Genomic DNA, 57671 nt, shown 5'->3' on the forward strand with positions numbered 1-57671 from the left:
AAATCCGATCATCCCTGCGACAAACATCAATTGGGCAAAGACCAGCATCCCAAATAAAGTGAAGGCACCCGCCAAGAATGGAGCTATGAGAAAACCAGCGAAGAACCCGCTTCGACTCAAGAGCCCCTGCACCCCCATAACCTTGCCGCGTAGCTCATTTTGGGCTTGCTGCAAAAGTGTGCTCTCATAAACCTGTGCTGCCCCGGAAAAAAGACCCGCGAAAACCAAGAGCAGAAGCACAAACACAGCATGGTTTGCCGCGAATGCCCCTACAATTCCCACGGAACTAACAACATAAGCGACGAGCATCCCATTCACCAGCTTTACCCGCAAACGAGCTGCCACATAGGAGCCAATTAAGCCTCCGACACTCATCGCCGTCCACATTAATCCGTGCAGAGTAGCATCACTACCACGCAATTGATCCGCCAAAAAAGGCAACCCGTAATTATACGCAGACGTACTGAACGATACGAGAAAAGCTAACAGACTAATTGTCAGAAGCACGGGTGTTTCCCGCAAGTAGCGAAGGGTGACACGAAAGTCGCTCGATGCTTTTGACGCAGCTCGCGCATTGTCCCCCTTCTCCTCCCAACGAAGTTTCGTCAAAATCCATGCAGAGAAAAGAAAGCTGGCGGCATCCAAAACGATCACAATCGTATAGCCATAACGATCTGTCAGCCATCCTCCCAGCATGAAGCCTATGATGCCGACCAATGATTCCAGCCTGACCTTCAAACCATTGACCTGAACCAGTTGCTCACTCCCAAAAATTTGCGGCATGGATGCCTGAAAGCTAATATGAAACAGCGTATACAGCATGCCATTGAGAAAAGCCGCTGCGATTAATACATACGGCGTCGGATAAAAAGCGATGGCCACAATAGCAAGACCTGCCCCCATGTCGCTTGCGATCATGGTACGCCTTCTGTCTATTCGATCGGCCAATATGCCTGCCAAGGGACTAAACAGCATCCCCCCTAGTTGTCTTGCCACAAAAAAAGCAGTCATCCAATAAGCATTATGTTCAAATGTAAAAACCAACGCGCTACACGCGATCAAATTCATCCGTGATCCCAAGGACGACAACGCATTGACATACAAATACCATTTGTGATTCATCTGCATCCAAACCTTCCGATCATGACAAGTGGTTTGGATCAACGCCCCCCTCTAGTGGGTGCGTACACTGATTATGGCAGTTGACATGCGCATGCCTCCTCTTGAAAGAAAATAAAAGACAGTCTCTTTTTTGCGAAACATTCTGACGGGGGCGCTTCCCCAAATCGTCCTGTACGATATGTGCTACCGCACTTTCATGATAGTTGGTCTGTAGTTTTCTGTCGACACGAAAAAACGGCTGCCTTCGTGACAGCCGTTTCTACTTGTTCCATTCGTCATTTCGTGAACTTCAAAGAATCCACTACTTTTTGAATACGCTCTTCCATCGTTTTGGTTCTGGCGAACTCCGACAGCGACCAATACATAGTAAACGTCTTATTACCTTTTTGAACGAAGTAAAGAGTCTTTTCAAAGCGTGTAGCCCCATCCGTTCCCTGAATAAGCAACTTATGTGCGGGGTTCCCTGCCAGCGTCGTCTCTTTGTTTTCTTTGAACGTATATTTAAGTGTCTTGTTATTCTCAATGGCCTTGATAAAGATATCCTTCACTTCATTCAGATTGCCTTGTCCAACCTGGAAATTAAAATCTCCACCATTAAATTGATAAGACCTTCCTCCATCCAATTCCCGTGTTTCCTGCCAATACTCCGGAAGCTCCAAGGAAAACGTGGCATCCTTGTCTTTGATGATTACCGTCTTATTCTTGTCGATTCGATCATCATCCATAATTTCACCGAGGGACGGATTCATTTTCGCTGTATCAATCGAAAGGGACTGCTTGATCGTCCGCATGAGGTCAGCTACTTCCTCTGATGGCTGGTCCTTCATATACACAATGGAAATCCAATATTTATAATTGCCTTTCACAAAAAACAGGTTTTGTTGTGTAAACCAGGTCTTTCCATCCAAGTAGCTGTTTTCCTGTTCCTTTGCTGCCTCACCAGCAATTGTGGAAGAACCCACCTCTGGGTTGACCTTTATATAATTTTCATTTACTTCTTCCCTGTTACGCTTCTCATGGTCTTTGACCCAAGCATCGAGTGTAAGGTCTTTTTCCTTTGAGGTAATCTTGATCTGCATCCATTCCCTGCCTTCATCGCTTTCGAAATACATGTCATTACTGTAATCCGGCGTCCACTCAGCAGGGACTTTTACTTTCAATGCAAAATCATCGTTGGTGTACCAGCGGTAGTTTCCTTCCACCGTAGACAAATCCTTCACTGACTTTTCATCAGTCGGGAAGTTCAAGGTGAAGCTGTCCAGCAAGCTTTTGTAGGTGCCATACTTCACTGGATTGCGGAAATCGGCTTCTTTCATGCTTGACAGCGTCACGTAATAAATATTGCTCCCTTTTTGATAGGCTCGCTCTTCATTCATACTGCCATCAGAAGACTTCGTAGTCAGACGCGCATACGGCTGTTTGTCATTCGCAATATACTCTTTGGACAGGATGGAATTTTCCGTCATGTCAGTCAAACGAGCAAGGAGTCCATTACCAGACAGATTCTCCGGTTGGTTCGTCGCGATGTAAATATCGAGCAAATAGGACGCTTCCTTGGCATCCTTGAACAGGACGTAATTTCCCTGGAAGCTTTGATTTTCCTGAATCATCCCCGTAGGATATTTCATTGACCAGCGGTAGTAGCTGTCTCCAATCATGGTTTTGCCCACATCACTGTCAAGCGAGCTGTCTTTCTGGGGTGTATCTTCCTGCTTCGTTCCCAGGATGCTTACGTCGTTCGTCTTGGCATCGATGGTAATCGTGAGACCCAATCCTTGCGTAATGAGCGTAAGCGGCACCATCGTTTTGCCGTTTTTCGTCTCAGGCGATGCAGTCAAGGTCACTGCCTTGCCATTGATCCACACTTCCTTCCTGCCGGCCTTAAGCTTCACACTCTTTGTTTTGTAAATGAGCTCAATCAACTGCGTCTCATTGTCATATTGCAGCGTAACTCCAAATGCAGAGGTCAACAAACTGAGTGGGACCATCGTCGTTCCTTGTGAGAAGTATGGCTCCTCTACTGGGGTATCCACACCATTTACCTTCGCACTGCTCGTGTTTACTTTAAGTTTGACCACTACGTTTTGCTCAGGTGGTGTGTTGGCCCATGCTACCTGAGTCCCTGCCAACGAGACAGTCAACGCTGTTATTGCACATATCATTTTCCAGTCTTTCTTGACCATTGCCTACTCCCCATTTCTTCATTTTTCCACATTTCTCTATGGTTGCTTGGTAAATTGCACTTTACGTTTAACCATATCGCCACCAGACTGCACCATGAGTTCTACGGTTTGCCCTGGCAAGTATTTTTTTAGCAGCTCATTAAATTCAACCAATGTACTGAACGGAGCTTGATTGATGGAATAAATGACGTCCCCCACTTGAAAGCCTGCCTTTGCCGCCGGTGAGCCCGGCTCAATACGTGTAATGCGCAACGGCTCTTTCGTCGGAAGTCCGACCACAGCTGCCCAGCTCTCCTCCAATTCTGCACCCCAGTAAGGACGATTTACTTTGCCATATGTAAAAAAGTGGTTCATGACGTATTGTGCTGTATCTGCGGGGATCGCAAAGCTGAGATTATCGATTCCTACTGAAACGAATTTCATCGAATTAATCCCGACGACCTCGCCCTTTACATTGACGAGTGGTCCCCCACTATTGCCCGGATTGATGGAAGCATCTGTCTGAATCAAGCGATATGTCGAGCTGACCGACCGATTTGCCCCGCTGATAATACCCAGCGTGGCTGAATTGCGTAACGAAACAGAGATCGGTGTCCCAATCGCGATCACTGGCTCTCCTACACGGATCGCGTAATTGGATGCGAATTTTGCTGGCTGCAAGCCCGTTGCCTGAATCTTCACCAGAGCCAAGTCGCTCTCTTCATCCATATTCGTAACGGTTCCACCGTATTGCTTGCCGTCTACCGTAATGACTGTGAGATTGCGCATATCCTTTACGACATGGGCGTTCGTCAATATCCAGCCGTCCGCTTTTACAATGACCCCCGTCCCATGAGCGAGATTAAAACGGTTATCTCTAACGCTCTCATTCCCCTCCGGTTTCCCAACTATCGCTACTACACTCGCAGAAACACGCGCTACTACCCCCGGAATATCCGCTTCCACGATGGATGCGTACGAAGTCTTTGATACAACTGGGACGTTTCCTTGAGCATATGCCCCTTGTGATGCTCCAACTGTGAACATGATCATGAGCATGCCTTTAGCTAGTAGCCCTTTCTTCCTCTCCATTTACAAATCCCCCAATGAAATCCAAGTCCATACAAAAAGAAAAGAGGCGCTCTTTATTCTAAAGCGTCCCCTGATCAAACAAACGACTCTTCATTTACAATGTGATAATAATAAATAATTCCCTGTGTCGAAACAAGCCAACCTTTTCGACAAACATCGACATAGGTGGTGAGTCAGCTTATTGTCGATAGCACAAAAAAGACGCTTTTTCTCTAAAAGCGCCTTAAACTCAAGTAGTCCTGTTGATTTACAATGCAATAATATTGGTAAAGAAATTCCTTTTGAACAAGCTCAGCCTATCACTACTCTTGAATTTTAATCATATGGTGTAGGGAGTATGACTTTCGTTTGGGAGGTTATTTATGAATCTGGAACGTCTGGAACAAGCATTTGGCTCCCTCGTTTCGCCTACTCCTGCCCAGCTTAGACACGCTCTCGTATCCCTGTCTCCTTGCATGGAACAACTCGGTCCATACATCCCGGAGCCGCTAAACCTCCCTTATGGGCGCAAAGTATTATTCTCCACGCCACATGTAGAAGTGGTCTTGATCCATCTGCCGACAGAACAAGAATCCATTCCGCATAATCACGGTGATTCTTTTGGATGGGAATTGGTAGTCTCAGGTACGTTAACGAATATGATTTATGTCCAAACGAATAATGAAAATGAAGTTCTACGAGCACAAACAACTCATGTCAGCACGGGTGAATACTATTTTGTTGAGCCTGGGGAGATTCATGCCATTCGCAACAACGGACAAAGTCCGGTTGTTTCCATAAACGTTTACAGTCCTCCATTGCGTAATTGCCGCCAATATTGCCCCTTTGAACCGACAACGTAATCCTGATCTTTGTTTTTCTACAGATTTTCTGTTATTTCCGATAGCTCATCCGCAGAGCTGGCAACCTGTGCCACTGCTTGGTTCATATCTTCCATGACTTTGAAGAAGTTTTCCAGCTCCCGCTGAATTCGTGAGCTCTGTTCTTTACTGTCTGAGACAGCGCTCATGATTCCTTCAAAAAAGGCATTCGTCTCGTTTGCTACCGCAGTGCTCGATTGGACCAGCGCTTGAATTTCTACCACGACAGACGAGAGAACCACTGTCTGTTGGTTCGTCTTTTCGATCAGCTCACGCACACCAAATACTGACTTTTTCGTCTGTTCTGCCAACTTGCGCACCTCATCGGCTACGACAGCAAATCCGCGTCCCTGTTCGCCAGCCCGTGCTGCTTCAATGGCAGCATTTAAAGCCAAGAGATTCGTCTGCTCAGCAATCGCCGTCACGACCTCGACAATCCCTTGGATTTTTTCGGCGTTTTTCTCCATCGCGTTCATTTCTTCCGAGATTTGCTTGACGCTGCTCTGAATCAAGCACATTTGTTCCTGTTGTTTTTCCAGCTTTTCTTTGCCTTCACGGGACAGATCTTGTGCTTTCGTGGAAAAGCCCGTGCCATTTTCAGCAAAACGAAGCACTTCTCTCGACTGTTCTGTCAGTTGCACCACAGACGCGCTGTTTTCTTCTGATACCGCTGCCAACTCATGTGCGGAATTGGTCAGGAGGATTCGCAGCTCGTCCTTTTTGTCTTGATCCGCTCGCCGTGCCTTTTCATGCTCGTTTTCATATTCCTCCAGCACAATTTGCTGTTCGATGCTGAGAATCTTCGTGACGGCCGTGATGGCTTGTACGAACTCGTCCTTGTCCGCGATGTTTTTTTGCAAGAGATCAATCAAGGAGACTAGCATGTTTTGGAATGCACTCAAGTACCATTTTGGTTCCAAGCCAATTCGCATATGAATAACCGCGATTCTACTGCGCTGTTCAATGTAGGCGCTGTCGATGCGTCCGCTAAACATTTCGCAGATATGGCGCTTCAACGTTAGTTTCAACCGTTCAATCGTGCTGTTTTGGTCTACAATTTTCATTAAAAGCGGTTCATTTTCAATACTGGCATAAAAGTAATCAATAATAGCCTCAATATTTTGAATGATAAGTGGTTGAAGTGCTTTCACAATGCTCAGTTCTTCTTCGGTCAGGTTGATCATTGCTAGTTGCTTCGCGAGTGTGCTTTTCCCTACAATCTGCACTTCCCCCTTTTCCTTCACCCCCTGAAAAAAAGATTCACTTTTTCCTTTCCCTTTTAATCCAAAAAAGGTGGAAAACGGACATGTGCTCATAGCCTGAACTCCTTTTATCTGAGTACATATATCTCTGGAATATCCTTTCAATTATATACCTCTTTACAAACGGGTGTAAACCGCCCAACTTGACAATGGGCGGTTGAATGAGCCTTGCTAACGCCTACATTTCCGCTTTCCTCACGACTGCCCGTTGCAGCTTCCAGCTTGTCTTGTCCCATTTCCAGTACGACTCTACATACGCGATCGTATCGGCGTTGGCAACACCGCTGACTCTCTGCTCCCCTTTTAATTCACAGATGCCATCGCGGTTCTCATCGATGGGCTTGAGTACGCTGAAGGTGTTAGGCAATACCTCTACTGGAGAAACCAGCTTCCCGTTCTTGTAGACACCATTTTCTTCATAGATTTTTTTGCGGTCAGACAAATCGAGAACGACAGTCTCCCCCGTCTCCTTGATCGTCAACTTCACTTTGTAATGATCCTGATAGGAGCCCGAAATCGTCAAGGGTTGCGGAACAGGCAGAATCACCGGCTTATTGTTCTTGTCTGCGAACAAATAAAACTCAGACGTCCCTGCACTGCCCCCAGTCGGCGCCTGAAGCAAAATTTGTTGCACACCCCCTCCGGTAAAATCACAAAAGAACATCTCCGGCTGATAGGCGCCATACGGTGTTGTAAAAAAGGTTGTTTTTTTCGCAACGGGGTCTTGCACCATGATTTTTAAGTGTTCGAAGTAAGGACTGTCTGCTGCAAATCTCTTTCCTAGCAGCGTTATCAGATCTGGCTTACCATCGCCTGTCACATCCTGCCGTTTAATCTGGATTTCCTCAAACACAGTCGGAGGAGGCTGTACGTCTCTCGCCTCCAAGGCAAGAGCAGCTTGTCCCCACCCGGCTCCTGTCAACATCCATACGATACAACCAATCATACCTGCCTTCTTGCTTGTCCACATGTCGATACATCCACCTTTTCATCTGCTCAGCTTATTTGTAGTATGCAAAAAATGGCTTTGGTCATACCGTCCTACACGGTAAAATAAGAGAGAGGGAATGTAGAAAGTGAGGAACACTATGGCAATAAAACGTGCGGAGGTTCGCATGAGTACGAATCAAAAGGAATTACCAGCACTAGCCGCAGCGGGAAAGCGGACGAGTTGACGTTCATACATATAGGATGAAGGCTTTCATCGAGGAGGCGAACTTGCATGACGACTCCCAAGCAAGAGCGCATATCAAAGGCTCCGCCCAGCCGCCGGGCACTTCGCTCTGCTTATGAACTGATTCTCACACAAATCTGGCCCCGTCTACCCGCCGCAACCGAATCCACTTGCAGGAGAATCGAACATGAAGATCAGACTCGTACAAAACGGAATCATCAATGAGATAGAAGACATCGAAGAGGCTGCTACTCCACCTGTGAACGGGTTTTACTGGATTCATGCCACGCCATTCGATTTGGATATTTTACAGCCGCTGTTCGGACTGCATCATCTGGCTGTGGAGGACTGTATCGACGAGGAAGAACAGCGGCCCAAGCTGCAAAACTACGAGGATCATTACTTTATGGTCATCAACGGCATTACCTTCCACAATCATGATATCTTCTTGCGTGAAATCAATATTTTTCTGGGTAGCAGCACCATCATCACCGTAACAAAGCAGGAGGCCCCTGAATTCACTACCATGCTTTCGATCATCCGGGAAAAGGAAGTCAATCGCCCCGATACATTTCTCTACTACCTGGTCGATCAAATTGTCGATCTTTATTTTGATGTGACCGAAAAAATTGAAGACCTGCTTGAAGATCTGGAAGAACAAATTTTGATGCACACGAAAAAATCCCATCTGGATCAAATTATCGGGCTGCGCAGTGAAATCCTGTACGCCCGTAAAATGCTCGTTCCCCAGCGGGATTTGATTGACGCCCTACATAAAAAAGAACTCCCGCTCATTCAACCTTATCTGCGGAAGTACTTTGGCGATATTGTAGACGATGCCAGCAAAATTGTAGAGAGCTTTGAAGCCTTTCGCGAGCTCATCGGGAACTTGCGCGAAGCGTATCAAGCGGCGCTCGCTGGCAGAGCCAACGATATTATGCGTGTTTTTACCGCCTTGACGACGATTTTTATGCCGTTGACGATTGTGACCGGTATATACGGGATGAACTTTGATGTGATGCCTGAGCTGCGTTCACCCTACGGCTACTACATCGTACTGGGATGTATGGCGGTAATCGGCACGACGATGTTTATCATTTTTAAAAAGAAAGACTGGCTCTGATTATACCAAATCGCCACAGGCGATGATCATGAGCGTCAGCATTTTGGACAAGTCACACTCATAGGGATGCTCGATATCCCGACCGTCCTCATCCACCAGAATTCTGACGATCGGACGGCTCGGCATTCCTTTATTCGAATCGACAACGACACCAGACAGACCATTGTTCAGGGTGACGGTCAGACCAACAGGGTAGAGTGCAATCGTATTTCGCAAAGCCTCTACATAGACTTGGTCAAACAGTTTGCCTGAACCGGAGTAGAGCACCTCCATCGCTTCGTGAGGAAGCATTCCGCGACGGTATACCCGATGCGACGTCAGGGCATCGAATACATCAGCCACAGCCATCAAGCGACCAAACGGATGAATCTCTTCTTTTTTCAGGTGCCGTGGATAGCCTGTGCCATCCCAGCGCTCGTGATGCTGAAAAGCACAATGGGCTGCAAGCAACGGGATGTCGTCTTGACGACGTAGCATTTCAAAGCCGATCTCCGTGTGTCTTTTCATAATTTCAAATTCTTCTTGCGTCAGGCGGCCCGGCTTTTTCAAAATGTTGTCTGGGATATGCACTTTTCCGATGTCGTGGAGCATACCGCCAATACTAATCTCCAACACATCTTTTTCCGAACAGCCGGTATTGATGGCAAGAGCGGTGCTATACAAGGCAACGTTAAATGAGTGCGTGAATATGTAATTGTCGAAGGCGCAAGCATCTGCCAATAAATTTATGGCTGAATCACTGTTGTTCAATTCATCCGCAACGATTTGCATGACATCACGCAGCTTACGTCCCAAACCCTTGTCCGAAAAAAGCTGCTGCCATTTGTCCGGGACTTGATGAACAGTTCGGAATGTATCGTGAATCATGGACATTGCTTGTCTGCGAGTATTTTCGGAAATGACTGTCTCCACGATGATATCATCGGTGCGCTTGTCTTGGATGTAGAGACTGTTCACGTTTTTGGTTTTGAGTCGATCTATCATTCGTTGGGTGAGTTCTACTCCGGCCCCAACGAGAATCGTTCCATTCTCTGTATAGATGGAACGAGCCAGTTTATCACCCGGCTGGCATTTTTGAATGGATTTCAGTCGCATTTCCTTTCCTTCGCCTTTCCTCAGGGTATCCCTATTATAGCGTGATTCGACTTGATTCTACATGAAATTTTTTCTAGATTTCCATTTCATGTCTATCGAGGAAAGACGCTTGGGATGAGTTTGTCTGAAAGAATCCTTGTTTGTCAAGGGAGATGATCATATGCCGCTTATCGAAAAAGAATTAACGCAGCCTCTTTCATTATGTGACCAGGATGGCCGCTTGCTTCCCGAAGCGGTTGGCTGGTCCCGTTATCCGTTGCATGACTGCCAATTTAGTGGGCATTGGCTTCGCCGGAAAAAATGGAATTTTTGGTTTATCACCGCGCCTGAATGTGCGATGTCGATTGCGATGGTCAATTTGGATTACGCGGGCATTGTCTTTGTCCATTTTATTGATCTAACGACAGGGGAGACCGCGGACAGTGCCGTTACGGTTCCTTTTGGTGTAGGGATTCGGCTTGGTGCCACTGTAGATGATCCTTGCCATTTTGCGAGTCGCAAGCTCTCCGTCTCCTTTCACCCAGAAGCCAGCGGAACGAGCGTACAAGCGACTGCCATTTGTCCCGGTGATAAGCCTCTCTCGCTCGACATCGTGATTGATCCGCCAGGCGAGTCCTTAAATGTCGTGATTCCGTGGAGTGCGGAGCGCTTTCAGTTCACATCGAAGCAAACGGCCCGGCCTGTGCACGGCACCATTGCCTATAACGGGAAAACCTATTTGCTCGATCGACAGAATGCTTTTGCCAGTTTGGATTTTGGACGTGGCGTTTGGCCGTATCACACTCGCTGGAACTGGACGACCTGCTCTTTTTGTCACGCGGAAGGTGTCGCAGGCTTTAACTTTGGCAAAGGCTGGACGGACGAAACGGGTATGACGGAAAATGGCTTGATGATCGACGGTGTCCTCTACAAGCTGAGTGAACAAATGCTTTTTTCCTACGATCCTGACAACCGGATGCTCCCTTGGACGCTTGCGAGCGAAGAATCGTCTGCCGTACGCCTCACCTTTACACCGCTCTTTGCTCGAACCGAGCACAAAAATTTTGCGTTGGTGCGGACCACTCTGCATCAAGTAATCGGCCGATATGACGGGACACTCTCAACACCTGACAGAAAAACGGTTGTGGTCCAAAACAAGATCGGAATCTGTGAAGAACAAAATGCCCGTTGGTAAAACAGGAGCGAGAAAACTAAAAAACCTTTGTCATCGGACAAAGGTTTTTCTATAGGCAAACCATTTGTTGTTTTACAACATTTTCACGACTGCTTCCCGCCCAATCATCCCAGCAGTAATCCCCTTCTCCTCCGCCGTCGTCGTCACGGACTCCAGCGGTGCATCCAGCAATTCCTGTATAGTCTTGACCCCCACCGCACGACCAGCAAGAATTTCTCTCGCTGCTAGCCTTTCGTTTAATAGCCCAACATCCAGCGCCCCACACATGATGTAGCCATGATCGGTCGTTACAGCCAATAGCGTCGTCTTGGGCAAACGAACGGTGACAGCAATAGCCGTCCCCTCTGGAAAGTGGATTGGCACTACCTCGACCATCAAGATTCCTCCCTTTTCTCTCCTGTCTGTTAGCGTTACATCCTATGACATTTAGCAAAGAAAGGTGAGGTTTCGATGAGGGAGCTCCCTGATCGAATTTTAATGCATAATGCTTGTCGGAAAGTGCTCATCCTCCATCGCGACTTTCCGTTTCATGACTTCAATCATATACGTTGCGAGCATGTGAAATAGCTCTTCTTCGTCCATTTCCTCGACCAAGTCCAACAAATCATCCCGAGACTGCTCAGCGAGAATGCCGACGACAACCGCTGTAATGTCCTCTTCATCGCCATTAAAATGTCCTCTGTACAGCTCGTATACCTCATCAATGAAGCGCATCGCTCGTCTCCTCCCGTTTTTCGATAGCATTCCCGAAAAAACGGTCTCTACGATTGGTTTTTTGACGCGGACGATATCTTTTCCCAACGAGGAAGAAACGCATTTTGCAGCATCTGCTGGTCCTTTATCGTGGTGGCGAGCACCTCACGTAGCATCTCGGGTAAGAAAAACGTAAGCTCACTGCCGAGCAGCAACTCGGGAAACATGCGATTGTACATAAACATATCGATCGTCCCGACTCGATACAGACGCTCGCGATCAAGCGGTTGCCCGTTGACTTCAATCTGGATAATTTGCGGCTGGTCATCCTCACTGTAGCGGATGTGCAATCCGTCCACGCACATCCAGCCTTCTATTTTGCCGCGAAAACCGTACCCGCGCAGCTCCCGCTGAATCATTTCCGGTTGAATGGCTTGCTCCAGAACAGTGGTGAGCTGTGCGCCTGTAATCGTGACTGCACAGGGATTGATCGGGTGTGGCATACTGTGCAGCAAATCGGCAAAAGACAAGCTGCCCCGAGCCAAATCTGCAAGCAACAGCCCGCCATTTGCCATGCCGATCTCAGCACCCGTCCATTTGCGAATACTTGCTGCGATGAAGGAACCATAGGGGGTCTCCTCCGTCCAGCCTATATGCAGGTCTTGCTCCAGTTGCGCAATCGGCTGAAACAAACGATTTTCTGCCCATACTTTTTCACTCTCAATGAACTGGCTCAAGGATTCGTCTACCTGATACTGTTCTGTGTGAAAAAGCTCTGCGCGCACGTCTTTGATGCCATTTTGAGTCCTGTCCCAGACAAGCTCTACATGACCGACATACTCGCCAAATCGCCCGGCTTGTGTGATCAATGTACCGCCTATGCGTTCTCCATGAGGCAGCGCCCGGTGAGAGTGTCCGCCCAAAATAATATCCAGGCCATCGACTTCACTAGCCAGCACACAATCTGTTTGATAGCCGAGATGCGAAAGCAAAATGACAACATCCACTGCCGAGCGCAGCGCCGCAATCTGCTCACGCAAAATCGGGATCGGCTCTTTGATCTCCCAGCCCATACTTTGATAAGAGGGACCAAAGGGAATCGTCATTCCCAAGATCGCCAGCCGCAGCTCGCCTACGGTATGAATAGCGTATGGTACAGCCCAAGACGGGACAGAATTGGTTGTCGGTTCAAACAGATTGCCTGTAATGATCGTGAAGCGTGCATCTGTGTACAGTTCATTCAGCTTGTCTTTTGGGAGTGTGATGCCTTCGTTGTTTCCAATCGTCGCGTATTGAATCGCACTTCGGTTCATGATCTGGACGTTTGTTTTCCCAAAGCTCGCTTCCGATCGGATATCCATTCGATCCATATGGTCTCCAATATCGACCGTGAGCACATGCTCTCCCTTGCCCTCCCACTCTTCTCGGTGTATGCTCAGGCAGGTTGCAATTCGCGGCATCGTATCAAAATGGCTGTGCAAGTCATTCGTGTGCAAAATATGTAAGGTACAGGTGTCAGCCACGGCTTTCCCCTCCCTCTCGTCTCATTATCCAAAAATCATCCAAAAATCGCTTCTCCGATCATTTGTATGGCAATTCCCAATATCAGAACACGCAAAAACAGCACGATGGTGCGGCCCTTCATTTTACTGGCAATAATCGCTCCGAGCTTTCCGCCCGCCCATGCTCCTGGTGCGAGCATCGCTGCATACAGCCAGTGTACGTTGTCGTGGAAGATATTCGTGATGGACCCAACCACCGCTGATAAAAAGATGACCAGCATGGACGTAGCCGTAGCAATGTGTGGCGGGAAGCGAAACAAAATCATCATGGCAGGAACCATCAGGATGCCGCCACCCACGCCAAATAGCGAAGAGGTAATCCCGACAAAGAAGGCAATCGTAATCACGGACCATTTGCTATACCCGTACACGTATTCATTTCCTTCGTTGTCAACGAAGTGGCGTTGAACTTCCCACTTAATGCTGCGTGGCTTGATTTTGTCTTTGACCATCAATACGACAAACATGCAGAGCTGAAACAAGCCAAACAGCAGCGAAAAGCCCTCCACTGCTAGTAATGTATTAAGATACACGCCCACAATAGCACCTGGGGCACTCCCAATAAAGAAGAGCAGAGCACTCTGCTTATCTACTTTTTTTTGCTTGAGATAAGAAAGAGAAGAAGAAAGGGCGGTTACCGCAATCACGATTAGCGAAGTCGCCGCTGCTACTTGCGGGTTCATCGATCCAGGCGTGTACCAGTTCGCAAAATAAAGCAGAGCAGGTACGAAAAAAATCCCACCACCCAGACCCGCGATACTGCCAATGACACCAGCCACGACTCCAATGATGACAAACAAGATGGCAATTACTGCAAGCATGAAACTCCCCTTCTTTCTTCCTACGTGGAGAACAGGTCCATCTGACGAGGATTCAGACCAGTAGGTGCAAGGCCAAGCATCTCCGAAAACTGCTTCGCATTCGCTGCTGCATCTCCTCCAGAGTTATTGTTGAACAAAATGCAGACTTCATCCGCTTCCTGTTCGAGCAGTCTGATGTGTTCAACCCACTCTGCAAGCTCTGTCTCACTGTATCGATATAAATAACGGACATCTCGCCAATTTTGTCCCTCTCCGGGATCTCGCCAGCCCGCTTTGTTGCGCCCATGAAAGCGAACCAACGCCAAGGATGGCTTCGTCACGGCAGGAACAATCGGGACTGAGCCTTTCCCGACTTGCGGTTCGTCACATACGACATGTGTCGCTTCGATCTTGCGCAAGAAATCAAGCGTTCGCTCCGAATAACGTGATTCAAACCAGCTTTGATGGCGAAACTCCACCGCAAACGGATATGCCTGCATGGCTTGGCGGCAAGCAGCCACATACTGGACATGCTCCCGGGTACAATCAAACCACGGCGGAAACTGAAACAACAATGCTTTGAGCTTGCCAGCCTCTACAACGGGCTGAATGCTCTCCTCAAACTGACGAAACAATTCCCGTCTGCTTCCCGAAGCATCCCCCCGTTGATGTCCCGTCATCCCTTGATGAGGCTTGACGATAAAGCCAAATCGTTCAGGTGTATCCTTCACCCACGATTCGTAATTTCGCTGTGGTAAAATAGCGTAAAAAGAACTATCCACCTCTACAATTGGAAAGTGGCTGGCATATACAGACAGCTTGTCTCGATTGCGCACACCTTGTACGTACAATTCGTGCTGATCTCCCCAGCCGCAAACTCCCACTTGTATCGTAGTCATCGAATGCTAACCTCCAAATCATAGCCGAATAGAGAAGAAGGACGAAAGCCGAATGAAAAATCCCGCTTGGTTGGGTGACCCCTTTGCGATTAAGAATAACAAAATATTCCTAACGAAAAAAGTAGCGAAACGCCTCCTGGCCGAAGCACAAGAGGCGTTTCCTTATGAGTATTCTGCTTTGCTCGCAGGTCATGGAGCAACGATTACTGCCTATGTACCGATGCCCAACTCACCTGACAAGCATGTGTTCGCTTGGGATGGGGCAACATTTCTTCAAGCCTTGCAGCACATTCGCAAGAACAATATTCAATGGTTAGGTGTCTTGCATACACACCCCCATACACCGCCAATCCCTTCTGCACGCGACATAGCTGGCTGGCATTATCCTACGCTTAGCTATTGGATTGTGGGACTCGCATCCGCCCAGCCAGCATGGCGTGTTTATCAATGGGTACAGGATGGAAATAGCGGGTCATTTGAAGCACGTGACTACACACTGATAGAAGCGGCTTGTGACGATGAGGAAACCACCGGTTCTTCTCCCCCAAAAAACTCTTGATACAAAGCAATCACAGCACGGTCTGCCTCTTCGGCCTTCACCCCAAACATCATGCTTACTTCCGATGACCCCTGATTGATCATTTCCAAATTGATTTTCGCAGCAGCCAAAGCCGTAGTGGCTCTCGCCGTTGTCCCCACAGATTGACGCATGCCCTCCCCGACAATCATGACGAGCGCAAGACTATGCTGAACAGCGACATCATCAGCGAACAGCTCCCGGCGGATGCGCTCTACAATCCGCTGTTCCTTCTCTTCCGTGAGATCACGCTCGCGCAGAATAACGGAAATGTTATCAATCCCAGATGGGGTATGCTCATACGAAAGCTCTTCCTCCTCCAAAATTTGTAGCAGCTTGCGACCAAAACCAATTTCGCGGTTCATCAAATACTTACTGACGTAAATGCTGCAAAAGCCGCCGTCACTTGCAATCCCCGACACTCCGTTTGTAGCAGCTCCTCGCTCGGCCACAATCATCGTACCAGGTGCAGAAGGATTGTTCGTATTCTTGATGCATACGGGTATATCTGCTTGATACGCGGGAATCAACGCTTCCTCGTGGAATACACTAAAACCGGAATAGGACAGCTCCCTCATCTCTCGGTACGTAATCTCTGTTACTTTTTTCGGGTTGGCAATGAGGTTTGGATTGACCACATAAACAGAGTCCACATCGGTAAAATTCTCGTAGACTTCTGCCTCAACTGCCGCAGCCAAAATCGAGCCCGTAATATCCGAGCCACCTCGTGAAAAAGTAACAAGATCACCGGCGCGCGAATAACCGAAGAAGCCAGGGAAAATGACGATTCCCTCCCGCTCTCGCAATGTCGCCAATTTGGCATACGCTTCAGGGAGAATATGCGCATTGCTTGCTTCATCCGTAACCAGCATTCCTGCATCCTTTGGATTGATGTAGGTCGCCACCTCACCCAAGCTCTGCAAATAACGAGCAACAACCTTGGCGCATGTATCCTCTCCGGCAGCTTTGACTGCATCCATGAATCTTTCCGTGGACAAGCCCGCCTTGTTTGCGAGAACCTCCTCGAGCTCCGCTTCGATCGCTTGACCGATCTCGGCAGAAAGCCCGAGATCTGCTACAATCTCCCGATAGCGCAAGAAAATGGCTTGTTTCGCTTCCTCTGTCGGTTCCCCAGCCAAAGATCGCTCCGCATAGGCAATTAACAAATCAGTAACCTTCGTGTCTTCCTTGTTCCGTTTCCCAGGTGCCGATACAACAATCAATCGTCTATCCCGATCCGCCATAACAATTTGGCATACTTTTTTTATTTGCTCAGCATTCGCCAGAGAAGTTCCCCCGAATTTTGCCACCTTCATGATTGATTCCTCCACCCAACTCTCACGTCTTATGTTCTTACTAGCTTAATTTATCCACATAAAAAGAACAAGTGTCTTTTCCACGAAGACACACAGGAATATTCATCAAGATTTGTCGCATAGTAACGATGAGTACCTCATCACGTACAGCCACCTAGCACGAAAGTCTCTGCAACGAGGTGAACGAATGAAAAAGCATATCCTCTTTTTCCCCCTTTTGCTAGCTGTCATTCTGGCTCCTTCCTTCAACGAGACAGCCAATGCCATTCGGGGAAAAAATCGCGAGTATTACGAAACAAGAGGAGATATCGTTTGGGAAGTGCCGACAGAGAGCAAGGTGATTGCCCTTACCTTTGACGATGGTCCAGATCAGGTGTACACTCCTCAGATCGCAGCGCTTTTGAAGCAGTATCAAGCGAAATCCACCTTTTTTGTCGTAGGCAATCGTGTGAGCGAGTACCCGGAAATCGTCAAATCTCTCGCGAATGATCAACATGAGATTGCCAATCACACTTACAGTCATCCAGATATTCGAAAGCTGTCCGCGAAGCGACTGTTAGAAGAGGTGCAAAAAACGCAGGAGACGATTTATTCGGCAACAGGGGTTCGTCCCACCCTCTTTCGCCCTCCGGGGGGATATTATGACGAGACCGTGGTCGATACAGCCAAGCAAGCTGGTTTTCTCGTGATCATGTGGTCCTGGCATCAAGATACACGTGATTGGAGCGATCCCGGTGTAAAAAAAATCGTCAACAAGGTTTTGAACAACGCTCGGAATGGAGACATCGTGCTATTTCATGATTACGGAGGCAATCGAAGACAGACGGTACAAGCCCTCGAGCAAATATTGCCTGAACTGAAAAATAGAGGGTATAAATTCGTCACGGTCAGTGAATTGTTGAGAGGATATGGACGTGCGAAGCAGGTAGACTATCCTTAATTTTTTCCAATGAAAAAGTGCCCCTAGCACTAAGGGGCACTTCTTCTCTGATCGATTTGATTATTTGGTTTCGTTCTCCAAAATTGAATCCGTCTCTACCTGAACTTTTACGGGTACAGGCTGTTGCTTCGCAGGCACGGTATCATCCTTTTTCATAAAATCTGCGATCATTTTGTTCATATCCAATCCGGATACGTCTTTCAGCATCTCAGGAAGTTGGGCCATCAGCTTCGTAACATTCCCACTCAGACGATTGACGCCATCTCCCTGACCGCCTCCCGCATCCACGATCGTTACTTTGTCGATCGCCTTCATCGGCTCGGCAATTTTCTCAGCCAGCTCAGGAAGCATTTTCGCAATAATATCGAGAACAGCCGCATGACCGAATTTTTCAAATGCTTCAGCCAGCTTCTCTTTCCCTTCTGCTTCGGCTTCGAGCTTGAGTCGCGTGACTTCTGCCTCAGCGCTACCACGGGCTCTTTCAGCCTCGGCAATTGCCAAGCCTTCCAGACGCTTCTGCTCGGCATTTGCTTTTGCCTCAGCTTCAATGCGGTACTTGATCGCGTCTGCTTCTCTCAGCTTCTTCGCTTTTTCCGCTTCTGCCGCCTGTTCCACTGAGTAGCGGTCGGCGTCGGCCTTTTTCTTCACTTCCGCATCATATTGCTTTTCGCGGCGAAGAATTTCTTTTTCCTCCAGCTCAATTTCCTTCTGCTTGCGGACGAGATCGACCTTCATCTCTTCTTCTGTCACCTGCTGCTTGGCGACAGCTTCTTGCAGCTTGTAGGCTTGGTCCGCACTCGCCTTCGCTTTGTCCTGCTCTTGCTTAAACGCCGCTACCTTCAGCTCTTTTTCCTTTTCAGCTTCGGCAATGTTCGTTTCCTTCAGCAGCTCTGCCTTGCGTGCCTCTTCCTCTGCCTGTGCCTGCTTGATCCGCGCTTCTTTGTCCGCATCAGCCTGTGAGATGGTCGCATCGCGTTTTACTGCAGCGATTTGCGGTATTCCAAGCGCAGCTAAATAGCCGTTTTTGTCCCGGACATCCTTGATGGTGAAGCTGACAACGGACAGCCCCATTTTTTTCAAATCCTTTGTTGCTACAGCTTGCACCTCTTGTGCGAATCGCTCACGGTTTTTGTAAATTTCCTCCACCGTCATACTGCCGAGGATTGCCCGCAAATAGCCTTCGAGGACTTCCTGTGCTTCTCCGCGCAGTGCCTCGTCACTCTTGCCCATAAATTGCTCGGATGCGGTCGCGATATCTTCAATCGAGCCGCCTACCTTGATGATTGCAACGCCATCTGCCATGACAGGAACGCCCTGCTCGGTGTACACCTCAGGAGTCGATACGTCCAGCTTATGAGACAGAAGACTCAGAAAGTTTGCTTGTTGAAAAATAGGGAGGATAAATGCGCCGCCTCCGCGGACGATCTTCATTTTGCGCCCGGATTCGTCACTGAGTACGTTTTTCGAGCCGAGATAGCTACCCGTCACGATCATGGCTTCATCTGCACCCACTGTTTTGTAACGGGCCCAAAAAGCAATACCCAACACGAGAAAGACTGCGACGACAACACCTACTATGGTCAAAACGCCAGGATCTAACATCATTTCCCATCTCCTTCGCCAGATTCAGTGTAAAAGGGGATCACATACAAGACATGGTCACGGACCTCGACTACGACGACACGGGCTCCTTGCGGGATAACCTGGCCCTCAAGACTCGCTGCCATATGGTACGTGGTTCCACTAATCATCGGCAGCAGTACCTCTCCCAGTCCTTCTGCCGGGATCGTCGTCCCGACTTCGCCCAGCTTCCCTCCCAGTTGACTCATGGAATAGCTCGTGGAATTTTCCGCATGGCTCATCGGCTTTACCCACAGGAAGTAAGAAACAAGAGCCAAAGCGATACCAATGACAGCTGCCAGCATCAACACGACAAACGCACCGAGAGAAGTGTACCGAGATAACAGATACCCCGCTCCGCCAAAGGCAGTCATGCCGCTGACCAACAAAATAGGCTGTGCAAAAGGCAGATGCAGATGTCCCAGCCAATCCGAGAGCGCATCGCCAAACAACAGTGAGATGAGCGTGTAGAGTAGGCCAAGTACAAGGCAGACTATGTAGACGGTTTCAAGTACGCCCACGACTGTCCCCCCCTTTCTAAAATTGCCTCTATAGTGCATACGAGTGAGGTGGAAAATAGTTTCATAAATAAGGAATTAATCCCTTTTCTTATTGCTTTTTCTGCTGAAGGACTTTTTGGATGCGTCGAACTCCTTCCTCGATGTTCGCCGGGCACTCCCACGAATAGGTCAGGCGCAGCCACCCCGCTTCCGCTCCATAGACGCTGCCGGGTGTAAAAACAACGCCCTCTCTGACCGCATCATCCAGCAATTCTTTTTCGTCCCTGGGAGCAAGCAACCGACACCAAATATGATAGCTGCCACCCGGCTCATTCCATACCGCGTAATCGGAGAGATGCTTGTGCATAGCGCGTACCATCGTTTGTTGTTGCTCCAACAAGTAACGAGACATTCGCTCCTGCTGATTGTTCCAGCTCTTTCGCTCAACAAATCGCCGGGCGAATTGCTGGGAGACGCTGCTCGTGCCAAAATCCATTTGCTGCTTGGCATCGGCTAGTCTTTCTACGACAGATCTTGGTCCCACCAGCCAGCCAATTCGCAAGCCTGGCGCAATCGTTTTCGAAAGACTCCCGACGTACAGAACAGCCCCCGTCTTATCGATGGCTTTGATCGGCTTGGGCGGTTTAGGGCTTCCAGCCAGTGTAAGTGCCCCGTAAGCATCGTCCTCTACGAGTGGCAGGCGCAGCTCCTGACAAATATCGAGCAGCTCAGATCGCCGTGCCTTGCTTAAAATCGTCCCGGTTGGATTATGATAGGTCGGGTTCACGAAAACCATGCGAATGCGATGCTCCCGATGCAATTCGTAGACAGCCTCGGGTACAATTCCGTTCTCATCCATCGGCAAGCGAAATAAACGCAGGCCAGCTGAACTAAATAAGGGCAAGGAATACGAATAAGAGGGTCCCTCCATTGCGATTGCATCTCCAGGATTCAAAAGACATAGTGTAATGAGATGCAATGCCTGCTGCGCCCCTGACGTCACCAAAATTTCATCGGGGGAAGCGTGAATGCCGTAGTTTTCTTGCAGATGCACAGCCAGTGCCTCACGCAGACGCGGCTCCCCCTTTGGATGCGCGTAGCCCAGCTCAAGCCTGATCCCGTTTTCTTCCCCCGGCGGCGTTGGTATCAAAGACGGGATCATCGTCGTTGCCAATTCTGCCTTTGCCAGATTGATGATCGAGGAATCGAAGCACGCATCCTGAATGCGTTTCGCGAGTGGATAGGCTGGCAAGAATGCCCCGCCATTCGTGTAGGTGTACCAGTTTGGCATTTGTTTGACGCCCCACAGATCACGACTGACCCAAGTCCCGCTCCCTTGCCACGATTGTAAAATACCTTTTGCCCGCAATTCTTCGTACGCTGCCGATACCGTCCCACGATTGACGCCAAAGCGTCGTGCCAACACTCTTTCCGGCGGCAGAGATGTACCTGGGGACAGCACTCCTAGCACAATCTGTCGTTCCAGCTCTTTGGCGATTTGTATATAGATCGGAACTCCCGCATCTTTGTCTGGCTTCCATTCCATTCTGATCCGTCCTCCACACTTCCTGTTTTCATTTTCCTCCCTTTCGACAAATTGGCTTACTGATCCTGCTGCCAATTGGCTCTACCGTTTATACTCGGTCGCCTCTAAGATGAAACAACACAAACTTTTAATCGACAAAGGATGGGATTCGGATGAGCACACAGCTTCCTATCGAGAAGCAAGTCCTACCAAAAGAGCAGCCAATCACTTCTGACCAGCTGCATACAGAGAAAATGGGCTTGCTATATGGCTTCATCGGGGTGCTTAGCTTCAGCTTGACCTTGCCTGTAACGAAGATGGTTGTTACCGTACTCTCTCCCCTCTCGGCAGGGCTGGGACGAGCGTTGGTCGCGGCTGTACTGGCTGCTTTGGTGCTCCTACTAAAACGAGTTCCGTTTCCCACCTGGCAAGAGACCAAGAAACTGTTTCTCGTATCCGCCGGAGTAGTAGCAGGCTTCCCGTTTTTCTCGTCGTGGGCGATGGAAAGAGTACCCGCTACGCATGGCGCAGTCATCATCGCACTATTGCCATTGGCCACAGCTGGCGCAGCGATATTTTTTTCAGGAGAACGCCCCACCCGGAAGTATTGGATTTCCAGTGTGATCGCCTGTGTGACGATTCTCGCCTACGCGATCAGTTCTGGCTTTGGTGCCCTCCAATGGGCGGATCTCGCCTTGCTCGGGGCGGTCATCAGTGCGGCTATCGGATACGCTGTCGGCGGTGAGCTCTCCAAGACAATGGGTGGCTGGCAGGTCATCAGTTGGTCGTTGATCTTTGCCTTTCCTTTTCTCGTCGTTCCGCTCACAGGTCCTTTGCTCACTGACTTAAAACAAGCCACTTGGCCTGTCTGGCTCGGTTTTGGCTATATTAGCGTGATTAGTATGTTCCTCGGTTTTTTCGCGTGGTATCACGGCCTGGCAATCGGCGGCGTCTCCAAGGTCAGTCAAATTCAATACCTTCAACCCTTTTTATCAATCATCGCAGCCTGGCTCCTCCTGTCAGAGCCATTGACACTCGGTGCTGTTCTCTCCGCTGTCATTGTCGTGTTGGCTGTCGCAAAAGGAAGAAAAGCTTCCGTACAGCAAAAAGCGTAAGAAAAAGAAACACCGCTCCTCTCACTAGGAAAAGGGCGGTGTCTCTTGTTTTTATTCTGCCCGGCTCAGCATATTTCCCAAGTACATCGGTTGATAAGTGGGATCAGACAAGACTTGCTTGACTTGATCCGGGCGTGTTTTGTGGTCGTTCGGCAGTTGTTTCCACTCGTCTAGCGTGACCCAGCCTGCCCATTCGATCTCTTCATCGACAATACCACCTGGCGTTGGGTTTGTCTCTTCACCGACGAGCTTCGCCAGAACTCCTACTCCGACTGTATGCTTTCCGTTCCCTTCCTGATCGATCCGATCGTCTATCCAGATCAATCGCTCCATCTCCACGAGGAGTCCGGTCTCTTCCATCACTTCTCTTTTCGCCGCGTCTGGAATCGCCTCTAAATATTCTACGATTCCCCCTGGCAGGTTGTAAAAGATGCCTCGTTGTGTCTGCTCACGGATGAGGAGGACTTTCCCTTCGTGTTCAACTACTACGGTGACTCTCAAGCGAATCGCTGACATTTCGCTCGCTCCCTTCTCAGATGGCAGGCGTACGCGTAACATTCAGGGAATCGACACCGGAGTGCGCTAACCATTCCTGTAATGCTATAAGTCCATATTGTTCCAAAAACTTTGCTTCAGAATCCGCGATGGCATGAAGCATCATGAACCTGATTACGTCCTTGCCGTTTGTATAATATTCAAGTCCAGCCTCTTCATAATAGGCAGGGGTCAGTACCATATGATTCAAAACCGATTTTTCCACGATTGTATCCCCAAGCGAAAAGACGCTTCCAGACTCCAAGCGGGTAGATTGACTCTCCCACTGACGAATTACCTGGGCTGCTATTCTTGCCAAATGTGTGATCATTCTCTGCTCAAACTGATAGGAATAGGCGAGGTACTCTGTAGCCCCCATCTTGTGCAGCTCAAGTGTGGCGTACGTCCACCATCCTCGCTTGCGCGTAGCCGGATAGACGGCAACCAGGATATCCGCATCCTCGGATTGATACAGATCGCCTTGACTCCCAAAAAAGCGGTGGCAATGATCCATTAATTGCTTTACCACTATCATATGTGCAACCCCGCTCCAGTAAGTATGAAAACCTTTACAGCTACCTATTCATAGAAGGGCAACAGCGCATTTGTAAAAGGTTTGTGCTCGCCCGAAAAAAGCATGCCTGGATACGTAGGCATACTTCGTTGATGGTAGGCAGCGCTATCTTGTATATACGAACATTTTATCATTGTGCGGGGTGAATGTACATGTTTGAACACGTACAAAAAAGCCCCCGGTTATCCCGAGGGCATTGTTTTTGTTTATTTCGTGACTTTCACCAAAACCGTCATGTTTTTTCCTTGGTACTTCACCTTAAGCTTCGTTGCCATCGGCGTAAAACTCATACAGCTTAAAGTAGAATGTCTATTCATTCGTCGTCTAACTAAAGTTAATGGCAAGTAACCAATATTCCCCATTTACGTAATAAAACGTGAAGGAGTGAATTCCGCATGTCCGACTTCGTATCAATCCTACTGATAGCACTGCCCCTACTTAGTTGGGGGTTTATCGTAAATTCCCAGTCCCTTCGTAAAAGATGGCTGTATGTATTGTTCACATTCATCATTTTTTGGGGGATTGTCGGATTAGATTATTACTTTGACCCTCCACCTCCTCACGATGAGTAATTATGAACTACGGTGATAATTCTCTTATATATCAACTTGAATACAGGGAGTCATTTATCTATGAAATTATTTTTGAAGCTCACAATGGGCATTTTAGCAACTGGCTGGTTCTTTCTTCTTTGGTGTAAGCAAATGCTTCTTGCAAGTGACATTCCAGTAACAATTTCATTCGATGAAATGCAAGCTTTCCTTCAGATTTTTAGCATTTCTACTATCCTTGCTCTTGTTTATATCAGGTTTGTTAATGATGCAAAATTGCATTATTTTCTTGTAATCCCCATCCTACTATGGAGTGTGAACACAATTCAGGATTTGAAGTACAATTACCATCCATACGATACATTGATAAGCTGTGTAAGTCTTATTGGATGTTTGCTTATCTTTTTATACTCAATAGTAAGACAGCGTCATAAGTGAAACTGACTCGATCATTACAACTTTGACATGGTATGATTTAGGAAACGCTTTTGGAGGTGTTCCCGTGTTTAAAAAGTTTCAGGAATACACTTACATCGCAGTTATGTCCATTGCGTTTGTCATCGATTGGATAGCTTCATAGAAGGATTTCTTTTGCCCGATCTCATGGTCGGGTTTTCATTTTTTCCTCGCTGTGCTTGATCCACTATATTAATAAAAAATACGTATCTGAACGAATCAGACACGTATTTACACGTTACAAAACAATTATCCGATAGAACCTTCTATCTCGAACTTGCATGCTTCGATCAAATGTTTTCGTTCTTCAACGAGTTAACGATACTGTATTCTTTATATTTTCTATTTGCATAAAAGATCGTCGTCCCCACAATAAAAAACACACCAAGCCCTGCAATGATAAGATCCGCCCAAGGCACCGTAAAAGCGAATTCAAAATTACGGCTAAAGCTTTTGTAGATGAAAAACATTACGCATAAACTAATCGGTAAACCGTAAATAAGCGACTTCATTCCATAAAAGAATCCTTCGAAGCGTAGCATTTTCTTCATGCCCTTTGGCGTCATACCAATGGAAGCCAACATCGCAAATTCACGTTTTCTCAAGGCCATCCCTGTCGAAATCGTGTTGATAATATTTGCCATACAAATGAGTCCGATGAGAACTACAAACCCATAAAGGAATACGGATGTGACTGTGGCGCGATTCATTGCATCCTTACGCTCCTCAATCAGATTGTTCGTATAGACATGTACATCTGGATATTTGTTAATAATCGGGTTTATTTCATTTTCCAATGCCGCAGACTGCTCTGTTGTAAATTGAACTTCGCTGGTAACTTGCTCAGACAGCATAGCGTTACCTCGTTCTCGGAACTTGTCAAAGTCTCGTTCAGAAACAACAAATGTAACCGTAAAAGCATATTCCTGGTATCGTAGCATAAAAGGTGGATGTTTATCCGTGATAGAAGCAATTCGGACTTTAGCTCCTTCATTCAAAGTGAGAGGTAGTTCTGATCCCTCTTGGACTGTTAGTTGAGAGATATCTGTAAAATTATGTTCTTCTTTCAAGGTGAACCGATTGACAAGTATTGCAGAAATCTCGTCACCTTCCAATTTCTTTGCATCAATCCCCGCGGATTGCAGGTACGCTGCAAAAGAGGCCTCATCAAGAGAAACAATGTCTGCAGACATGAAGTATTTCCCATCAGGATTAAGAGTATGGCGACTGGAGATGTCTGTGGTAACCTCGTTTTCGTTGAGGATTAGATCAGCACCGATAAGTTGGGTCTTCACTTTTGTTGTTGCGTTCTTGACGGACATCAATTCATTTGTTAATGACCTTACTCTTTCCAGATCGGCTCCCCTTGCGTTTACTGACAAATCATATGGTAGCGGTGCTTGTGCCATATTATAGGACTTATCCATATACAACGAAAAAGAAGAAGCTGCTAGGTACAGGATTACACTGATCGCAAGAGAAAAGACAGTTGAGCGATAGTGATGTTTATTCCTTTTCAGATTTTTCAATCCTAGTTCCGCTTCAAATCCAAACAACTTCCGGGTCATATTGGATGTACGAACATCTTTTCCTTTTATCTCGATATCCTTGGTCTGGCGGATCGCAGTTATCGGTGTAATTTTCGATGCCCTCACTGCTGGTAACCATGCAGAAATGAGCAATGTCAAAATGGAAAACAAAACGACCGCAATCATACTGTACGGCTCTATCACCAATCGTATCGGTTCACTAACAAAAAGCATTTTTTGAATGAATGGACTGAGCAAATGGAGAGTAACCCCAATGCCAATGGACCCAAAAAACAACCCAGCTGGAATCGCTATGACCCCGATCACAGCAGCTTCAAAAAATACGGAAGCCCTTTTTTGTTGTTTGGTTGCCCCTACGCTAGATAACATTCCTAAAGTGCGACTACGCTCTGAAAGCGAGATCGCAAACGCGTTGTAGATGAGTGAGACAGATCCAATCAAAATGATAATTCCAACGGAAAGAACTGCTAGGTACATCGTGTTAAGAAAGTGGGAATCGTTCGAAATCCCGGAATAAAGCAACAGGTCCCGATTGTACTTGATTTTTACTCCATTCGATTTAACTTGATCCTTTACTCCGCTTACCTTACTAGCAATCGCGTCACTCGTTTCGTAAATGTCATTCCCTAAACCTTTAAAATCCTTATATTCAACGCTTACCGTGTAGGGAGAACCCTCCTCTAAATCACCTTCGGAAAGACCGCTAAATGCACGGTATGCAGCCATTACTTCCTGCTCTTTAGCTGGTGCTTGAACAATCCCGGTAATCGTGTATGTTTTCGTCTTTGTAGGCGTAAAGACTTCCTTTGATTGGTAGACATCATTGTCGCCCAACGTCTCGCTCTGCCCATCTACATTCAAGCTACGATCACCAAAATTTAAAGTGACTACATCTCCAACCTTCAAGCTTACACCTGCGGTTCGAAGATACTCCGATGAAAGTGCCAGTTCATTTTCATTCTGAGGCAACCGCCCATCAATTAGGCTCACCCCTACGACATCGTGATTACTGTGTCCCGTAATATACAAATAGGGCTTCACGCTGTTTGGAGAGTTAGAAAGTCGTGCAAATCCGAGCTTCTGGTCAATATCGTATCTTTCAATGGCTTCCGTATTTGTAATAACCGCAACATCTTCTCCTGTAACATTGAGAAAAGCTGCCTGCCATTTACCAGAGTAGGTAATCGCGTTTCTTTGCATCATATCCATGAAAGAACTACTAATCGAAAATACTGCTGTAAGCATTGCGACTGAAATGACAACCCCAATGATTGTCACAAGGGTACGGCTCTTATTCTTCTTCATATAACGTAAGGTGAGCTGATTTACGATATTCATCGCCTGATCACCTCATCTCTAGAAATCCTGCCATCCGAAATGCCAATGATACGGTCCGCTTGCAAGGCAATGTTTTCGTCATGTGTAATAACAATCAGAGTTTGATGCCGTTCTTTGTGTAATTTTTTCAAGAGCTTCACAATCTCAGCACTGTTTTTGCTGTCCAGATTCCCCGTAGGCTCGTCAGCCAATACAATGGCGGGACTACTAATCAAGGCACGGCCAATAGACGCACGCTGCTGCTGTCCCCCAGAAAGCTGGTTTGGCAGATGCTTTAATCGCTGTTGAAGGCCTAGAGTCTCTACGATACCGGAAAAGATATCTTGATTTACTTCTCTACCGTCCAACAGCAATGGCAAGGCAATATTTTCTTCCACAGTAAGGACAGGGATCAGATTGTAGAATTGATAGATAAGCCCAATCTGTCTGCGTCTGAAGATGGCCAGTGCCGTTTCATCCATCGCGTACATATCAGTCTGGTCAACGATCACTTTACCGGATGTGGGCGTATCAACGCCCCCCAGAATATGCAGAAGGGTAGACTTACCTGAACCAGAAGGTCCAATGATCGCAACAAACTCCCCTTTTTGTACGGAAAATGAGATATCGTTCAGTGCAGTAACAGCTGTTTCGCCATCACCGTACGTTTTTGACAGGTTCTCTACTCGCAAAATCTCCATCATGATCCTCCCAGATAAGTTATTACGTTTAGAATAGCTGCCAAACATGTCTCGTCGGTGACATTCATTCTTACAATTTTGTCATCTAAATGATTTGCTTGTAAAATTTGATTTTGAATGTTGTACCTACACCCATCTGGCTTTCCATAAACACATCGGCGTTTTGACTTTGCAAGATTGTTTTAGACATGGCTAGCCCTATTCCAATACTATCCGCTCCCGCATTCTTCCCTTTATAAAATCGTTCAAAAATGTGTGGAGCATCTTCCGGGCTAATCCCCTCGCCACTGTCGGAAATGACAATTTGTGTAAACAAGGGTGTTTCCTCACACGAAATGGCAATACGTCCCCCAACTGGCGTATGCTCAATCCCGTTTTTCATTACGTTCAAAATGGCTTCTACCGTCCAGTTTTCATCTCCATACACGAAAAGGTCTTCTTTACAGGAAAAAGAGAGCTCCTGATTTTTTAATTCCATCGGGACAAGGAGCGGTTCTAATGCCTTGTTTATCATTTTTTTGACAGATACGAGTTCCTTCTTGAAAATAACGCTCTGCACTTCGATTTTGGAAAGCTTGAGCAATGAAGTCACGAGCCATTCAATACGCTTCAACTGATTGATAATCTTGCCCAAGAACTCCTCCCTCTTATCTTTTGGCAGACTCGGGTTGTTTAACAAATCAGCCATGACAAACATGGAGGCAAGTGGCGTTTTTAGTTGATGGGAGATGTTCGAAAGAGTATCTGCCATGTATTGTTTGTCTTTTTTCAGAAGAGTAGACTGCTCGGACAATGTTAATGTGACTTTATAAATATCATTTTTCAGAATGCTCAATTCACCCTCAACGTTATCCCTAATATCCATCGTGGGTTGGCCAGAATAGACAGAAGCCAAATAATAAGCGAGCTTACTGATGTCCTGATAACGTTTGCGGGTAAACACGAAAAAAGTGGAAAGGAGCAGAAATACCATAGCAACTCCCACAATCCCCGCTTTCCAGTCGATCATCCAAAGAATTGCGATCCCCATGATGGAAATAACAAGGCTATACAGACATAGCTTCTGTATTTCTTTATTTTTAAACATGACTTCCACTCATTCGATAGCCAAGACCGCGAACGGTTTCTATCACTTTGGGATTCTGGCTATCATCCTCCAACTTTTCTCGAAGCCGCTTAATGTAAACCGATAGGGTATTGTCATTGATAAAGTTTCCATCTAGATCCCAAATACCCTCTAACAACTGATTTCTCGACAGAACTTGCCCTCTATTATTTATGAATGCCAATAGTAAACGGTATTCTAAAGCAGTCAGCATCACTTCCTCGGTTCCTTTGTACACTTTAGCCAGTTTTGTATTTACGACTACATTTCCAACCCTCACTTTGTCAGACAGGTTGGGCTCTTTTTGGTAATGTCGAAGGGATGACTTCATTCGGCTAATCAGCTCCCGGATACGAAACGGCTTTGTGATATAGTCGTCTGCTCCCATATCTAACCCCCGAACCACATTGATTTCATCATCACACGCCGTCAAGAAGATGACAGGGGCATCCTGATTTTCTTTTACATATTCGCAAATCTCATAGCCATTACCATCTGGCAAAGTCAGATCGAGTAAATATAGATCAAAACGTTGCTGTTTAATTGCTTCGAGTGCAGTTTGTTTTCCTTCGCAAAGAACTACTTCATAGCCCTCACTGGAAAGCGAATAGTGCAAACCCTCTGCAATGGTCTTGTCATCTTCCACTACTAAAACCTTCATGGTTCATCCTCCCTCTATCAGCTATAACTTTTGCGATCAGCAACTCTCGTATTTCCCCGGTCATTATTGTCGGTGTTTATTGCTAACATGATTGGTATTAGCTTAATTTACTTAATTAGTAAGGTATTTTGCAAGTTGGACGAACGGAATAACATGAAAATGATAACAAGCAAAAAAACCGTCTTCTTGGGAGGACGGGTGACTTTGATATCTGTCCAATTGTTATTGTTACTTTTTCTATCTCCTCTCGTCTTGTTAATTAGTAATTCCATTTTTTAGGAGGAACCAGGCACTTATGAAAAACAAGACAGCTTGTCTCGTCCTTTCTATTAGTCAAAGCATCTATGCCATTTTCTTATTGGCTTGGGCCATTTCTGTTTTTTTTACCATTGTCCTTTTACCTGAAGATGAATATGATACGGGAGCGCCAGGGATGTTCTATACGATCCTATCGTATCCGCTTGTACTACTTACCTCAGCGTTAGGCAGCTGGTACTGCTATCACAAGTTAAAATTCAAAACGAGTTACGCGCTCAATGCCATTCCTTTACTTTGGGTCATTCCGATGGGGTTATTTATGATCTTATTATGGAAATTCGGTTTGTCCTCGTAAAAACAGCCCTCTAGCGGATTACATAAAGCAAGGGCACAAAAAAATACGTGTCTGAACGAATCAGACACGTATTTACACGTTATCGAAACGATTATCCGATAGAACCTTCCATCTCAAACTTAATGAGACGATTCATCTCTACCGCGTACTCCATCGGCAATTCTTTTGTGAATGGCTCGATGAAGCCCATTACGATCATCTCAGTTGCTTCTGCTTCTGACAAACCGCGGCTCATCAGGTAGAAGAGTTGATCCTCGGATACCTTGGATACAGTCGCCTCGTGCTCAAGCGTGATGCTGTCGTTCATGATCTCGTTGTACGGGATCGTGTCAGACGTGGACAGTTTATCCAAAATCAGCGTATCGCACTTGATGTTGGACTTGGAGCCTTCCGACTTGCGTCCAAACTGCGACAGACCACGGTAGGTTACTTTTCCGCCATCACGGGAAATCGACTTGGAAATGATCGTCGACGTGCAATCTGGCGCCAGGTGAATCATTTTCGCACCTGCGTCTTGGTGTTGTCCTTTTCCTGCTACTGCAATGGAAAGAACGGTACCTTTCGCGCGAGGTCCTTTCATGATAACAGCTGGGTATTTCATCGTCAGCTTGGAACCGATGTTACCATCAATCCATTCCATGTTCGCATCCGCGTATGCAACCGCACGTTTCGTAACGAGGTTGTATACGTTGTTGGACCAGTTTTGGATCGTGGTGTAACGGCAGCGAGCGCGTTCTTTTACGATGATTTCTACAACAGCGGAGTGCAAGGAATCCGTGCTGTAGATTGGAGCTGTACAGCCCTCTACATAGTGAACAAAGGAATCTTCATCAGCGATGATCAGCGTACGCTCGAATTGACCCATGTTCTCGGAGTTGATGCGGAAGTATGCTTGCAGTGGAGTTTCTACTTTTACGCCTTTTGGAACGTAAATGAAGGAACCACCGGACCATACTGCCGAGTTCAGTGCAGAAAACTTGTTGTCTGCTGGAGGAATCACTGTCGCGAAGTATTCTTTCACGATTTCTGGGTGAAGCTTCACCGCAGAATCCATGTCGCAGAAGAGAACGCCTAGCTTTTCCAGGTCTTCCTGCATGTTGTGGTAAACTACCTCAGATTCGTACTGGGCAGATACACCTGCGAGGAACTTCTGCTCTGCTTCTGGAATACCCAGCTTGTCAAAGGTTGCCTTGATTTCTTCCGGCACCTCATCCCAACTACGGCCTTGCTTTTCAGAAGGCTTTACGTAGTAGGTGATGCTGTCAAAATCGAGGTCGTCCAGATCGCCGCCCCATTTTGGCATCGGCATGCTGTTGAAGATGTCCAATGCTTTTAGACGGAATTCCAGCATCCATGCTGGCTCATCCTTGATCTTCGAAATTTCTTCGACGATCTCGCGAGTCAAACCCTTTTTGGTACGGAATACAGAAACGTCCTTATCGTGAAAGCCGTACTGATACTCCTGTATTTCTGGGCCTTTAACAGCCATCGTTGCTCACTCCTTCGTGTTCATGTCCCTTACCTATCCCTATTCCTGCTCCGCCTGTTTGACACCTTGCTCCAATGCTTTCCAAGCCAATGTCGCACACTTGATTCGCGCTGGGAACTTGGCTACGCCAGACAAAGCTTCGATATCACCAAGATCAATCGAGTCATCCACTTCTTTGCCTTGCATCATATCGGAGAATTTTTGCGACAGCTCCAGTGCTTCTGCTACTGGCTTGCCTTTGACAGCATCCGTCATCATGGATGCAGATGACATACTGATTGAGCAGCCTTCACCAAGAAACTTCGCGTCCACCACTTTGCCATCCTCCACTTTCAAGGAGAGCGAGATGCTGTCGCCACAGGTCGGGTTATTCAAATTCACAATGAGTCCGTCGGATTCTTCCAGCTTGCCGCGGTTGCGCGGTTTCTGGTAGTGATCCATAATGACGCGGCGGTATAAATCATCAAGAGAAGACATTGCCGAAATACTCCTTCGTCTTCTTCAAGCCCGCGATCAGCACATCTACTTCTTCTTCTGTGTTGTACAGGTAGAAGCTTGCCCGAGCGGTAGCCGTCACATTCAGCCAACGCATCAGCGGTTGTGCGCAGTGATGACCGGCACGAACTGCGATTCCGTAACTGTCCAGCACCGTCGCCAGGTCATGCGGATGTACTGTATCCAGGTTGAATGTAATTAAACAGCTGCGGTCCTGCTGTGGGCCGTAAATCTTCAATCCTTCTATCTCACGCATTTGTTCCATCGCGTACTTGACGAGATGTTTTTCATGACGCTCGATATTGTCCATACCGATCTCTTCCAAAAAGTCGATCGCTGCTCCCAATCCGATAGCTCCTGCGATGATCGGAGTTCCTCCTTCAAATTTCCAAGGAAGCTCCTTCCACGTGGAATCGTACATATCCACATAGTCGATCATTTCTCCGCCGAACTCCATCGGCTCCACACGCTCCAGCACTTCACGCTTGCCGTACAGGACACCTACGCCTGTCGGGCCAGCCATCTTGTGCGCCGAAAACGTATAAAAATCGCAATCCAAATCCTGGACGTCGATTTTCTTGTGTGGAGCACCCTGCGCGCCGTCAACAAACAAAAGTGCGCCATGCTGATGGGCGATTTGAGCAATTTCCTTGATTGGGGTAGTATCCCCCAATACGTTGGAAACATGGTGAATGGCAACAAGTTTGGTATTGTCCGTAACCGTTTCCTTGACCGCTTCCAGAGTAACGGTTCCGTCCTCTGCCAGCGGAATGAACTTAAAGGTCGCTCCGGTCGCCTTGGCTGCCTGCTGCCATGGAATGAAATTGGCGTGATGCTCCACCAATGTGGTCACGATTTCATCTCCAGGCCCCAGGTACTTGCGAGCATAGCCGTACGCTACCGTATTACAAGCAGAGGTCGTACCACGCGTAAAGACGATTTCTGCGGCTTCACGGGCGTTGATGAAGGCGCGTACTTTTTCACGCGCGCCTTCGTACCCGTCTGTCGCTATGTTACCCAAGGTGTGCACGCCACGGTGCACATTGGAGTTATACTCCCTGTAGTATTTATCCATCGCCTCGATAACCTGAATCGGTTTTTGAGAGGTTGCACCATTATCCAAATAAACGAGCGGATGTCCGTTTACTTCTTGGTGTAGGATGGGAAAATATTTCCGAAGCTCCTTGGCGTTCATTAGCCTAACTTCCTTTCAAGCGCCTGACGGAGTCTGTTTTTCACTTCTTCTACTGGAATCTCAGCAACAACTGGCTCCAGGAAGCCGAGAATGATCAGACGTTCTGCGCCTTGACGGGAAATACCACGAGACATCAAGTAGAAGATAGACTCTTCACTAAAACGTCCTACCGAAGCTGCGTGACCCGCTTTAACGTCATCCTCATCGATCAACAGGATCGGGTTGGCATCACCGCGAGATTTATCGCTCAGCATCAGGATGTTTTCCGCCTGTACGCCGTTTGCCTTTTCAGCGCCTTTTTCGATTTTCGTGATACCGTTTAGGATACTCACTGCTTCATCCGTCATAACAGCCTTGCTCACCATGTCAGACTCTGTGTGCGTGCCGATATGCTGAACTTGGGAAGTGAGGTTTTGGCGTTGGGAACCAGTACCTACAGAAATGGATTTGGTCTCTGCAATCGAAGCAGTTCCCTTGAGGATAGTGGTGTTGTTAGCAACGGTGTTGCCATCGTTCATCTCACCCAAAATCCATTCCATTTTTCCATCGCGCTCAACAGTTGCACGACGGAAGCTATAGTCGTGAACGTCTACAGACAGAGAACGAACAGAAGCTACTTGCACAGATGCGCCCGCGCCTACATATACTTCAACTAGGCTGTTCGCAACCATGCTTTTGCCTTCGCCAGATACATAAGTATCTACGTAGGTTACTTTGCTGTTCGCTTCTGCCACGATCAAAACATGTGGAGCCAACAGAGCGTTGTCGCCTGCGATTTCATACACAGCTTGCAGGGGAACATCTACTTCCACGTTTTTCGGAACGTAGAGGAAAACGCCACCATTCACTACTGCCGTATGCAACGCAGTCAGCTTGTGCTCATCAAGTGCGATCACGTTCAGCAAATACTTTTGCACAAGATCGCCATGTGTTTGCAGAGCATCAGCAAAGGTCGTGAAGATCACGCCTTGCGCCTTCAACTCATCGGATACTGCTTGAAAAACGGTAGAAGCATTTTTTTGTACCAACAGGTTTTTCACGCTGTCGACATCGATTTGTGCTTTTACCAAATCGCTGAGTTCATTCGCCGCTGCCACCTTTGTAGTGGTTTGGAACGGATCGAAATCAACGGTATTCCATTTATCAATCTTCGTTTTCTCCAAGGCAGGGAGCGCCAGCTCTCCCGCCGCCTTCAGTCCAGCGAGGCGCTTTTCCAGGAACCAGGCAGGCTCCTGATTAGCTTTGGAGTACTGGGTGATCGCCTCGGAATCGAAGCGTAGCTGTACATCCACACTCATTTCACTGCTGCCTCCTTCATCCTACACGTTGGCGTTTACGGTTTCGTCCTCGATGCCGAGCTCTTCCTTGATCCAATCGTAGCCTTCTGCCTCCAGGCGTTCAGCCAGCTCAGGACCACCGGACTTCACGATACGACCTTGCATCATGACGTGTACGAAGTCAGGCTTTACATAGTTCAGCAAACGCTGGTAGTGCGTAATAATCAAGAATCCGCGGTCTGCGGAGCGCATTTCGTTTACACCGTTCGCTACGATTTTCAATGCGTCGATGTCCAAACCGGAGTCGATCTCATCCAAAATACAGATAGCTGGCTCCAAGAGCATCATTTGCAGAATCTCGTTACGCTTTTTCTCACCACCAGAGAAACCTTCGTTCAGGTAACGGTGGGAGAAAGATTCATCCATTTCCAGCGTGTTCATCTTTTTGTCCATCTCACGGATGAATTTCATCAGGGAGATTTCGTTTCCTTCGCCACGGCGCGCGTTGATAGCGGAACGCAGGAAGTCAGAGTTGGTTACACCGCTGATTTCGGACGGGTATTGCATCGCCAGGAACAGACCTGCACGTGCGCGCTCGTCTACTGCCATTTCCAACAAGTCTTCGTCATTGATCAGCACTTCGCCATCGGTTACCTCATATTTTGGGTGACCCATCAGCGTGGATGCCAATGTCGATTTACCGGTACCATTTGGTCCCATGATCGCGTGCACTTCGCCGCCCTTGATCTCCAAATTCAGGCCTTTGAGGATCTCTTTGTCCTCGATCTTGGCGCGAAGGTTTTTTATTTGCAAATGCGGTACTGCTGTCATCTGAATTCCCTCCATACACGTCAAAAGTGAGTTGGTAAATTCTCAATCCATTCTCAATAACTATCTTATAATAAGAATAATTATAAATCAAGGAATGAAACATATCTGTATTTTTTATATCATTATATTTAGAAAGTCTGTTTTTGCGCATAATCCTTCCTAAATATTCTTGCCTCCGCAGCATTTTTCCCTTTGTTACTTTTGGACATACATTTCCGTCTAAATCGCAGGTACTTTTTGTAAAAAACACCAATGGATAACTCGAAATGGGATCATTTTGGAAAAGAGTAACAAGAGACTTATGTATCGCTATCACTCTATGGAAGGGGTCCCTTCGGAAGCTTACCTGACTCTATTCCGACAGTCAAATGGAAAAGTTGTACCAATCCATACTTCGAAAGTATTCGATGGCAACAAGTAACATGAGATAAAAACCGTCGGTCACAGGCTGACGGTTTTTTCTGTTTTCACGAAGAAAAAACGGATAGACCTTATCGTCTACCCGTTTCTTTCCTGTTCGATTACTTTACTTTAGGACCTGCATTTGCAATATCTGCTGCATTCGGGAATTTCTTCTCGAAGTTCTCGATGAAGCGTGCAGCCAGATCAGCTGCTTGCTTGTCGTAATCTTCCTTGTTTGCCCATGTATTGCGTGGTTGCAGAACTTCAGCAGGAACGTTCGGGCAAGATGTCGGCACTTGTACCCCGAAAATCTCATCAGCTACATAGTCTACCTTTTCCAGCTCACCGTTCAATGCTGCTGTTACCATCGCACGCGTGTAGGACAGCTTCATACGTTGTCCAACACCTACCGGGCCACCAGTCCAACCAGTGTTCACCAGGTATACTTGAACCTTGCGCTCGTCAATCTTCTTACCGAGCATTTCTGCATATACGACAGGATGCAGTGGCAAGAATGGAGAACCAAAGCAAGTAGAAAACTCTGTTTGCGGAGCAGTTACGCCACGCTCTGTACCTGCCATTTTGCTAGTGTAGCCAGACAGGAAGTGGTACATAGCTTGCTCTTTATTCAGCTTGGAGATTGGAGGCAATACACCGAACGAATCGGCTGTCAAAAAGACGATAACATTTGGTTGCCCGCCTACGCCTGGAATCACAGCACCCGGAATTGCTTCCACTGGGTACGCAGCGCGTGTATTCTCTGTATATTTGGTGCTATCGTAGTCTGCTACACGAGTCGCTTCGTTTACGTCTACATTTTCAAGTACGGTACCGAACTGGATTGCTTTCCAGATTTGCGGTTCGCCTTCTTCAGACAGCTTGACGCATTTTGCATAGCATCCGCCTTCGATATTGAACACGCCATTGTCAGACCAGCCGTGCTCATCATCACCGATCAAGAAACGGTCCGGGTCAGCAGACAGCGTTGTTTTTCCTGTGCCGGACAATCCGAAGAACAGGGCAACGTCTCCGTCTTTGCCTACGTTTGCAGAGCAGTGCATCGGGAGTACGTTGCGCTCTGGAAGCAGCATGTTCATTACGCTGAAGATCGACTTTTTCATTTCGCCAGCATACTCAGTGCCACCGATCAACACTGTCTTTTGCTCAAAGCTCAACACAATGAAAGTCTCGGAGTTCGTTCCGTGTACCGCAGGATTTGCCTTGAAATTAGGTGCATAGATAACCGTGAATTCTGATTCGTGCGCAGCCAGTTCTTCTTCGGACGGACGGATGAACAGCTGACGTGCAAACAGGTTATGCCATGCAAATTCGTTCACTACGCGGATTGGTAGGCGATAGGTTGTATCTGCCCCCGCAAAGCCATCGAAGACAAACAGTTCATCTTTGGATTGTAAGTATTGGAGCACGTCTTGTTGAAGTGCTTGGAATTTTTCAGTACTGATCGGTTGGTTAACCGGACCCCAGTTGATTTTATCGTGTACGGAAGCTTCGTCCACCACAAATTTGTCCTTTGGCGAACGGCCGGTAAACTTCCCTGTTAGCGCATTGAGCGCCCCCTTGTCGGTCAAAATCCCTTCGCCACGCTTTACTGCCATCTCAACAAGATTAGCTACAGGCAAGTTATGATACACTTTCGTAGCTCCAAGAATGTCAGTAAGCTTTTGAACCGTATTGGTTTCCATGTGTGAACGATCTCCTTCCCAAAATGTGTATCATTTATTGTGACTTTCTAATTGTCGCTCGATTTGTAATTAGTATATCACATTTAGCTAAATAAGCTACATAATTTTATAATCTCTCATGGAGAATGTGTGAATAACCCTCCTCATGCGTATTATTCCCCAACAGCAGTATTTTGTCCACAAACCAACCAGTCTATCGACTATTCGTGAGGTACGTAGAGACATTTGCCCACAAAAAGAGCAACACCAAGAGTTTACTCTCTTAGTGTTGCTCTCACAAGGCATAAAGATTTACGTATTTTCAAACGTTTTCACAACTGTCTGACACAAAATCGCCACACCCTTTTCCAATGCCGAGCGGTCAAAATGCATCAGCGGATGATGCAGCCCTGGTACCAAATCACATCCGAGAGCCAGCATCGTCGCCTTGATATGAGGACGCTCCACCGTATAGTAGTGGAAATCCTCCGCTCCCGGACTGACAGGCGCCGCTCGCAAATTTTCTTGACCGAGCACATCTATAATCGCCTGCTCCATAAATGCCTTCGCTTGCTCATCGACCTCTGCCGCTACCATGCGCGACCCGGCCTCTACCTCTATGCGTGCCTGAAAAGACATCGCGACTCCGTCGATCATTTGACGAACTCGATTCACCAGGTCATCCATCGCCTGATTCGTCTGCGCTCGCAGATCGAGGGCAAAACGTGCTTTGTCCGGAATAATGTTGTAGCTCTCTCCCCCGGCTTGCAGCATCGTCATTTTGACGGTGGTAGGCACCATCGGATTGATATGTACTTGACCGAGCCCTGAAATAATCGCTCCCGCTACTTCAATCGCATTGATCCCGAGATGTGGTCTCGCTCCGTGCGCAGCGACTCCTGTGATTTCCCCGTAGAGAAACATGGCTGCACCGTTGTAGATAGCGGGTCCTGCGGTTCCATTTGCCATCTCCTGAATCGGTCTTAAGTGAACACCGTACAAATAATCGATGTCATCGACGACACCCTTCTCCACCAGCTTCAATGCTCCCGTTCCTTTTTCTTCTGCTGGTTGGAACAAAATTTTTAACGTTCCCGGCGGTTGATATCCAGCGGCAACTAATGCTTCTACCGTTTCCACGATCAACGTCATATGAGCATCATGGCCGCAGGAATGATTCGCACGCCACTCACCGTTCACTTCCTGCCACAGAGCATCGATATCTGTGCGCAAGCCAACAACTGGCTTCCCTTCGCCCCATTCAGCCACTAAACCTGTACAATCGTCAAAAGTCGTAACACGCAGTCCCAAGGCACGCATGCGCTCCGCCAAATAACGAGTCGTTTCTACTTCCTTCCAGCTAATCTCCGGATTTTCATGCAGATGACGGAATGTTTCGGCAATAGCATCTTTACGTGCGGCAACAGTCTGTTGTAACGACATAACAGTAGACATCAAAGCGCCTCCTCGAAAACCGTTTCTTCCTATTATATCACAATGCCCATTGGACAGTTCACCGACAGGTCAGTCGCAAAATGGCATCAAGCTTCAATTGGTCGCGCAATGGCCCTGCTATGTGCACCTTTTCTTTGGCTAGAACATAGACGAGCTCATCACCGCCAAACAGCATCTGCATTTGTTTCTCCGCTCCCCTGATAATCAGATCGGCAGGCTGCTCTTCTGTCCATACATCCCAGGATGCAACGCCTTTTGCTATCGTCAATTGCCACTGTGATGGTGAATCATCCACTACAATTCTGATGCTGCGCTCCCATCCTGCTGTAATGAATTGCAGGTGTGCTTTTCCTTGCAGTCTTTCACCCAGTTCAAAAAGCAGTCTGCCCATTCCGATCATCTGCACGCCACCCCTCTCTTCTCAATTGGGTTCGTGGCCTGTTTGGTCGAATCCTTTGGCGAGGCGTGAGAGTCACTGTCGGCTGTTGTCAGGGGAGACATCTTTTTCTCGACATTGTAAGAAAGGAAAGGCCGTTTGAGTCAACATAGTGGAGGAGAAGAAAAAGCACAGTTCTCTTCGACTCTGACACGCCCGCAAGGGGGATTCACTGTACGTCTCCACTGCAAAAAGAGGACCGTCGAGCCAAAGCCACCCTACGGGCGGACGTTTCTCAAGGAAGAAGTGTTCGACAAGCGTGGTCCTCTTTTAGCAGTTCCGACTGAGTAGGCGTTGTCAAGGTCTGCGAGCCCTGTGCTTTTTCTTCTCACCAGCTTTGTTGGTTCATCGGTACCTTCTAAACCGTAAAGAAGATCATCCACACAAAAAAGCATCCGCTTAATGCAGATGCTTTTCGCAAATACTACTCATCAAACTCGTCTTTATCGAGTCGCACCTCAAGGTGGTGACCATCGGGTGTCTCAAAATACAAATTATAGCTGGTAGGCTGTGTAATAGGGCCACGATAGCAAATATTCTCTGCCTCCAGCTTATCAACCAGATAGTCCAGCTCAGCACGGCTTTGCACAGAGAAGGCAAGATGATCGACTTGCCCTACGCCGCCTTTCCCAGCTTCCCCGCCATGAGGATGAAGACCGATCCGTGTGTATGTGCCAATTTGAAAGTAGACAGGTGCTCCTTCCGTCATATTCTCTTCCGGGATAGGGACTTCCAAAATGTCCTTAAAAAAACGAGCTACCTTCACAACATCACTACAATTCAATGCGATGTGGTGAACGGCTTTCAAATGAAACATTCACACTGCCTCCCACGTCAACTCAGGTCATGCGCTCTTGTGCGACATTAGCTTTTCTTTTATTGTACTGCTTCAATCGCTCGCTTAACCGTCTCAAACGAATCATCAATGCTTCCCGCCAATCGTCATCCTGCAACTCCTTGGCGATCCCGAGCAGATCCAGCGAAATATCGATCTGCTGCTTTAACACTTCGGCGAAGCTGGCTGCTTCATCCGTCATGGTACAATTCTCAAACAACTCGGATGTATTGTCAACACTCACAAAATCAGCAAAATCCACTTCTGGAGCCTGATCTCCCTGAGCATATTCTACTAAAATTTCGTATTCTCCCTCAATACCAGGATGAACCTCAATTCTGTCACATACAGGACAAAACATGATCGGGACATTGTGTACAAGCGTTTTATAATGACGGACTGAGCCTACGGAACCTACCATTCCAGCACCACAACAAAAACTCATATAGTCTCCCTCCCTATTCACCAAATGAACACGTCCATGTCCGTTTTTTGGTCGAAACTTTTGTCTGTATCCGCATTGTAGCTTATATGCCCACTAACACTCCACCCGCAAATGCTACCAATAAATAAATCGAAGTAAGATTTGGTTTATCCATTTTACTCGATTTGCTTAGATTCATGCAACATTTTCTGATTAGTATGAATATTTCCCCTCATTTGCCTAAATCCATCATAAAAGCTAGTCTTAATCTATCCGATAATAAGGAATAATAATCATTTTAGTAAAATTCAAAAGGAGAGCGGTTTCATGCTTCGTTTCAAAAGTCTTCGTGCTCGAACCCTGACCATTACCCTGCCTGTCATTATCTTGACACTTTTGCTTGTCGTGGGCATCGGTTTCTGGTTCTCTGTCGACCAACTGAATCGGGAAATTGAAGACAAACTCAATAATCAGCTAGATATGGTCGGCAGTAATGTAGAAAAGCAATTGGAAGCCCATAGCAAGGTAACATTGAGTATGGCTCGCTTTATTGAAATCGGTCCTATTACAAATTCGCTGGAGCAGTTAAATTCCCTGCTGTCCAAGACTGTTCTCATTAATGATACGACGGTTGGAATGGGAATTTTCATGGAACCTTACGCTTTAGACCCGAACAAGAAACTCGTTGCTACTTACGGGGCTAAGACAGACGGGAAGGTTAACATTACAGGTGAGTACAGCAGTGATTCTTATAACTATCCAAATCAAGACTGGTACAAGGTCGGTATTTCAACCAAGAAGGAAACCGATTATTCCGAGCCGTACTTTGACGAGGTTTCCAAGGTCTCCATGGTGACGGTAGTCGCGCCTTTTTACACGCCGGATAAAAAGCTTCTGGGTGTGGCCACAGACGATATTACACTCACTGACGTGGAAAAACTCGTCTCCAGTACAAAAGTAGGCGAAACAGGCTGGGCCTTTTTGGTGGATCAAAAAGGGAGATACCTCGCCCATCCTCAAGCAGACAAGCTCATGAATCATTCCGTTCAATCTGACGAGAATGCCTCCTTGGCAGCAATCGGTCCTTCTCTTCTAGAAGAGAAATCAGGAATGAAGACGTTTACCGATGAAAACGGCACCAATCGTGTTTATTTTCAAGAGCTCGGAGATACAAACTGGACAATCGCTCTCGTGATGCCAGAAAAAGAAATTGCCGATCCACTCTATGACTTGTTCTTTCAGCTTTGTACGGTGAGTCTGATCGGTCTGTTGATCATGATTGCTGTCATTTATTACTTCAGCAAATACTTGACCAAACAAATCGATCGCGCCAACCAGCTGGCGCATGGCCTCTCCAATGGCGATTTTACCGCTTCCATGGATATTCAGACAGCCGATGAGATGGGGGTTATGGCAAACCGCTTCAACTCCATGACGGCAACCCTGCGCGAAACGCTAGGTCAAGTCAGCTTCAACGCACAACAGGTTGCTGCTACGTCTGAACAATTGATGGCAAGTGCGGAACAGACGAGCAAAGCAACAGAGCAGATCGCTCAATCCGTTCAAGAAATTGCCTACGGTACGGAGCAGCAAGTGGACGCGACCGTTCAAGGCTATGAGGTTATCAACGAGATTGCCGTCCACATCGAAACGATGGAAAAAGGCATTGAGGATGTAAATCTCTCTACACAAGAAGCGAACCGCCAAGCCACAGATGGCAATCAGATGGCAACCAAAACGGTCGAGCACATGGATGTGATCCATAGCCAGATGGCCAAGACCTCCACCATTGTCAATTCGCTAGGCCAACGCTCCCAAGAGATTGGAGAAATGATCTCACTCATCACGACGATCGCCAATCAAACCAACCTCCTCGCTCTGAACGCCGCTATTGAAGCAGCGCGCGCCGGAGAACAAGGACGAGGCTTTGCGGTTGTAGCCGACGAGGTGCGCAAGCTGGCGGAGCAGTCGAGCTCAGCCGCCGAGCAGGTCAGTCACATCGTCACGGTGATTCAGCAGGACACAGGCTCAGCAATTGCGGCAATGAATCATGGCGCTACTATTTTGGGAGAAGGCATGACTCTCGTTCGCTCAACAGGAAATGCATTTGAGCAAATTACGGGCTCCACGTCGGAGTTGCTTGTCCGCATGAATGAAGTGACAACGGAAATGAGCAAGATCAGTCAGCAAATGCAGTCGATTGTATCCGCCATTACACATATTACACAAATCGCAGAGCAATCAGCCGGTAACTCTCAAACCGTTGCAGCAGCAGCGGAAGAGCAAACCGCTTCCATGGAGGAAATCTCTTCGGCTGCAACGATGCTCGCGAAAATGGCAGAAGAGCTTAATGATGCAGTACGAACATTCAAGTTGGAGTAGTTCGTCCATAACACAAAGAAAAGCCGGAGCACAAAAGCCCCGGCTTTTTTGTTTCCTATTCTTTTACCATCGCTTCGTATTTGTCTGCATCCATCAGCTTGTCCAACTCAGCTGTATCAGACAATTCGACGACGATCATCCATGCTTGCTCGTATGGCGAAGAGTTAACCAGTTCAGGTGCGTCTTCCAGTTCGCCATTTACTTCTACTACTTTACCAGTTACAGGAGCGTACAGTTCAGAAACGGTTTTTACCGATTCCACGCTGCCAAACGGCTCATCCTGTTGGATTGTCGCGCCTACCTCAGGCAACTCGACAAACACGATGTCACCCAGCTCTGCTTGAGCAAAAGAAGTGATTCCGATGTACGCCTTGTTTCCTTCTACTCGCACCCACTCATGCTCTTCACTGTAACGTAGATTTTTCGGGAATTCCATCGTTTACATATCCTCCTATCGGGTACAATCCATTACACATACATAATTAGACGAACATTCTAGGATTCCTCTTTGATCCCCAAAATTCTGAACAAGCGTTTTTTTACCAGTTGAAGACCCTTCTCTCCTGCCTGAAAATGACGTAACTGAAGAGCCTCGTCAAACAAATAAAAAGCGGGGACGTATTCATTCTGGAATGTATCGGCTATCTTTCTATCATTATCGATTGCAATAGGGTGTGTCAAATGTTGTTCTGCAATCGCCTTCTTGATCATCTCGATATCTGTATCTTTTTCCGAATGAGGCGTATGAATTCCAATGACCTTCAAACCGTTAGCAGCGTATTGGTCTCGCCATTCATTTATGCTTGGCATCGATTCCTTGCACATGTAACAACTGACGGACCAGATGTGCACCAAAACAGGATTTCCAGCCAAATCAGCTTTGGTTGCTTGCCCGTTGATCCACTCCGTAATCCCAGGAAAGTTAGGCATTTCTTCGCGCAAACGCATGAAAGCTCATCCCCTCTTTTTTGACTTCAACCGTTACACACTTGTTTTCATGCGAAGAATCCCGGATTGATCAATGGCAGCCACCGCTTCTAACAGGATCTCAGGAGGTTGGACGAGAGCAATTCGTACATATCCTTCTCCTTCTTCACCGAAGGCACTTCCCGGAACGACCACGACTCCGGCTTGCTCCAGTAAAGCGAAGGCAAACTCTCGTGACGTCCAGCCGTTCGGTACAGCTGCCCAGACGAACATGGTCGCCTTGGGAGATGGAATACTCCATCCTGCCTTTGCCAATGCCCCCAGCAGCACATCACGCCGTTCCTGGTAAACGGGCGCGACTGTGTTTTCCCCACCCGATTCCCGATCCTTTCGCAAAGCCTCAATGGCCATTTGCTGTACAGGCAAAAAGACGCCGTAATCGATATTCGATTTTACGATCGCAAGCGGCTTGATGATGTCTGCATTCCCTACAACGTAAGCAATCCGGCAGCCTGCCATGTTGAAGCTCTTGGAAAACGAATTAAATTCAATTCCCACTTCTTTCGCTCCCGGCACTTGCAGAAAGCTCGGCGCTTGGTAGCCGTCAAACACCATCTCCGAATAGGCCAAATCATGAACCACGATAATGTCAAAACGCTTGGCAAAAGCCACGACCTCTTCAAAAAAGGCAAGGGTAGCGACCGCGGAAACCGGATTATTCGGATAGTTCAGAATCATAAACGTTGCACGAGCCGCAATCTCCTCTGGAATGTCTGTCAGCTTTGGCAAAAATTCATTTTCTGCCCGCAAAGGCATCCGGTAAGGTACCGCTCCCGCCAAGTGAAGACTGCCTTCGTAGATCGGATACCCAGGATCAGGTACGAGAACGATATCTCCAGGATCGGTCCATGCCAAAGCAAAGTGAGCCAAACCATCCTGTGAACCCATCAAGGAATGAACCTCCCCATCCGGCGCCAGCTCCACCCCAAAACGATATTGATACCAGCGGGCGACCTCTTCTCGGAAGGCCGCCGTCCCCTCGCTCAACGGATAGCGAAAAGAGTTGGGTTGCCAGATAGCATGGATTAGCGTTTGCAGAAGCTTCTCGTCTGGCTGCTGATCAGGACTGCCGATGCTCAAGTCGTATACCGTTCTTGTTTTGGCAACTTCCCTTTTGCGAGCATCCATTTCTGAAAAAATATCGGCGGAAAGATGGTTCAGTCTTTTGGAAGGTTGGCGCATCATGCCTTCCCTCCCCAAGCCTTCTCCAGTTCTTCTTCTTTGAACCCAAGGGTTACGGTGCGATCACTTGCGATAAGAGGCCGTTTGATCAGCTTGCCATTGGAAGCTAACAGCTCAAGCATTTCATCCTCTGACATCGTAGGAAGCTTGTCCTTCAAGCCCAGCTCGCGGTATTGGACACCACTCACATTGAAAAACTTGCGCAAATCGAGGCCGCTAGTCTGCCAAATTTGGCGTAGCTCTTCTTTGGACGGCGGTGCATCCACGATCGGAATTTCTTCGAAGCCAATATTTTGATCCGTGAGCCATTTTTTCGCTTTGCGGCATGTATCACATTTGTTGTATAGATAGGCTTTCATCGTCATACTCATTTCCTCGCTTTTGGTTTATGTCGTCGTTTCTTTCATTGTAAAAGAAGTACACCTAGCGGACAACGTTTACCGTATTGTAAAACGTCACGCCAGATTCTGCAGTTTCCGGCACTTCAATCAGCAAGTAATGATTAAGTATGGAATGATCTGCCCCTTCTCCAAATTCATACGTTTGATAATGGACGAGCATTTCCTCCATCCAGATTCTAATTCCCTCAATCTCCACCGAATCTGTTTCGCTCTGGGATGTTTTAGAACTTTTTTGTAGTTATGGTTGTCCGGATCTTTTTGCATTTGTAACAGTTCGGCTTCGTTATACTCGAGGCCTACACCCTTGTCGTCTGTCCAATCAAACGCTTCAACAACGGCGTCACGGTCCACCAACTTCTGACTCGCTTGTGTAGAAATAACCGTCGTTTCAAGTGCTGCTTTTTTCGTATTCATATTTCCGATCTGCTTTGCCCCGATTTCGTAAATCCCCCACATGCAACCGATTAGCACCATCGCTACCCATAAAGAATGCAACCAGACTCGCATACGTCTGCCTCCTCACGTATTCACCGTGCTAAACAAAAACGACAGCCATCACGTTCTTCTGGCTGTCGTTCATAAGTAAGCTGCTATTGCGGCAAGTTGCTTTCATTGCTCCTGCGATCCGCAGTCTCTTCTTCATTGGTCTGAACATCAGGATTTACCTGCCACATTTGCGAAAGCGGCGAGAAGGGCACCCCTAGTTGCTTGACATCCTGGTCTTCCACGGCCTCAGCCAGTGTCCCGGTTAAAGGCATGGTGTACTCGATGTGCTCATCCATCTGCCATCCTCCTTCACATGTCCTAGTGTGAGGAGTTTGCAGGTCATTATGCAGACGTTTTTGCTTTGATCTCGACTTGGTAGCCAGCGTGCTTCCTCACCTGGAATACACCCATTTCAAAAATCAAATACTGTGCTTTCACACCGATCAATCGCCCGCCGAGTTGTTCTTCTTTATCAAGCGTTTTGGAATTAATTTTATCCAGTGACTCCAAGATCGGATAAGCAATATCTACCCATTCGTCCTCGCGATATTGAAACGCTTTAAACTGTTCAGGAAAATGACCGTACACTTCGTCACGCATGGCGAGCAAGTCGATTTCCTTCACATCTCCCTTGAGCATTTTGCGCCAGTTGGTCTTGTCCGGCAAAAACTGACTCAAGTGGAATTCAAGCTCCCCAGCCATCCGACGAGTAGGAAGCTCTGCAATCGGAATCGCGCGAATTGCGCCTTGATCCACCCAGCGTCTTAATTCATTATGCTTGCGAGTCAATCCTACCTTTATATCACTCGACACTGCCAGATAGACAAAATGCGGAATCATGCAATATCTCTCGCCGAAGCTCTCGTCCCGGCAAGTCCCCAAGTCAAAATGACATTCATGCGGCTTGACGATGCATAAGTCATTTTCCGGCAGCTTGGTAAAACAGGGATAGCAATACCCGCTGTTAAACGTCTTGTTTGTTTTGCGGCCACAGGCAATGCAATTTTTTTCGCCTAAAAACGAAATCGTCAATTCACTGCCCAGCCATTCATTAAGCGGAAGGCGATACCCGCCGATATTCAAATAGTAGTCTACCGGCTTGTCCCCTCCATGGTACTCGTGTGTTAGTCCTTGCAAAATACCGCGGAGTTCCACCAAACTCTCTCCTCTCCTATGTACGGTTCTTCCATTTTAACATAACCGCCACCTACTCTGACCGCTGTTTTCTTTTGGTAGCATGTTTTCCCTGGTAGGAGGTGAACCTAATCACATCCCAGAAGAAGGAGGCGATTGTTCATGCGCAACTACATACGGTACGCCTTGCTACTCGTCTGCCTTCTTGGCTACGGCACCCTACCTGCTTTTGCCCAGCAAACACTGCCTTCGTATGAGCCGATCCACAGAATCGACACAGAGAAAAAGGTCGTCGCTCTCACTTTTGATGATGGGCCCGATGCTATCTATACGCCCAAAATTCTTGAGGTGTTGCATCAGTACAACGTTCGGGCTACGTTTTTTGTCCTTGGCTCCCAAGTGGACAAGCATCCAAAGGTCATGCAGTGGATTTACAAAGCTGGGCACGAAATCGGAAACCACGGCTACCACCATTTTGATCTGAACAAGCTGACCGAGCATGAAGTGTACGAAGAAATCAAGCATGCAGAGCGCTCTATTTTGAAGACGACCGGCATTTTGGCGCAATACTACCGTCCGCCCTACGGCATCATGACACATGACGTCATGAATGCCGTTCAATCCAGTGGCTACGACATCATTCACTGGTCTGTTGATCCTCGTGATTGGTCTTTGGCACGCACAGCTAACGTCATAGCCAAAAGCGTCAAGAGCAATGTCTCCTCCGGGGATATCATCCTGTTTCATGACGGGGGCTTAAACCAGCGGCAAACAGTCGCCGCTCTCCGGGAGCTCATCACGGATTTGCGTTCGCAGGGGTATCGATTTGTCACGGTCAGCCAATTGTTGGATGCAGCAAAATAATACGGCACCAGTGCCTCGTTTTCATGATAAGAAACGAAGCGCTGGTGCCTTTCTTTTTCACGCCAATACCTTGCCCAAGAATGAACGCAAGCGGTCGTTGACGTTATTGCCAAAAACCTCACTGGGATGACCTTCTGCCATAATGATACCTTGATCCATAAAAATGATTCGGTCGCCCACTTCCTTGGCAAAATTCATTTCGTGCGTCACGATCACCATTGTCATGCCTTCTTTGGCTAAATTTTTGATGACGGCAAGCACCTCTCCCACCAGCTCTGGGTCTAAGGCGGATGTCGGCTCGTCAAACAGCATAACCTTTGGATTCATCGCGAGCGCCCTTGCAATTGCTACTCGTTGCATCTGCCCCCCAGAAAGCCGCTCGGGATACACATCAGCCTTGTCCTGAAGCCCTACCTTCTGCAAGAGAGCCAAGCCTTGCTTGCGGGCTTCTTCCTGAGACATTTTCTTTACTTTTACAGGGGCCAGCATGACGTTTTCCAGCACCGTTTTATGCGGAAAGAGATTAAAGCGCTGAAAGACCATCCCGACCTCTTCTCTTACTTTATTTATATCGGTCTTGGGGTCTGACAAATCATGTCCGTTGATGACAATCTTTCCGCTGCTCATTTCCTCCAGCTGATTCAAGCAACGTAGAAACGTGCTTTTGCCTGAGCCTGACGGACCAATGACACAGACTACTTCCTTTTCTGTTACCTGAGTCGTAATGCCCTTCAACACTTTCAGATCGCCGTAGTTCTTCGTCAAATTCGACACCTGTATAATCATTTGTCTGTCCCCCTATTGCGATAAAACAAGCTTGATTGTGGTTCATCCCCTTTCATTTTACCGCAATAGTCTAAAAATTGCATGAATTTACTATTCGGTGGGTGAATGCAAGCCTCATAGACGATCGACTCCATCCCATTTTTTCCAGTGCTTGTCGCATGCGTAACTATGCTCCCGGCGGCTCATGCTAAGTGTGAGGTGGTTTTCATGCATCGAAAAAAATGGGTCGCTCTTGTAATCGTACTGGCCGTTTTTCTATTAGGGCTTTTGGTCGAAGGTATTTACGGGACTTATACAGATCTCGTCGACCATCCTGGGTTCGCTTGGGAAGAAAATGTGGTATCCGGTTATGGCAACAGCAAAATTGTGCAGCTGTTTGTGAACGGCACTATTTCGGGGCAACAGAATAGCGCTGGGGTGCCTTCGATGACGGAGCTATTGACTGAACAGCTACGCCGAATTGAAGAGGATGAGCTGGTGAAAGCCTTGGTCCTTCGCATTGATAGTCCAGGTGGAGAGGTGGTCGCTACCGATGAACTACACAGACGCTTGCTACGGCTCAAGCAGGTTCGTAATCTTCCCATCGTTGTCAGCATGGGTTCCACAGCAGCCTCTGGCGGCTATTACTTGGCTACAACAGGCGATGCGATTTTTGCCAATCCCAACACACTAACTGGCAGTCTGGGCGTGATTTTCAATCTGTTTAACTATAGTGAAGCTGCGAACAAGCTGGGTGTGCATCAATACGCGATCAAAAGCGGACGCTTCAAAGACATCGGCAGTCCATCCCGGCCACTGACGGACCCAGAACGGCACATTTTCCAAACACTCGTCAACGAAAGCTATAACAATTTCGTCGATGTCATCGTCAAGGGCCGCAACCTCTCCCGTCAACGCGTACTGGAAATCGCTGACGGCCGTGTCTATTCCGGTGAGCAAGCAAAACGCATGGGACTCATCGATGAATTCGGTGATCTGGAGGAAGCGACACGCTACGCGCTCTCTTTGTCTGGAGAAAAAGAAGCTATGGTCATCCGCTATGCAGACCAGCTCTCCATCAGCAAGCTATTATTCAGCATGAAGCAGTACTGGTCGAATCCTGATCCGCTTGGTCTCAATCGAATATGGGACCGCCAAAGCTCACCTCGCCTCCTGTATCAGTTCATGCCTTAGCCTGTTAAAAAGGAAAGGAGTGGCTTCTCATGAACCAGCTTCTCGACGATGAAAAAGCACATGATCCTGCATCCCATGAGTCCTATCATGAAGCCCCTCCACAGCATTCGTATGCAGGCTTCTGGATTCGTGTCGTAGCCTCGCTCCTTGATTCGATGTTCTTGATCGGGATTAGCTACCTCGTTTTCAATCCGTTACGTCGTGTTTTTTCTGTTCCTTACGCCTCTTTTCACTTCATCGATTTGGTAGAGGTTTTGTTTGATCTCCTCTATATGATCTTGTTGACTTGGTGGACCGGACAAACCTTGGGAAAGCTGATCACAGGCATCCGTGTCATCAGTGCCAAGCAGGTGCGAGGCAATCTGACAGGCGGACAAGTATTTTTACGAGAAGTCATCGGTAAATTCGTCGCTTCACTCGTATTCGGACTGGGCTATCTATGGGTTGCCTGGCACCCACGCAAGCAAGGCTGGCATGATCTGATCGCCAAAACGTATGTCATCCGGGATCGTCGCTCGTAACCTCCGCTCTATAGCGGGGGTTTTATTTTTGCTTCCTTGGTCCCTATTTTTGTAGAGGCTTCCTGCCGATACCATTACCAACAAGGCAGATTCTATCTCAACCGAGGAGGAAGATACATGCGTAAACACAAAGTAACCAGCATCCTCGCCCTGAGCCTTTCGCTGGCTCTGCTCGGCCACGTTGCCCCTGTCCTTCCTGTTTCAGCTGCAACGGCTGCCCCTCAAGCAGCAGCCGTTAAAACCAATAACGTCTATAATCTTCAACTAGGAATGAGCACAGCGCAGGTCGAACAAACATTAGGCAAGCCTGCCCGCATTGATCCTAGTCATACGGGTGTGGAATGGTGGATTTACAATCAAGATTTGAACAACTACATTCAAGTCGGCATGCAAAACGGCAAAGTTGTGACATTGTTTACCAATGGAGCCAAGCTGAATTTGAAAGGCATCACGATTGGATCTACTACTAAAGACCTACAAAATAGCTGGGGTGCACCGCAAGACACGCTGACGATCATGCCGAGTCTGCGTATCCAAAAGAATACCCTTGCTCATCCGACCTATATCCAAAACAATCAAGCGATCACCTTCTCTATCGATCAGCTGGGTGGAAACAAGGTCGCAGGAGTACGCATCTCTACTCCTGAGCATTTTGCCACCATTGCGATTGGCTTGATGTATCCCATTTCCTATACGAAATTACCGGAACTGCCGAAACTGACAGACGCACAGATGAAGCAGGCAACGCTCGCATACGAGAAACAAAATTTGGACTTGCTCAACGTGGCGAGACAACGTGCCAAACTGCCTGTTATCACTTGGGATGAACAAGTGGCAGCAGTAGCTAGAGCACACAGCCAAGACATGGGCCAGCATAACTTTTTCAACCATACCTCCCCTTCTACGGGAAGTCCGTTTGATCGTTTGAAGCAAGCTGGCATTCGTTACAGCTCAGCTGGTGAAAATATTGCCTACGGACAGCTAGATGGAGTCGAAGCCCATATGAGCTGGATGAACTCCGCAGGCCATCGTCAAAACTTGCTCAATCCAAAATTCAAGCAGCTCGGTGTCGGTATCGTTATGAAAGATGGCCGCCCGTATTTCACGCAAAATTTTGTTACTCGCTAAGTTTTGCGTGACTGCTTCAAAAGACGACCCTATCCTCAAATTTGGTCAAGACCCCATTTAGTGGACATTGAAATAAGCCCTAGGCTATAAGCTGGCGTCGGTATTCAACCGGCGTCAGCTTATTTAGTTTTCGTTGTGCTCTTTTCTCGTTATAAAAGAGAATAAATTCTTCTATTCGCCTTTGTGCTTCCTCTATACTTCGGATATCATAGGGATAGAGTGCTTCAACTTTCAGATGCGAAAAGAAGCTCTCCATAGAGGCGTTGTCATAACAATTGCCTCGGCGTGACATGCTGATTTGGGCTCCAACCTTTGGCAGCATGTCGTGGTAAGCATGGGACGTGTACTGGTACCCTTGATCGCTGTGAACGATCAATCCAGCCACGTCTTTTTGTTTTTCAAATGCTTTCTTGAAGGTTTCTAACACAAGTGGATTATCGTTACGCTGGCTTAGATGATAAGCGACAATCTCATTGTTCCATAGATCTTTTATAGCAGATAAGTAAATCCGATGGTCAAATACCCGAAACTGTGTGACATCCGTTACCCACTTTTGATTAGGCCCTTCCGCAGTGAAATTCCGTTGCAGCAAATTTTCCGTGATTCTGCCATCCGACACAGCCGTTTCATAACTGGTACGGTGGATGTATTTACGACGGATGATTGCCTGCATGCCTAGCTCCTGCATGAGACGTAGCACTTTCTTGTGATTTACTTTCAGGTTATATTGGCGGTATAACTCGTCCTGGACACGACGATAGCCAACCGTCTTGTCCCGTTCTTCATAAATGCTTCTGATTTTGCGTTTGAGATGTTCGTCGGGATCATTGTCCTTGCGTTTCACATACGCATAGTAACCGCTTCGGCTTATACCTAAACAAGCGCACAGTTCTTGAACGCTTCGTTTGTCCCTTAGCTCGTCAACGACGATGTGCTTGTTTTGCAACCCTCCCGATTCAAGATTTGTAACCACTTTTTTAAGACATCTACCTCCAGTTGTAGACGCCGAATTTCCCGGTCCTGCTCCGTTTCAACCCGATGAGGATTTCCACGCCCGTCCTTGAATGATGCATCTCCATTTTCACGATACTTTCTCATCCAAGTTCTGACGCGGTATTTATCCTGGACCCCTAGGTGTTCTGCAATCTTTCTGTAGCTCCATCCTTCTTCCACGTGCAAGCGAACCGCTTCTACCTTGAGTGATTCTGGATAATGTTTACATTTGTGTCCTTTCACTGCCATGACGAAAAGCACCCCCTAGAATTACATCGGATTAACCTAGGGGTTTTTTCCAATGTCTATTCTAAGGGGTGCACTTCAATTTTTGGGGATAGGGTCGTCTTTTGTATGTTCCATTCAATACTCCTATCCAAGTACCTATAGATGCACGGTGCATTCGAGACTTTCTATCTATTGTTTGTCACTACTTCACATCCTATATCTCAATGTATGGGCATTTTTCCCTTTATTTATATAGATTGGATATCAGTCATTCATCTTTCAACACAAGCATCTTCCATCTGTATAGGAATCTGCCTGTGAGGAGGAGACTGCATGCCCAATATTGAAGATATCACCGTCCAAAAATCGAATGCGGAACGCAAGAGTTACGTGGTTGTTGGTGCCATTCTATCATGTAGCAACGGCAGTAAGGTAAGTCGGTTAAAAATGCCGTTCAGTCATGGTGTTTTTGTAAAAGGGAAGCCCCAAATGAACATCATGGATTTTGTTCCCAATGTAAACATCATGGCTTTCGGAAAATGCAGTAGCTTAAAAAATCCCGTAGTCGCTTCTGCCACAGCAGCCAACAATGGTGTACTTACACCTATGCCGTGCACACCTCTGACGACAATGCCATGGATCGATGGCAAAGCGGACAAAGTGGTCGGAGACTATCCGGCATTGCTGAACAAATCAACCAATATGTGCTTCCATTGTGGACTGATCAAGATTGAAGATGATGGGCAGGATTTGGGTGGGGTGACGATAGGAGTTCAGTCGCTAGCACAAAGCGGGTCGACAGAATCCGGTTTTGGACAAGGACCAGCTTGCGAGAAGCCACAGGAAAAGCCAACTATGTGGGATAACTTCGTGAAAGGAATCTCCAAGTTGGGAGACGTTCCTGCTGCGATGCAAAAGGCGACAAGTGAGCTACCAGGGGCTTTGGAGAAAGCCGCAAATGATTTGCCGAAGGGTTTGCAGAAGGCGGCTGAGGATTTGCCCAAGGGCGTCAATCTGTTTGTCCAAGAAGGCTTCATAGAACCAATACAGGAAGATTTAGATACGCTGCAGGATGAGGACATCAACCTTGAGGATGCGCTTGCAATCAGTGGGCTTGCCATGCAAGCTCTGACTTTGGGAAGAAGTAAATCCATTAAGGATTTAGTGAGTGCTTTAAGGAAGGGAAAGAAGGCAACGGGTAAACCTCCAGTTCCTACAAAAACCGGTGGGGGGAGCGATCCAAATAATTTTGTAAATGAGCATGCGAAAAAACATATATACGATCCTAGTAAACCTTCCACAAAGAATAGATCCCAGTATGGTAAGGATGTTGATGTAAAAGAGTTGAGAAGGGAAACCATGACCAATCCAGATAAAGCTTATACAAATTGGCCCAATCCTAATAATCCAAATCCAAATAAAATAACGAAATATTATAAGGAATTTGACGGGAATATAAGCACACCTGACACACCGACAGGAAGTCACAGGGTCTTCGAAAATTTAGATAATCCGAAAAATAGTTCCCATTTTCCTCATGTTCCTAGAAATAAAGAATAGAAAGCAGGTACACAAATGACTATGTTTCTATATCATGCAATATTGCCTGAAGATCATGATCACCATGTTTCAATCGAAGAAATTATGGGTCGAGGGATAAACTATTCAACAAAATCTAATAACTGGTATGGGAATGGTGGGGAGATTAAATCTCAGATAGCTGATATGTTAAAACCTCTTAATGCTCCTATCTGGGTGAACTTTCAGACAGCTATAGGAGTAAACTTAGAGCCTCACAAGCCTAAATCGTTTTACTTTCCTATCTTTACTGATAAAATTCTAGTTTTTGATGGGAATATTACAATGAATATATATGACCAATCATTCTATGAAGATAATAAATTCACCTTTGAAGAAGCGTTGGATTTTGATACTGGTGAATCTCTTGAGCATTGGATCAAATTGTATTGGAATAGTATGATGACACTTGAAGAGTACTTGTTAAAAAAACCTTATCTAAAACCAGAAGTGTTGGTTTTTGAGTCAATACCTAAAGAGGTCATAGGCGTATGTGAAAATTCGTAAATATGTGCACCTGCATGCTCTTCAAATCTATAGGAGTTTTGGAAAAAAGGCTTATCGAATACCAAATAAGCTCAATCGCATTTTTTGTAAAGAAAAAGGTACAGTCTCCTCATCTTTTGTGAGGGACTGTACCTTTCTCAGATCAACCGATCCTTTTTTGTAGCCTCTTTGTCAGTTGCTATGGCTGCGAAGTTGCATTTGTAGTGGCAGGTGCAGGTGCAGACGGTTTCGGAGCCTGGCCGTCATCTGAGAAAAACGGGATGATTACCAGACTGAGCACGAAAAATAAGATCCAGGCAATGCCTCTTCTGAAAATGCAAGGTGTCAGCATTGGGTAACCCCTTCCAATCATGCTGTTCTACTTACTATTCATACGCTTCCCTCCTTGATGCCCGTTTATGCTTTTTTGGGCAAAAAATAAAAGCCTCGCCAAAAACTTGGCGAAGCTTATCCTCCTTGTTTTTACCCCTGTTTTTGCAACGGCATTGAATACGTCTGTTCCTGGGTTGCTTTTTGCTTGAAAAACAGGCAAGCTGCCGCGAAAACAATGAGCAGCGATCCCATCAGCCAAAAGATCGTCCACGGCTCCCACACGTCCATCAGCAGACCATTCACATTCGGAGCCAAAATACTGGCGACACCAAAATTGACGCCTGCGATAATTCCTGCGGTAGGAACCATCGAGGCTGGTAATATATCTGCCGAAAAAGCCAATCCCAGCGAGTAAAAGGAACCGACAGCCGCTCCTGCTATGGCCAACAACAGCATCATCAGCCATACGTTTTCGCCTGCAAACGGGAACAGGAAGAAAGCCAATCCCCCTACAAGCGCACACACGAGCATGACCTGCTTGCGTCCGACTCGGTCACTCAATGCCCCCAGCGGCATCTGCAAGATAATGCTTCCCACGACAAACGACGGAAGGATCAAGGAAACCCATTCAACAGACAAGCCGGTACGCAAGGCATAAACGGGAAAACTGCCGTTGAGTGACGTCTCCATGAATCCGTACAAAAACGAAGGAATCAGCGCCAGCCAGGCAAGTCGCAATACAAATGCATATTTGTTTTGCTTCTTTTCTGTTTGTTCAATCTGTGCGGGGAATTCATTTTTGATCCGGGATAATAATAAGAAGGCAATCAGATAGAGAACGAGCAAACCGCCAAAAGGTACCCAAATCCCCAAGTGCAGCACGCTTAAGCCTAGTGGACCAACACTAAAGCCCACTCCATATGCCAACCCGTAAATGGAAAGATCACGTCCACGATTCTCGGGAGCTGCGATCTTGGTCACCCACATTTGGCTGGCGTAATGTAAACCACTATCGCCCACACCCATCAATAAACGTAATACGAACCAGACCGCCAAATGACTGAACATCGGGATGAGTGCTGTTGCAATCGTCACCAACAGCAATCCACATAATATCGTTGCCCGGTATCCAATGCGCCGCAGTGGGATTTCCAAAAATGGATTGACCATGACCATCCCAATATACAAGGCAGCAGCATTGAGCCCGTTCATCACGGATGAAACCCCTTGTTTCTCCAATAAAACCGTCAGCATCGGGATCGTCAAGCCTTGGCTTACCCCCGCAATACCGACAGCCAAAATCAACACCCAAAAGGTGTAACGTGACTGTGACATGGTGTTGTTTCTCCTCCCTAGCCCCCTATTAAGCACTCTCTACGGAAGCACTCCCCTGCTGAAGCTGATACATTTTTTGATAAAGACCATTTTGCGCCATGAGTTCATCATGGGTACCTCTTTCCATGATTTCACCTCGGGACAAGACAAGAATCTGGTCCGCGTGTTGAATCGTCGACAAGCGATGTGCAATGATGAATGTCGTCCTACCTTTTGATAGTACATGCAACGCTTCCTGAATGGCTAGCTCTGTTTCACTGTCAATGCTTGCCGTTGCTTCATCCAAGATCAGCATCGCAGGATCAGCAGCCAATGCCCGCGCAAAAGAGATCAATTGGCGTTGACCTGCGGATAGTGTCATGCCTCGCTCGACGACCGGTTCGTCATATGCACCCGGCAGTTTGGAGATGAATTCGTCAGCACGTACCGCTTTTGCAGCCCGTTTCACTTCTTCATCCGTAATCGTATTCTTGTACATAC

At 47.2% G+C, this 57671-nt stretch carries 56 protein-coding genes and 1 pseudogene (2 of these 57 running past the window's edge); 14 read left to right on the forward strand and 43 right to left on the reverse strand.

Annotated features, from left to right (window positions below; genetic code table 11):
• The 3 genes from BBR47_RS24125 to BBR47_RS24135 form a co-directional block, all read right to left on the reverse strand.
• A protein-coding gene (locus BBR47_RS24125) for an MFS transporter (protein WP_041749926.1) crosses the window boundary here: on the reverse strand, positions 1–1122 show its 5' portion. Its footprint begins 30 nt before the window's first position; only the first 1122 of its 1152 coding nucleotides appear in the window; the start codon lies at positions 1120–1122; the stop codon falls past the left edge of the window.
• 275 nt (positions 1123–1397) lie between these two features.
• Positions 1398–3305: a copper amine oxidase N-terminal domain-containing protein gene (locus BBR47_RS24130; protein WP_015893062.1), complete on the reverse strand. Its 1908-nt coding sequence runs from the start codon at positions 3303–3305 to the stop codon at positions 1398–1400.
• 36 nt (positions 3306–3341) lie between these two features.
• Positions 3342–4376 (reverse strand): S1C family serine protease, encoded by a 1035-nt coding sequence (locus BBR47_RS24135; RefSeq protein ID WP_015893063.1) that lies wholly within the window; start codon positions 4374–4376, stop codon positions 3342–3344.
• A gap of 362 nt (positions 4377–4738) precedes the next feature.
• Between BBR47_RS24135 and BBR47_RS24140 the strand changes: the two genes are divergently transcribed.
• Positions 4739–5218 carry a cysteine dioxygenase gene (locus tag BBR47_RS24140; protein WP_015893064.1) on the forward strand — a complete coding sequence of 160 codons (480 nt, stop codon included), beginning with the start codon at positions 4739–4741 and terminating at the stop codon, positions 5216–5218.
• Between the two features lie 17 nt (positions 5219–5235).
• Here BBR47_RS24140 and BBR47_RS24145 read toward each other — a convergent pair whose 3' ends face one another.
• Complete coding sequence (locus BBR47_RS24145; RefSeq protein ID WP_015893065.1) at positions 5236–6552, reverse strand: globin-coupled sensor protein; 1317 nt, start codon at positions 6550–6552, stop codon at positions 5236–5238.
• Between the two features lie 124 nt (positions 6553–6676).
• Complete coding sequence (locus tag BBR47_RS24150) at positions 6677–7468, reverse strand: hypothetical protein (RefSeq protein ID WP_041749623.1); 792 nt, start codon at positions 7466–7468, stop codon at positions 6677–6679.
• A gap of 391 nt (positions 7469–7859) precedes the next feature.
• Between BBR47_RS24150 and corA the strand changes: the two genes are divergently transcribed.
• A complete protein-coding gene (gene corA, locus BBR47_RS24155) occupies positions 7860–8795 on the forward strand; it encodes a magnesium/cobalt transporter CorA (protein ID WP_015893068.1) in 936 nt (311 codons plus the stop codon).
• Here corA and BBR47_RS24160 read toward each other — a convergent pair whose 3' ends face one another.
• Entirely contained in the window at positions 8796–9890 is a 1095-nt protein-coding gene (locus tag BBR47_RS24160) for an HD-GYP domain-containing protein (protein WP_015893069.1), read from the reverse strand. It abuts the gene before it with no gap.
• 160 nt (positions 9891–10050) lie between these two features.
• Here BBR47_RS24160 and BBR47_RS24165 point away from each other — a divergent pair, with 160 nt between their 5' ends.
• A complete protein-coding gene (locus tag BBR47_RS24165; protein WP_015893070.1) occupies positions 10051–11064 on the forward strand; it encodes a DUF2804 domain-containing protein in 1014 nt (337 codons plus the stop codon).
• Positions 11065–11136: 72 nt separating this feature from the next.
• Here BBR47_RS24165 and BBR47_RS24170 read toward each other — a convergent pair whose 3' ends face one another.
• The 5 genes from BBR47_RS24170 to BBR47_RS24190 form a co-directional block, all read right to left on the reverse strand.
• Positions 11137–11439 carry a YunC family protein gene (locus BBR47_RS24170; protein ID WP_015893071.1) on the reverse strand — a complete coding sequence of 101 codons (303 nt, stop codon included), beginning with the start codon at positions 11437–11439 and terminating at the stop codon, positions 11137–11139.
• 99 nt (positions 11440–11538) lie between these two features.
• Complete coding sequence (locus BBR47_RS24175; protein WP_015893072.1) at positions 11539–11778, reverse strand: DUF6154 family protein; 240 nt, start codon at positions 11776–11778, stop codon at positions 11539–11541.
• A 47-nt stretch (positions 11779–11825) separates the two neighbouring features.
• On the reverse strand, positions 11826–13280 hold the full coding sequence (locus BBR47_RS24180) for a bifunctional metallophosphatase/5'-nucleotidase (RefSeq protein ID WP_015893073.1): 1455 nt from the start codon (positions 13278–13280) through the stop codon (positions 11826–11828).
• A gap of 35 nt (positions 13281–13315) precedes the next feature.
• Positions 13316–14140: a sulfite exporter TauE/SafE family protein gene (locus BBR47_RS24185; protein ID WP_015893074.1), complete on the reverse strand. Its 825-nt coding sequence runs from the start codon at positions 14138–14140 to the stop codon at positions 13316–13318.
• A 20-nt stretch (positions 14141–14160) separates the two neighbouring features.
• On the reverse strand, positions 14161–15018 hold the full coding sequence (locus BBR47_RS24190; protein WP_015893075.1) for a DUF72 domain-containing protein: 858 nt from the start codon (positions 15016–15018) through the stop codon (positions 14161–14163).
• A gap of 52 nt (positions 15019–15070) precedes the next feature.
• On the opposite strand from BBR47_RS24190, the gene BBR47_RS24195 reads away from it, so the two are divergent.
• Complete coding sequence (locus tag BBR47_RS24195) at positions 15071–15577, forward strand: M67 family metallopeptidase (protein WP_015893076.1); 507 nt, start codon at positions 15071–15073, stop codon at positions 15575–15577.
• Here BBR47_RS24195 and BBR47_RS24200 read toward each other — a convergent pair.
• Positions 15508–16911, reverse strand: a complete 1404-nt coding sequence (locus BBR47_RS24200; protein ID WP_015893077.1) for an aspartate kinase — start codon at positions 16909–16911, stop codon at positions 15508–15510. The two genes, BBR47_RS24195 and BBR47_RS24200, sit on opposite strands and share 70 nt — an antisense overlap.
• Positions 16912–17098: 187 nt before the next feature.
• Between BBR47_RS24200 and BBR47_RS24205 the strand changes: the two genes are divergently transcribed.
• Complete coding sequence (locus tag BBR47_RS24205; RefSeq protein ID WP_015893078.1) at positions 17099–17851, forward strand: polysaccharide deacetylase family protein; 753 nt, start codon at positions 17099–17101, stop codon at positions 17849–17851.
• 60 nt (positions 17852–17911) lie between these two features.
• Here BBR47_RS24205 and BBR47_RS24210 read toward each other — a convergent pair whose 3' ends face one another.
• The 3 genes from BBR47_RS24210 to BBR47_RS24220 all read right to left on the reverse strand — a co-directional run bounded on the left by BBR47_RS24210 (position 17912) and on the right by BBR47_RS24220 (position 21517).
• Positions 17912–19453 (reverse strand): flotillin family protein, encoded by a 1542-nt coding sequence (locus BBR47_RS24210; RefSeq protein ID WP_015893079.1) that lies wholly within the window; start codon positions 19451–19453, stop codon positions 17912–17914.
• Positions 19453–19992 carry an NfeD family protein gene (locus tag BBR47_RS24215; protein WP_015893080.1) on the reverse strand — a complete coding sequence of 180 codons (540 nt, stop codon included), beginning with the start codon at positions 19990–19992 and terminating at the stop codon, positions 19453–19455. The genes BBR47_RS24210 and BBR47_RS24215 overlap by 1 nt, the downstream gene beginning before the upstream one ends.
• Positions 19993–20080: 88 nt before the next feature.
• Positions 20081–21517, reverse strand: coding sequence for a PLP-dependent aminotransferase family protein (locus BBR47_RS24220; RefSeq protein WP_015893081.1), 1437 nt, complete (start codon positions 21515–21517; stop codon positions 20081–20083).
• Positions 21518–21669: 152 nt separating this feature from the next.
• On the opposite strand from BBR47_RS24220, the gene BBR47_RS24225 reads away from it, so the two are divergent.
• The gene (locus BBR47_RS24225; protein ID WP_015893082.1) at positions 21670–22611 is read left to right on the forward strand and encodes a DMT family transporter; all 942 of its coding nucleotides are present in this window, start codon (positions 21670–21672) and stop codon (positions 22609–22611) included.
• Between the two features lie 51 nt (positions 22612–22662).
• Here the strand turns inward: BBR47_RS24225 and BBR47_RS24230 are convergent, their stop codons facing one another.
• The 6 genes from BBR47_RS24230 to BBR47_RS24260 form a co-directional block, all read right to left on the reverse strand.
• Positions 22663–23127 carry an NUDIX domain-containing protein gene (locus BBR47_RS24230; RefSeq protein WP_026133939.1) on the reverse strand — a complete coding sequence of 155 codons (465 nt, stop codon included), beginning with the start codon at positions 23125–23127 and terminating at the stop codon, positions 22663–22665.
• 16 nt (positions 23128–23143) lie between these two features.
• Entirely contained in the window at positions 23144–23680 is a 537-nt protein-coding gene (locus tag BBR47_RS24235; protein ID WP_015893084.1) for a suppressor of fused domain protein, read from the reverse strand.
• 1336 nt (positions 23681–25016) lie between these two features.
• Entirely contained in the window at positions 25017–27614 is a 2598-nt protein-coding gene (locus tag BBR47_RS24245) for an ABC transporter permease (protein ID WP_015893086.1), read from the reverse strand.
• Positions 27611–28294: an ABC transporter ATP-binding protein gene (locus BBR47_RS24250; RefSeq protein ID WP_015893087.1), complete on the reverse strand. Its 684-nt coding sequence runs from the start codon at positions 28292–28294 to the stop codon at positions 27611–27613. The genes BBR47_RS24245 and BBR47_RS24250 overlap by 4 nt, the downstream gene beginning before the upstream one ends.
• Before the next feature lie 85 nt (positions 28295–28379).
• Positions 28380–29381 (reverse strand): sensor histidine kinase, encoded by a 1002-nt coding sequence (locus BBR47_RS24255; protein WP_015893088.1) that lies wholly within the window; start codon positions 29379–29381, stop codon positions 28380–28382.
• Positions 29374–30060: a response regulator transcription factor gene (locus BBR47_RS24260; protein WP_015893089.1), complete on the reverse strand. Its 687-nt coding sequence runs from the start codon at positions 30058–30060 to the stop codon at positions 29374–29376. Before BBR47_RS24260 ends, BBR47_RS24255 begins: the two co-directional genes overlap by 8 nt.
• Before the next feature lie 295 nt (positions 30061–30355).
• Here BBR47_RS24260 and BBR47_RS24265 point away from each other — a divergent pair, with 295 nt between their 5' ends.
• Positions 30356–30673 carry a hypothetical protein gene (locus tag BBR47_RS24265; RefSeq protein WP_015893090.1) on the forward strand — a complete coding sequence of 106 codons (318 nt, stop codon included), beginning with the start codon at positions 30356–30358 and terminating at the stop codon, positions 30671–30673.
• A 91-nt stretch (positions 30674–30764) separates the two neighbouring features.
• Here BBR47_RS24265 and sufB read toward each other — a convergent pair whose 3' ends face one another.
• From sufB to BBR47_RS24315, 10 genes are all read right to left on the reverse strand, one after another.
• Positions 30765–32162, reverse strand: a complete 1398-nt coding sequence (sufB, locus tag BBR47_RS24270; RefSeq protein ID WP_015893091.1) for a Fe-S cluster assembly protein SufB — start codon at positions 32160–32162, stop codon at positions 30765–30767.
• A gap of 39 nt (positions 32163–32201) precedes the next feature.
• On the reverse strand, positions 32202–32639 hold the full coding sequence (gene sufU / locus BBR47_RS24275) for a Fe-S cluster assembly sulfur transfer protein SufU (protein WP_015893092.1): 438 nt from the start codon (positions 32637–32639) through the stop codon (positions 32202–32204).
• A complete protein-coding gene (locus tag BBR47_RS24280; RefSeq protein WP_015893093.1) occupies positions 32626–33852 on the reverse strand; it encodes a cysteine desulfurase in 1227 nt (408 codons plus the stop codon). Before BBR47_RS24280 ends, sufU begins: the two co-directional genes overlap by 14 nt.
• On the reverse strand, positions 33852–35150 hold the full coding sequence (sufD, locus tag BBR47_RS24285; protein ID WP_015893094.1) for a Fe-S cluster assembly protein SufD: 1299 nt from the start codon (positions 35148–35150) through the stop codon (positions 33852–33854). The genes BBR47_RS24280 and sufD overlap by 1 nt, the downstream gene beginning before the upstream one ends.
• A gap of 21 nt (positions 35151–35171) precedes the next feature.
• Positions 35172–35960, reverse strand: a complete 789-nt coding sequence (gene sufC / locus BBR47_RS24290) for a Fe-S cluster assembly ATPase SufC (RefSeq protein WP_015893095.1) — start codon at positions 35958–35960, stop codon at positions 35172–35174.
• 521 nt (positions 35961–36481) lie between these two features.
• Complete coding sequence (gene pckA / locus BBR47_RS24295) at positions 36482–38065, reverse strand: phosphoenolpyruvate carboxykinase (ATP) (RefSeq protein ID WP_015893096.1); 1584 nt, start codon at positions 38063–38065, stop codon at positions 36482–36484.
• A gap of 291 nt (positions 38066–38356) precedes the next feature.
• Positions 38357–39499, reverse strand: a complete 1143-nt coding sequence (locus BBR47_RS24300) for a M20 peptidase aminoacylase family protein (protein WP_041749625.1) — start codon at positions 39497–39499, stop codon at positions 38357–38359.
• A 58-nt stretch (positions 39500–39557) separates the two neighbouring features.
• Positions 39558–39899 (reverse strand): SCP2 sterol-binding domain-containing protein, encoded by a 342-nt coding sequence (locus BBR47_RS24305; RefSeq protein ID WP_015893098.1) that lies wholly within the window; start codon positions 39897–39899, stop codon positions 39558–39560.
• A 460-nt stretch (positions 39900–40359) separates the two neighbouring features.
• A complete protein-coding gene (locus BBR47_RS24310) occupies positions 40360–40752 on the reverse strand; it encodes a VOC family protein (RefSeq protein ID WP_007726371.1) in 393 nt (130 codons plus the stop codon).
• Positions 40753–40774: 22 nt separating this feature from the next.
• Positions 40775–41215, reverse strand: a complete 441-nt coding sequence (locus BBR47_RS24315) for a hypothetical protein (RefSeq protein ID WP_007726368.1) — start codon at positions 41213–41215, stop codon at positions 40775–40777.
• A gap of 306 nt (positions 41216–41521) precedes the next feature.
• On the opposite strand from BBR47_RS24315, the gene BBR47_RS24320 reads away from it, so the two are divergent.
• Entirely contained in the window at positions 41522–43576 is a 2055-nt protein-coding gene (locus tag BBR47_RS24320) for a methyl-accepting chemotaxis protein (protein ID WP_015893099.1), read from the forward strand.
• 55 nt (positions 43577–43631) lie between these two features.
• On the opposite strand, the gene gcvH is transcribed toward BBR47_RS24320, so the two are convergent.
• From gcvH to BBR47_RS24355, 7 genes are all read right to left on the reverse strand, one after another.
• Positions 43632–44012 carry a glycine cleavage system protein GcvH gene (gene gcvH, locus BBR47_RS24325; RefSeq protein ID WP_007726364.1) on the reverse strand — a complete coding sequence of 127 codons (381 nt, stop codon included), beginning with the start codon at positions 44010–44012 and terminating at the stop codon, positions 43632–43634.
• 59 nt (positions 44013–44071) lie between these two features.
• Positions 44072–44524, reverse strand: a complete 453-nt coding sequence (locus BBR47_RS24330) for a redoxin domain-containing protein (protein ID WP_015893100.1) — start codon at positions 44522–44524, stop codon at positions 44072–44074.
• Positions 44525–44557: 33 nt separating this feature from the next.
• Positions 44558–45748 carry an aminotransferase class I/II-fold pyridoxal phosphate-dependent enzyme gene (locus tag BBR47_RS24335; RefSeq protein ID WP_041749626.1) on the reverse strand — a complete coding sequence of 397 codons (1191 nt, stop codon included), beginning with the start codon at positions 45746–45748 and terminating at the stop codon, positions 44558–44560.
• Positions 45745–46110 carry an arsenate reductase family protein gene (locus BBR47_RS24340; RefSeq protein ID WP_041749627.1) on the reverse strand — a complete coding sequence of 122 codons (366 nt, stop codon included), beginning with the start codon at positions 46108–46110 and terminating at the stop codon, positions 45745–45747. The genes BBR47_RS24335 and BBR47_RS24340 overlap by 4 nt, the downstream gene beginning before the upstream one ends.
• A 123-nt stretch (positions 46111–46233) precedes the next feature.
• Positions 46234–46653, reverse strand: coding sequence for a hypothetical protein (locus tag BBR47_RS24345; RefSeq protein WP_015893103.1), 420 nt, complete (start codon positions 46651–46653; stop codon positions 46234–46236).
• A gap of 83 nt (positions 46654–46736) precedes the next feature.
• Positions 46737–46928, reverse strand: coding sequence for a hypothetical protein (locus tag BBR47_RS24350; protein WP_015893104.1), 192 nt, complete (start codon positions 46926–46928; stop codon positions 46737–46739).
• Positions 46929–46974: 46 nt separating this feature from the next.
• Complete coding sequence (locus BBR47_RS24355; protein WP_015893105.1) at positions 46975–47787, reverse strand: DUF2797 domain-containing protein; 813 nt, start codon at positions 47785–47787, stop codon at positions 46975–46977.
• Between the two features lie 141 nt (positions 47788–47928).
• Here BBR47_RS24355 and BBR47_RS24360 point away from each other — a divergent pair, with 141 nt between their 5' ends.
• Entirely contained in the window at positions 47929–48630 is a 702-nt protein-coding gene (locus tag BBR47_RS24360) for a polysaccharide deacetylase family protein (RefSeq protein ID WP_015893106.1), read from the forward strand.
• Positions 48631–48687: 57 nt separating this feature from the next.
• On the opposite strand, the gene BBR47_RS24365 is transcribed toward BBR47_RS24360, so the two are convergent.
• Positions 48688–49416 carry an amino acid ABC transporter ATP-binding protein gene (locus BBR47_RS24365; RefSeq protein WP_015893107.1) on the reverse strand — a complete coding sequence of 243 codons (729 nt, stop codon included), beginning with the start codon at positions 49414–49416 and terminating at the stop codon, positions 48688–48690.
• Between the two features lie 207 nt (positions 49417–49623).
• Here BBR47_RS24365 and sppA point away from each other — a divergent pair, with 207 nt between their 5' ends.
• The 3 genes from sppA (at position 49624) to BBR47_RS24380 (ending at position 52238) form a co-directional block, all read left to right on the forward strand.
• Complete coding sequence (gene sppA / locus BBR47_RS24370) at positions 49624–50589, forward strand: signal peptide peptidase SppA (protein WP_015893108.1); 966 nt, start codon at positions 49624–49626, stop codon at positions 50587–50589.
• Between the two features lie 29 nt (positions 50590–50618).
• Positions 50619–51110, forward strand: a complete 492-nt coding sequence (locus tag BBR47_RS24375; RefSeq protein ID WP_015893109.1) for an RDD family protein — start codon at positions 50619–50621, stop codon at positions 51108–51110.
• 117 nt (positions 51111–51227) lie between these two features.
• A complete protein-coding gene (locus tag BBR47_RS24380) occupies positions 51228–52238 on the forward strand; it encodes a CAP-associated domain-containing protein (RefSeq protein ID WP_041749628.1) in 1011 nt (336 codons plus the stop codon).
• 79 nt (positions 52239–52317) lie between these two features.
• On the opposite strand, the gene BBR47_RS24385 is transcribed toward BBR47_RS24380, so the two are convergent.
• Together BBR47_RS24385 and BBR47_RS24390 are read right to left on the reverse strand one after the other, a co-directional pair.
• Positions 52318–53184, reverse strand: a complete 867-nt coding sequence (locus BBR47_RS24385) for an IS3 family transposase (RefSeq protein ID WP_162023108.1) — start codon at positions 53182–53184, stop codon at positions 52318–52320.
• The gene (locus BBR47_RS24390; RefSeq protein ID WP_012686239.1) at positions 53151–53480 is read right to left on the reverse strand and encodes a helix-turn-helix domain-containing protein; all 330 of its coding nucleotides are present in this window, start codon (positions 53478–53480) and stop codon (positions 53151–53153) included. The genes BBR47_RS24385 and BBR47_RS24390 overlap by 34 nt, the downstream gene beginning before the upstream one ends.
• Positions 53481–53792: 312 nt before the next feature.
• Here BBR47_RS24390 and BBR47_RS31915 point away from each other — a divergent pair.
• Both BBR47_RS31915 and BBR47_RS24405 read left to right on the forward strand, forming a co-directional pair.
• Positions 53793–54209, forward strand: a pseudogene (locus tag BBR47_RS31915) (DUF4280 domain-containing protein); the annotation flags it as partial.
• 825 nt (positions 54210–55034) lie between these two features.
• Positions 55035–55544: a hypothetical protein gene (locus BBR47_RS24405; protein ID WP_015893112.1), complete on the forward strand. Its 510-nt coding sequence runs from the start codon at positions 55035–55037 to the stop codon at positions 55542–55544.
• A gap of 462 nt (positions 55545–56006) precedes the next feature.
• On the opposite strand, the gene BBR47_RS24410 is transcribed toward BBR47_RS24405, so the two are convergent.
• Positions 56007–57191 carry an MFS transporter gene (locus BBR47_RS24410; protein WP_015893114.1) on the reverse strand — a complete coding sequence of 395 codons (1185 nt, stop codon included), beginning with the start codon at positions 57189–57191 and terminating at the stop codon, positions 56007–56009.
• A 28-nt stretch (positions 57192–57219) separates the two neighbouring features.
• A protein-coding gene (locus BBR47_RS24415) for an ABC transporter ATP-binding protein (RefSeq protein ID WP_015893115.1) crosses the window boundary here: on the reverse strand, positions 57220–57671 show its end. Its footprint extends 1633 nt past the window's final position; 452 of the gene's 2085 nt are visible here — the last part of the coding sequence; its start codon lies off the right edge, out of view; its stop codon occupies positions 57220–57222.

Origin of the sequence: Brevibacillus brevis NBRC 100599 (assembly GCF_000010165.1) — a bacterium.
Classification (GTDB): Bacteria; Bacillota; Bacilli; order Brevibacillales; family Brevibacillaceae; genus Brevibacillus; species Brevibacillus brevis_D.

Bases quoted from the DNA above. Each gene is read 5' to 3' on its own strand.
- BBR47_RS24200 (WP_015893077.1), bottom strand. From the start codon at position 16,911: ATGAAGGTGGCAAAATTCGGGGGAACTTCTCTGGCGAATGCTGAGCAA.
- BBR47_RS24405 (WP_015893112.1), top strand. From the start codon at position 55,035: ATGACTATGTTTCTATATCATGCAATATTGCCTGAAGATCATGATCAC.
- BBR47_RS24255 (WP_015893088.1), bottom strand. From the start codon at position 29,381: ATGTTTAAAAATAAAGAAATACAGAAGCTATGTCTGTATAGCCTTGTT.
- BBR47_RS24140 (WP_015893064.1), top strand. From the start codon at position 4,739: ATGAATCTGGAACGTCTGGAACAAGCATTTGGCTCCCTCGTTTCGCCT.
- BBR47_RS24135 (WP_015893063.1), bottom strand. From the start codon at position 4,376: ATGGAGAGGAAGAAAGGGCTACTAGCTAAAGGCATGCTCATGATCATG.
- BBR47_RS24185 (WP_015893074.1), bottom strand. From the start codon at position 14,140: ATGCTTGCAGTAATTGCCATCTTGTTTGTCATCATTGGAGTCGTGGCT.
- BBR47_RS24195 (WP_015893076.1), top strand. From the start codon at position 15,071: ATGAAAAATCCCGCTTGGTTGGGTGACCCCTTTGCGATTAAGAATAAC.
- BBR47_RS24340 (WP_041749627.1), bottom strand. From the start codon at position 46,110: ATGACGATGAAAGCCTATCTATACAACAAATGTGATACATGCCGCAAA.
- sppA (WP_015893108.1), top strand. From the start codon at position 49,624: ATGCATCGAAAAAAATGGGTCGCTCTTGTAATCGTACTGGCCGTTTTT.
- BBR47_RS24235 (WP_015893084.1), bottom strand. From the start codon at position 23,680: ATGATAGTGGTAAAGCAATTAATGGATCATTGCCACCGCTTTTTTGGG.
- BBR47_RS24160 (WP_015893069.1), bottom strand. From the start codon at position 9,890: ATGCGACTGAAATCCATTCAAAAATGCCAGCCGGGTGATAAACTGGCT.
- BBR47_RS24170 (WP_015893071.1), bottom strand. From the start codon at position 11,439: ATGGTCGAGGTAGTGCCAATCCACTTTCCAGAGGGGACGGCTATTGCT.
- BBR47_RS24360 (WP_015893106.1), top strand. From the start codon at position 47,929: ATGCGCAACTACATACGGTACGCCTTGCTACTCGTCTGCCTTCTTGGC.
- BBR47_RS24150 (WP_041749623.1), bottom strand. From the start codon at position 7,468: ATGTGGACAAGCAAGAAGGCAGGTATGATTGGTTGTATCGTATGGATG.
- BBR47_RS24130 (WP_015893062.1), bottom strand. From the start codon at position 3,305: ATGGTCAAGAAAGACTGGAAAATGATATGTGCAATAACAGCGTTGACT.
- BBR47_RS24345 (WP_015893103.1), bottom strand. From the start codon at position 46,653: ATGCGAGTCTGGTTGCATTCTTTATGGGTAGCGATGGTGCTAATCGGT.
- sufB (WP_015893091.1), bottom strand. From the start codon at position 32,162: ATGGCTGTTAAAGGCCCAGAAATACAGGAGTATCAGTACGGCTTTCAC.
- BBR47_RS24220 (WP_015893081.1), bottom strand. From the start codon at position 21,517: ATGGAATGGAAGCCAGACAAAGATGCGGGAGTTCCGATCTATATACAA.
- BBR47_RS24280 (WP_015893093.1), bottom strand. From the start codon at position 33,852: ATGAACGCCAAGGAGCTTCGGAAATATTTTCCCATCCTACACCAAGAA.
- BBR47_RS24365 (WP_015893107.1), bottom strand. From the start codon at position 49,416: ATGATTATACAGGTGTCGAATTTGACGAAGAACTACGGCGATCTGAAA.
- BBR47_RS24245 (WP_015893086.1), bottom strand. From the start codon at position 27,614: ATGAATATCGTAAATCAGCTCACCTTACGTTATATGAAGAAGAATAAG.
- BBR47_RS24165 (WP_015893070.1), top strand. From the start codon at position 10,051: ATGCCGCTTATCGAAAAAGAATTAACGCAGCCTCTTTCATTATGTGAC.
- BBR47_RS24260 (WP_015893089.1), bottom strand. From the start codon at position 30,060: ATGAAGGTTTTAGTAGTGGAAGATGACAAGACCATTGCAGAGGGTTTG.
- BBR47_RS24335 (WP_041749626.1), bottom strand. From the start codon at position 45,748: ATGATGCGCCAACCTTCCAAAAGACTGAACCATCTTTCCGCCGATATT.
- BBR47_RS24300 (WP_041749625.1), bottom strand. From the start codon at position 39,499: ATGTCTACTGTTATGTCGTTACAACAGACTGTTGCCGCACGTAAAGAT.
- gcvH (WP_007726364.1), bottom strand. From the start codon at position 44,012: ATGGAATTCCCGAAAAATCTACGTTACAGTGAAGAGCATGAGTGGGTG.
- BBR47_RS24310 (WP_007726371.1), bottom strand. From the start codon at position 40,752: ATGTTTCATTTGAAAGCCGTTCACCACATCGCATTGAATTGTAGTGAT.
- BBR47_RS24190 (WP_015893075.1), bottom strand. From the start codon at position 15,018: ATGACTACGATACAAGTGGGAGTTTGCGGCTGGGGAGATCAGCACGAA.
- BBR47_RS24225 (WP_015893082.1), top strand. From the start codon at position 21,670: ATGAGCACACAGCTTCCTATCGAGAAGCAAGTCCTACCAAAAGAGCAG.
- BBR47_RS24410 (WP_015893114.1), bottom strand. From the start codon at position 57,191: ATGTCACAGTCACGTTACACCTTTTGGGTGTTGATTTTGGCTGTCGGT.
- BBR47_RS24230 (WP_026133939.1), bottom strand. From the start codon at position 23,127: ATGTCAGCGATTCGCTTGAGAGTCACCGTAGTAGTTGAACACGAAGGG.
- pckA (WP_015893096.1), bottom strand. From the start codon at position 38,065: ATGGAAACCAATACGGTTCAAAAGCTTACTGACATTCTTGGAGCTACG.
- BBR47_RS24250 (WP_015893087.1), bottom strand. From the start codon at position 28,294: ATGGAGATTTTGCGAGTAGAGAACCTGTCAAAAACGTACGGTGATGGC.
- corA (WP_015893068.1), top strand. From the start codon at position 7,860: ATGAAGATCAGACTCGTACAAAACGGAATCATCAATGAGATAGAAGAC.
- BBR47_RS24265 (WP_015893090.1), top strand. From the start codon at position 30,356: ATGAAAAACAAGACAGCTTGTCTCGTCCTTTCTATTAGTCAAAGCATC.
- BBR47_RS24330 (WP_015893100.1), bottom strand. From the start codon at position 44,524: ATGCGTTTGCGCGAAGAAATGCCTAACTTTCCTGGGATTACGGAGTGG.
- sufD (WP_015893094.1), bottom strand. From the start codon at position 35,150: ATGAGTGTGGATGTACAGCTACGCTTCGATTCCGAGGCGATCACCCAG.
- BBR47_RS24315 (WP_007726368.1), bottom strand. From the start codon at position 41,215: ATGAGTTTTTGTTGTGGTGCTGGAATGGTAGGTTCCGTAGGCTCAGTC.
- BBR47_RS24320 (WP_015893099.1), top strand. From the start codon at position 41,522: ATGCTTCGTTTCAAAAGTCTTCGTGCTCGAACCCTGACCATTACCCTG.
- BBR47_RS24380 (WP_041749628.1), top strand. From the start codon at position 51,228: ATGCGTAAACACAAAGTAACCAGCATCCTCGCCCTGAGCCTTTCGCTG.
- BBR47_RS24145 (WP_015893065.1), bottom strand. From the start codon at position 6,552: ATGAGCACATGTCCGTTTTCCACCTTTTTTGGATTAAAAGGGAAAGGA.
- BBR47_RS24205 (WP_015893078.1), top strand. From the start codon at position 17,099: ATGAAAAAGCATATCCTCTTTTTCCCCCTTTTGCTAGCTGTCATTCTG.
- BBR47_RS24375 (WP_015893109.1), top strand. From the start codon at position 50,619: ATGAACCAGCTTCTCGACGATGAAAAAGCACATGATCCTGCATCCCAT.
- BBR47_RS24210 (WP_015893079.1), bottom strand. From the start codon at position 19,453: ATGTTAGATCCTGGCGTTTTGACCATAGTAGGTGTTGTCGTCGCAGTC.
- BBR47_RS24390 (WP_012686239.1), bottom strand. From the start codon at position 53,480: ATGGCAGTGAAAGGACACAAATGTAAACATTATCCAGAATCACTCAAG.
- BBR47_RS24350 (WP_015893104.1), bottom strand. From the start codon at position 46,928: ATGGATGAGCACATCGAGTACACCATGCCTTTAACCGGGACACTGGCT.
- BBR47_RS24305 (WP_015893098.1), bottom strand. From the start codon at position 39,899: ATGATCGGAATGGGCAGACTGCTTTTTGAACTGGGTGAAAGACTGCAA.
- sufC (WP_015893095.1), bottom strand. From the start codon at position 35,960: ATGACAGCAGTACCGCATTTGCAAATAAAAAACCTTCGCGCCAAGATC.
- sufU (WP_015893092.1), bottom strand. From the start codon at position 32,639: ATGTCTTCTCTTGATGATTTATACCGCCGCGTCATTATGGATCACTAC.
- BBR47_RS24175 (WP_015893072.1), bottom strand. From the start codon at position 11,778: ATGCGCTTCATTGATGAGGTATACGAGCTGTACAGAGGACATTTTAAT.